At 68.2% G+C, this 56,657-nt stretch carries 50 protein-coding genes (2 of these 50 running past the window's edge); 20 read left to right on the forward strand and 30 right to left on the reverse strand.

Features of this window, described 5'->3' with window-relative positions:
• The 8 genes from LGM89_RS27795 to LGM89_RS27830 all read right to left on the reverse strand — a co-directional run.
• Positions 1 to 431: the beginning of an efflux transporter outer membrane subunit gene (locus tag LGM89_RS27795; RefSeq protein ID WP_226274606.1), read on the reverse strand. 1,066 nt of this gene lie to the left of the window's left edge; only the first 431 of its 1,497 coding nucleotides appear in the window; the start codon lies at positions 429 to 431; its stop codon lies off the left edge, out of view.
• Positions 432 to 441: 10 nt separating this feature from the next.
• Positions 442 to 1,596, reverse strand: a complete 1,155-nt coding sequence (locus LGM89_RS27800) for an ABC transporter permease (protein ID WP_226274607.1) — start codon at positions 1,594 to 1,596, stop codon at positions 442 to 444.
• Entirely contained in the window at positions 1,593 to 2,552 is a 960-nt protein-coding gene (locus LGM89_RS27805) for an ABC transporter ATP-binding protein (protein ID WP_226274608.1), read from the reverse strand. Before LGM89_RS27805 ends, LGM89_RS27800 begins: the two co-directional genes overlap by 4 nt.
• Entirely contained in the window at positions 2,549 to 3,514 is a 966-nt protein-coding gene (locus LGM89_RS27810; RefSeq protein WP_226274609.1) for an HlyD family secretion protein, read from the reverse strand. Before LGM89_RS27810 ends, LGM89_RS27805 begins: the two co-directional genes overlap by 4 nt.
• On the reverse strand, positions 3,511 to 4,218 hold the full coding sequence (locus LGM89_RS27815) for a TetR/AcrR family transcriptional regulator (protein WP_226274610.1): 708 nt from the start codon (positions 4,216 to 4,218) through the stop codon (positions 3,511 to 3,513). Before LGM89_RS27815 ends, LGM89_RS27810 begins: the two co-directional genes overlap by 4 nt.
• A 254-nt stretch (positions 4,219 to 4,472) precedes the next feature.
• A complete protein-coding gene (locus LGM89_RS27820; protein ID WP_226274611.1) occupies positions 4,473 to 4,895 on the reverse strand; it encodes a cupin domain-containing protein in 423 nt (140 codons plus the stop codon).
• Between the two features lie 10 nt (positions 4,896 to 4,905).
• Complete coding sequence (locus LGM89_RS27825) at positions 4,906 to 5,343, reverse strand: carboxymuconolactone decarboxylase family protein (protein ID WP_089427605.1); 438 nt, start codon at positions 5,341 to 5,343, stop codon at positions 4,906 to 4,908.
• A gap of 92 nt (positions 5,344 to 5,435) precedes the next feature.
• On the reverse strand, positions 5,436 to 6,920 hold the full coding sequence (locus LGM89_RS27830) for a PLP-dependent aminotransferase family protein (protein WP_226274612.1): 1,485 nt from the start codon (positions 6,918 to 6,920) through the stop codon (positions 5,436 to 5,438).
• A gap of 318 nt (positions 6,921 to 7,238) precedes the next feature.
• Here LGM89_RS27830 and LGM89_RS27835 point away from each other — a divergent pair, with 318 nt between their 5' ends.
• Together LGM89_RS27835 and LGM89_RS27840 are read left to right on the forward strand one after the other, a co-directional pair.
• Entirely contained in the window at positions 7,239 to 8,156 is a 918-nt protein-coding gene (locus LGM89_RS27835; RefSeq protein ID WP_226274613.1) for a LysR family transcriptional regulator, read from the forward strand.
• Positions 8,157 to 8,322: 166 nt separating this feature from the next.
• A complete protein-coding gene (locus LGM89_RS27840; RefSeq protein WP_226274614.1) occupies positions 8,323 to 9,072 on the forward strand; it encodes an SDR family oxidoreductase in 750 nt (249 codons plus the stop codon).
• 96 nt (positions 9,073 to 9,168) lie between these two features.
• On the opposite strand, the gene LGM89_RS27845 is transcribed toward LGM89_RS27840, so the two are convergent.
• Complete coding sequence (locus tag LGM89_RS27845; protein ID WP_226274615.1) at positions 9,169 to 10,806, reverse strand: glycoside hydrolase family 32 protein; 1,638 nt, start codon at positions 10,804 to 10,806, stop codon at positions 9,169 to 9,171.
• 152 nt (positions 10,807 to 10,958) lie between these two features.
• A complete protein-coding gene (locus tag LGM89_RS27850; RefSeq protein ID WP_226274616.1) occupies positions 10,959 to 12,545 on the reverse strand; it encodes a glycoside hydrolase family 68 protein in 1,587 nt (528 codons plus the stop codon).
• Between the two features lie 188 nt (positions 12,546 to 12,733).
• Between LGM89_RS27850 and LGM89_RS27855 the strand changes: the two genes are divergently transcribed.
• The 5 genes from LGM89_RS27855 (at position 12,734) to LGM89_RS27875 (ending at position 17,894) form a co-directional block, all read left to right on the forward strand.
• A complete protein-coding gene (locus LGM89_RS27855; RefSeq protein ID WP_089497067.1) occupies positions 12,734 to 13,762 on the forward strand; it encodes a substrate-binding domain-containing protein in 1,029 nt (342 codons plus the stop codon).
• A gap of 405 nt (positions 13,763 to 14,167) precedes the next feature.
• Positions 14,168 to 14,854: a type 1 glutamine amidotransferase domain-containing protein gene (locus LGM89_RS27860; RefSeq protein WP_226274617.1), complete on the forward strand. Its 687-nt coding sequence runs from the start codon at positions 14,168 to 14,170 to the stop codon at positions 14,852 to 14,854.
• Between the two features lie 142 nt (positions 14,855 to 14,996).
• Positions 14,997 to 16,106: an NADH:flavin oxidoreductase/NADH oxidase gene (locus LGM89_RS27865; protein WP_226274618.1), complete on the forward strand. Its 1,110-nt coding sequence runs from the start codon at positions 14,997 to 14,999 to the stop codon at positions 16,104 to 16,106.
• Positions 16,107 to 16,234: 128 nt separating this feature from the next.
• On the forward strand, positions 16,235 to 17,305 hold the full coding sequence (locus LGM89_RS27870) for an AI-2E family transporter (protein ID WP_226203501.1): 1,071 nt from the start codon (positions 16,235 to 16,237) through the stop codon (positions 17,303 to 17,305).
• Between the two features lie 214 nt (positions 17,306 to 17,519).
• Positions 17,520 to 17,894: a hypothetical protein gene (locus LGM89_RS27875; RefSeq protein ID WP_089442751.1), complete on the forward strand. Its 375-nt coding sequence runs from the start codon at positions 17,520 to 17,522 to the stop codon at positions 17,892 to 17,894.
• 27 nt (positions 17,895 to 17,921) lie between these two features.
• On the opposite strand, the gene LGM89_RS27880 is transcribed toward LGM89_RS27875, so the two are convergent.
• A complete protein-coding gene (locus LGM89_RS27880) occupies positions 17,922 to 18,716 on the reverse strand; it encodes an SDR family NAD(P)-dependent oxidoreductase (protein WP_226274619.1) in 795 nt (264 codons plus the stop codon).
• Between the two features lie 175 nt (positions 18,717 to 18,891).
• Here LGM89_RS27880 and LGM89_RS27885 point away from each other — a divergent pair, with 175 nt between their 5' ends.
• The gene (locus LGM89_RS27885; RefSeq protein ID WP_226274620.1) at positions 18,892 to 19,743 is read left to right on the forward strand and encodes an AraC family transcriptional regulator; all 852 of its coding nucleotides are present in this window, start codon (positions 18,892 to 18,894) and stop codon (positions 19,741 to 19,743) included.
• A 118-nt stretch (positions 19,744 to 19,861) separates the two neighbouring features.
• On the opposite strand, the gene LGM89_RS27890 is transcribed toward LGM89_RS27885, so the two are convergent.
• From LGM89_RS27890 to LGM89_RS27930, 9 genes are all read right to left on the reverse strand, one after another.
• A complete protein-coding gene (locus LGM89_RS27890; protein ID WP_226274621.1) occupies positions 19,862 to 21,106 on the reverse strand; it encodes a cytochrome P450 in 1,245 nt (414 codons plus the stop codon).
• Positions 21,093 to 21,512, reverse strand: coding sequence for a VOC family protein (locus LGM89_RS27895; RefSeq protein WP_226274622.1), 420 nt, complete (start codon positions 21,510 to 21,512; stop codon positions 21,093 to 21,095). The genes LGM89_RS27890 and LGM89_RS27895 overlap by 14 nt, the downstream gene beginning before the upstream one ends.
• Positions 21,513 to 21,909: 397 nt before the next feature.
• Positions 21,910 to 22,497, reverse strand: a complete 588-nt coding sequence (locus LGM89_RS27900; RefSeq protein ID WP_226274623.1) for a LysE family translocator — start codon at positions 22,495 to 22,497, stop codon at positions 21,910 to 21,912.
• 107 nt (positions 22,498 to 22,604) lie between these two features.
• Entirely contained in the window at positions 22,605 to 24,044 is a 1,440-nt protein-coding gene (locus LGM89_RS27905; RefSeq protein WP_226274624.1) for a heavy metal sensor histidine kinase, read from the reverse strand.
• Positions 24,041 to 24,736 (reverse strand): heavy metal response regulator transcription factor, encoded by a 696-nt coding sequence (locus LGM89_RS27910; RefSeq protein WP_011355331.1) that lies wholly within the window; start codon positions 24,734 to 24,736, stop codon positions 24,041 to 24,043. Before LGM89_RS27910 ends, LGM89_RS27905 begins: the two co-directional genes overlap by 4 nt.
• A gap of 28 nt (positions 24,737 to 24,764) precedes the next feature.
• The gene (locus LGM89_RS27915; RefSeq protein ID WP_226274725.1) at positions 24,765 to 26,285 is read right to left on the reverse strand and encodes an efflux transporter outer membrane subunit; all 1,521 of its coding nucleotides are present in this window, start codon (positions 26,283 to 26,285) and stop codon (positions 24,765 to 24,767) included.
• 5 nt (positions 26,286 to 26,290) lie between these two features.
• Positions 26,291 to 27,520: an efflux RND transporter periplasmic adaptor subunit gene (locus LGM89_RS27920; RefSeq protein WP_226274625.1), complete on the reverse strand. Its 1,230-nt coding sequence runs from the start codon at positions 27,518 to 27,520 to the stop codon at positions 26,291 to 26,293.
• A 36-nt stretch (positions 27,521 to 27,556) separates the two neighbouring features.
• Positions 27,557 to 30,724, reverse strand: coding sequence for an efflux RND transporter permease subunit (locus LGM89_RS27925; protein WP_226274626.1), 3,168 nt, complete (start codon positions 30,722 to 30,724; stop codon positions 27,557 to 27,559).
• A 228-nt stretch (positions 30,725 to 30,952) separates the two neighbouring features.
• Positions 30,953 to 31,708: a Crp/Fnr family transcriptional regulator gene (locus tag LGM89_RS27930; RefSeq protein ID WP_226274627.1), complete on the reverse strand. Its 756-nt coding sequence runs from the start codon at positions 31,706 to 31,708 to the stop codon at positions 30,953 to 30,955.
• Positions 31,709 to 31,876: 168 nt separating this feature from the next.
• Between LGM89_RS27930 and LGM89_RS27935 the strand changes: the two genes are divergently transcribed.
• A complete protein-coding gene (locus tag LGM89_RS27935) occupies positions 31,877 to 33,532 on the forward strand; it encodes an acyl-CoA synthetase (RefSeq protein WP_226274628.1) in 1,656 nt (551 codons plus the stop codon).
• Between the two features lie 36 nt (positions 33,533 to 33,568).
• Here LGM89_RS27935 and LGM89_RS27940 read toward each other — a convergent pair whose 3' ends face one another.
• The 4 genes from LGM89_RS27940 to LGM89_RS27955 all read right to left on the reverse strand — a co-directional run bounded on the left by LGM89_RS27940 (position 33,569) and on the right by LGM89_RS27955 (position 38,141).
• Entirely contained in the window at positions 33,569 to 35,551 is a 1,983-nt protein-coding gene (locus LGM89_RS27940) for a methyl-accepting chemotaxis protein (protein WP_226274629.1), read from the reverse strand.
• Between the two features lie 159 nt (positions 35,552 to 35,710).
• Entirely contained in the window at positions 35,711 to 36,142 is a 432-nt protein-coding gene (locus LGM89_RS27945; protein ID WP_089497057.1) for a YqaA family protein, read from the reverse strand.
• Positions 36,143 to 36,195: 53 nt separating this feature from the next.
• Positions 36,196 to 37,371, reverse strand: coding sequence for a voltage-gated potassium channel protein (gene kch / locus LGM89_RS27950; RefSeq protein ID WP_226274630.1), 1,176 nt, complete (start codon positions 37,369 to 37,371; stop codon positions 36,196 to 36,198).
• A gap of 122 nt (positions 37,372 to 37,493) precedes the next feature.
• The gene (locus tag LGM89_RS27955) at positions 37,494 to 38,141 is read right to left on the reverse strand and encodes a LysE family translocator (protein ID WP_226274631.1); all 648 of its coding nucleotides are present in this window, start codon (positions 38,139 to 38,141) and stop codon (positions 37,494 to 37,496) included.
• Between the two features lie 285 nt (positions 38,142 to 38,426).
• Between LGM89_RS27955 and LGM89_RS27960 the strand changes: the two genes are divergently transcribed.
• A complete protein-coding gene (locus LGM89_RS27960; RefSeq protein WP_021159229.1) occupies positions 38,427 to 38,909 on the forward strand; it encodes an Lrp/AsnC family transcriptional regulator in 483 nt (160 codons plus the stop codon).
• Positions 38,910 to 39,756: 847 nt separating this feature from the next.
• Here the strand turns inward: LGM89_RS27960 and LGM89_RS27965 are convergent.
• Positions 39,757 to 41,406 (reverse strand): IclR family transcriptional regulator, encoded by a 1,650-nt coding sequence (locus tag LGM89_RS27965; protein ID WP_226274632.1) that lies wholly within the window; start codon positions 41,404 to 41,406, stop codon positions 39,757 to 39,759.
• A 177-nt stretch (positions 41,407 to 41,583) separates the two neighbouring features.
• On the opposite strand from LGM89_RS27965, the gene LGM89_RS27970 reads away from it, so the two are divergent.
• The 3 genes from LGM89_RS27970 (at position 41,584) to LGM89_RS27980 (ending at position 44,762) form a co-directional block, all read left to right on the forward strand.
• Positions 41,584 to 42,543 (forward strand): MBL fold metallo-hydrolase, encoded by a 960-nt coding sequence (locus tag LGM89_RS27970; protein ID WP_089427583.1) that lies wholly within the window; start codon positions 41,584 to 41,586, stop codon positions 42,541 to 42,543.
• Positions 42,544 to 42,722: 179 nt separating this feature from the next.
• Positions 42,723 to 44,072: an MFS transporter gene (locus LGM89_RS27975; RefSeq protein ID WP_226274633.1), complete on the forward strand. Its 1,350-nt coding sequence runs from the start codon at positions 42,723 to 42,725 to the stop codon at positions 44,070 to 44,072.
• Between the two features lie 87 nt (positions 44,073 to 44,159).
• Positions 44,160 to 44,762 carry an MFS transporter gene (locus LGM89_RS27980; RefSeq protein ID WP_226274634.1) on the forward strand — a complete coding sequence of 201 codons (603 nt, stop codon included), beginning with the start codon at positions 44,160 to 44,162 and terminating at the stop codon, positions 44,760 to 44,762.
• Between the two features lie 34 nt (positions 44,763 to 44,796).
• On the opposite strand, the gene LGM89_RS27985 is transcribed toward LGM89_RS27980, so the two are convergent.
• From LGM89_RS27985 to LGM89_RS27995, 3 genes are all read right to left on the reverse strand, one after another.
• Positions 44,797 to 45,093 (reverse strand): hypothetical protein, encoded by a 297-nt coding sequence (locus tag LGM89_RS27985; protein WP_089497051.1) that lies wholly within the window; start codon positions 45,091 to 45,093, stop codon positions 44,797 to 44,799.
• Positions 45,094 to 45,207: 114 nt separating this feature from the next.
• Entirely contained in the window at positions 45,208 to 47,028 is a 1,821-nt protein-coding gene (locus LGM89_RS27990) for a sensor domain-containing diguanylate cyclase (protein ID WP_226274635.1), read from the reverse strand.
• Between the two features lie 326 nt (positions 47,029 to 47,354).
• A complete protein-coding gene (locus tag LGM89_RS27995; RefSeq protein ID WP_089497050.1) occupies positions 47,355 to 48,155 on the reverse strand; it encodes an SDR family NAD(P)-dependent oxidoreductase in 801 nt (266 codons plus the stop codon).
• A 136-nt stretch (positions 48,156 to 48,291) separates the two neighbouring features.
• On the opposite strand from LGM89_RS27995, the gene LGM89_RS28000 reads away from it, so the two are divergent.
• Positions 48,292 to 49,251, forward strand: a complete 960-nt coding sequence (locus LGM89_RS28000) for a GlxA family transcriptional regulator (RefSeq protein ID WP_089497049.1) — start codon at positions 48,292 to 48,294, stop codon at positions 49,249 to 49,251.
• 76 nt (positions 49,252 to 49,327) lie between these two features.
• Positions 49,328 to 50,476, forward strand: a complete 1,149-nt coding sequence (locus LGM89_RS28005; protein ID WP_089497048.1) for an epoxide hydrolase family protein — start codon at positions 49,328 to 49,330, stop codon at positions 50,474 to 50,476.
• Between the two features lie 105 nt (positions 50,477 to 50,581).
• Here the strand turns inward: LGM89_RS28005 and LGM89_RS28010 are convergent, their stop codons facing one another.
• Entirely contained in the window at positions 50,582 to 51,073 is a 492-nt protein-coding gene (locus LGM89_RS28010; RefSeq protein WP_166893835.1) for a 2,4'-dihydroxyacetophenone dioxygenase family protein, read from the reverse strand.
• A 168-nt stretch (positions 51,074 to 51,241) separates the two neighbouring features.
• Here LGM89_RS28010 and LGM89_RS28015 point away from each other — a divergent pair, with 168 nt between their 5' ends.
• The 3 genes from LGM89_RS28015 to LGM89_RS28025 are packed head-to-tail and all read left to right on the forward strand — an operon-like array spanning position 51,242 to position 53,328.
• On the forward strand, positions 51,242 to 51,712 hold the full coding sequence (locus LGM89_RS28015) for a MarR family winged helix-turn-helix transcriptional regulator (protein WP_089497046.1): 471 nt from the start codon (positions 51,242 to 51,244) through the stop codon (positions 51,710 to 51,712).
• A 45-nt stretch (positions 51,713 to 51,757) separates the two neighbouring features.
• Complete coding sequence (locus LGM89_RS28020; RefSeq protein ID WP_226203465.1) at positions 51,758 to 52,093, forward strand: hypothetical protein; 336 nt, start codon at positions 51,758 to 51,760, stop codon at positions 52,091 to 52,093.
• Complete coding sequence (locus LGM89_RS28025; protein WP_226274636.1) at positions 52,090 to 53,328, forward strand: MFS transporter; 1,239 nt, start codon at positions 52,090 to 52,092, stop codon at positions 53,326 to 53,328. The genes LGM89_RS28020 and LGM89_RS28025 overlap by 4 nt, the downstream gene beginning before the upstream one ends.
• 122 nt (positions 53,329 to 53,450) lie before the next feature.
• Here the strand turns inward: LGM89_RS28025 and LGM89_RS28030 are convergent, their stop codons facing one another.
• Complete coding sequence (locus tag LGM89_RS28030) at positions 53,451 to 54,401, reverse strand: LysR family transcriptional regulator (RefSeq protein ID WP_226203461.1); 951 nt, start codon at positions 54,399 to 54,401, stop codon at positions 53,451 to 53,453.
• A gap of 105 nt (positions 54,402 to 54,506) precedes the next feature.
• On the opposite strand from LGM89_RS28030, the gene LGM89_RS28035 reads away from it, so the two are divergent.
• Together LGM89_RS28035 and LGM89_RS28040 are read left to right on the forward strand one after the other, a co-directional pair.
• The gene (locus LGM89_RS28035; RefSeq protein WP_089497042.1) at positions 54,507 to 55,862 is read left to right on the forward strand and encodes an aspartate aminotransferase family protein; all 1,356 of its coding nucleotides are present in this window, start codon (positions 54,507 to 54,509) and stop codon (positions 55,860 to 55,862) included.
• A 49-nt stretch (positions 55,863 to 55,911) separates the two neighbouring features.
• Positions 55,912 to 56,657, forward strand: partial view of a CoA-acylating methylmalonate-semialdehyde dehydrogenase gene (locus tag LGM89_RS28040; protein ID WP_226274637.1) — the beginning only. Its footprint extends 772 nt past the window's final position; the window shows 746 of its 1,518 coding nt (coding positions 1-746); the start codon lies at positions 55,912 to 55,914; its stop codon lies beyond the right edge, outside the window.

Below are 56,657 nucleotides of genomic sequence, written 5' to 3' on the forward strand. Positions count from 1 at the left end.
CCGAACGCGGTCGTATCGACTCGTTCGCGCGTGGCGGACAGGCTCGCATCAACTTTCGGCAACATCGTCGCGCCGGCTTCGGCCGCATGGTTCTGCCGCGCTTCGTCGAGTCGCGCGCGGGCCTCGGCAAGCGTCGGGCTGTTGTGCCACGCGGTATCGACGAGGCGGTTCAGCGGTTCGGAGCCGAACTGCGTCCACCAGTGCCGCGGCGTATGCGCGGCCGATGCGAACGTCTGCGCGTCGCCAGTCGGGGCGGCAGTGGCGGCCGTCGTCGCGGGCGGCTCGCCGCGCGTGTAGTGCTGCGTGGCCGGCGCATCCGGCGCGTGGAAATCTGGCCCGACCGCGCATCCCGCGACGAGCAGCGCGGCAGCCAGCGCACAGCCGCGAGCAGCAGGGGCGACATGGAAGGCGCGACGCGAAGCGGGTTTCATTGTGCGGCACCTAGTCGAGCGTACGCCGGTAGAAGCGCAGCGCGACGCCCATCACGACGACGGTGAACAGCGCGACCGGCCACACCGACGGCCACAGGTCGCTCCAGCCGTTGCCTTTCAGCAGGATGCCGCGCACGAGGCGGTTGAAGTAGGTGAGCGGCAGCAGGTTGCCGATGAACTGAGCCCACTTCGGCATCCCGGCGAACGGGAACATGAAGCCCGACAGCAGGATGTTCGGCAGGAAGTAGAACACCGCGAGCTGCATCGCCTGCAACTGGTTCTGCGCGAGCGACGACAGCGTGATGCCTACCGTCAGGTTCGCGGCGATGAACAGCAGCGCGGACAGGTAGATCGCGAACACGCCGCCGACGAACGGCACGTCGAACACGAAGCGCGCCGCGGCGACGATGATCGACACCTGGATCAGCCCGATCAGCACGTACGGGACGATCTTGCCCGTCATCACCTCGAGCGGCCGCACCGGTGTGGCGAGCAGGTTCTCCATCGTGCCGCGCTCGCGTTCGCGCGTGATCGCGAGGCCCGTCATCATCACCATCGTCATCGTCAGGATCACGCCCATCAGGCCCGGCACGACGTTGTACTGCGTGATGCCCTCGGGGTTGTACAGCCGGTGCAGCACGACGTCGAACGCGGTCGGGCGGCCGTTCAGGTAGGCGAGCGGGCCCGTCAGGTCCTTGTCCGCGACGGGCTGCACGAGGCCCGGCAGCGCGCCGATTGCCGACGCGGTCGCGACGGGATCGGTCGCGTCCGCCTCGACGAGCAGCGACGGACGCTCGCCGCGCAGCAGCCGCCGCGAGAAATCGGCCGGCACGCTCAGCACGAACTGCACGTCGCCGCGGGCGAGCGCGTGCCGGCCGGCTGCCTCGTCGGGCAGCGTCGCGACGATGTCGAAGTACGCGGAATTGCGCATCGCCGCGACGAAGCTGCGCGCGAACGGGCTTGCATCGGCGATGATCACCGCGGTCGGCAGGTGCTTCGGATCGGTGTTGATCGCGAAGCCGAACAGCGTGAGCTGGATGATCGGCACGCCGACGATCATCGCGAACGTCACGCGGTCGCGCCGCAGCTGCAGGAATTCCTTCAGCACGATGCTCCACCAGCGGGCGACCGAGAACGAATCGCGCAGGCGCGCCCACGCGTTCATGACGACGCCCCGGCGGGCGGCCCGGATGCGCGGCCCATCATGTAGATGAAGACGTCCTCGAGCCCGGTGTCGATCGGCGCGACCCGCAGCGCGGCAGGCCCGTCGGATTGTGCCGCGACCTGCGCGAGCGTCGCGTCGAGCCGGGCGGGATCGCGGCCGCTCACGTGCAGCGCCGAGCCGAACACGACCGTCTGGTCGACGCCCGGCATGGTGCGCAGCCGCGCGGACAGTTCGCTCAGATGCGCACCGGTGATCGCGCGGGTCACGAGCCCCTGCGACGCGACGATCTCCGCCGACGTGCCCTGCGCGAGCAGCTCGCCGTACGCGATGTACGCCAGCTTGTGGCAGCGCTCGGCCTCGTCCATGTAGTGCGTGCTGACGAGCACCGAGATCCCTTGCGCGGCCAGCCGGTGCAGTTCTTCCCAGAAGTCGCGGCGCGCGGCCGGATCGACGCCGGCCGTCGGTTCGTCGAGCAGCAGCAGTGCCGGCTCGTGCAGCATGCAGGCGGCCAGCGCGAGGCGCTGCTTCCAGCCGCCCGACAGCGCGCCGGTGAGCTGGTCCGCGCGGCTCGCGAGGCCGAGCCCGTCGAGTGCGCGCGCGACGGCCGCCTTGCGGTCGGGCATCCCGTACACGCGGGCGACGAAGTCGAGGTTCTCGCGGATCGACAGGTCTTCCCAGTACGAGAAGCGCTGCGTCATGTAGCCGACGCGCCGCTTGATCTGCGCGCTGTCGCGCACGATGTCGTAGCCGAGGCAGGTGCCGCTGCCCGAATCAGGCGTGAGCAGCCCGCACATCATCCGGATCGACGTGGTCTTGCCGCTGCCGTTCGGCCCGAGAAAGCCGAAGATCTCGCCGCGCGCGACGCGCAGCGACACGTCCTTCACGACGTGCTTGTCGCCGAAATGCTTGTTCAGGCGATCGACGTCGATCGCGTACGGTGCGGGCGGCGCGGTCATGGCACCCTCACGGCGACGGGCTGGCCCGGATGAAGCTTCGACGCGTCGACGACGGCCGGGCGCGCCTCGATCATGAACACGAGCTTGGTCCGGCTCTCGTTGCTGTAGATCACGGGCGGCGTGTATTCGGCCTCGCTCGACACGTAGGTGATGCGCGCGGGCACGTCGGCCGCACAGCCGTCGCAGTGGATCGCGACCGTGCGCCCCGGCGTGAGCGATGCGATCGCGGCCTCCGGCACGAAGAAGCGCACCTTCAGGTTTTGCGGCGGCAGCATCTGCACGACCGGATTGCCGGCCTGCACCCATTCGCCGACGCGGTACAGCGTGTCGTACACGCGCCCGGCGGCGGGCGCGGCGACGCGCTTCTGGTCGAGCTTCCATTGCGCCTCGGCGACCGCCGCATGCGCGGCATCGACCTGCGCGGCCTGTGCGGCGACCTGCTGCGCGCGGCCCGGCAAGCGCGCGACGTCGACCTGTTTCTGCAGTTCGCGCCTCTGCGCGGCGGTCGTTTGCGCGGACGTGCGCGAATCGTCGAGCTGCTGTTTCGACAGGCCGCCAGCGGCGTACTGGCTTTCATCGCGCGCGAGTTGCGCGGCGGCTCGCGCGGCCTGCGCGGTGGACTGCGCGAGCTGCGCCTGCGTGACCGCGATTTCCGGCGGGCGCTTGCCCGTTTGCAGGTCGGCAAGCTGGGCGCGGGCGGCTGCAAGCTGGTGCTGCGCCTGCAGCAGCGCGGCCGTTTCGCTGACGGCTTCGAGCGAGAAGGCCGGCGTGCCGGCGGCGAGGGTCTGGCCGCGCGCGACCGACAACTGCGTCAGCGTGCCCGATTGCGACGACGACAGGTACACGAATTCGCCTTCGACGTAGCCCTGGTAGGTCGTGCCGTTGTTCGCCTGGCGTTCGCAACCGGCGAGCAGCGCGACGGCGGCGGCCAGCGCGAGCGACCGCGCGCGGGGCGCGTTCATGACGGCCTCCGCGGCGAGGGCGAGCGGGCCCGTGCGCGCGGCGCGGCGGCCGGCGGCTGCATGCCCGACCCGAGCAGTGCGCGGACGTGCCGGTGCAGCACGTCGCGGTCGATCGGCGGCAGGCCGCCGCGCGCGCTTTGCCACAGCTTTGCGGTCGCGAGCGGCAGCATCACCAGCGCGATGATCGAATGGAACAGGAACGCCGGTTCGAGTGCGGGATTCAGCGTGCCGGCCTGCTGCGCGCCGCGGATGCGTTCGGCGAAGCGCCCGACATGTTCGAGCGGAATGCGGCGGACCATCCGCTCGCGCAGCAGCCCGCCTTCGTGGATGATCTCGCGCAGCCAGATCGACGGCAGCCACGGCATGCGGTGCGTGACGTCGAAGAAGCGGTCGACGAGTTCGGCGACGAGCGCGAACGGATCGTTTTCGATCTGCGGCTCGGTCGGTCGCCACACGAACGCGATGACCTGCGCGAGCCGTTCCTCGACGATCGCGTCGAGCAGTTGCTCGCGATTCGTGAAGTAGTAGTGAACCATCGCCGACGTGACACCGGTGGCGGCGGCGATCTGCGCGACGGTCGTCGCGGCGATGCCGCGCTCGGCGAACAGCTGCATCGCGACGTCGAGCATGTGGTCGCGCAGGTCGAAATCGTCGACCGACGGGCGGCGCCCGCGCGGCTTGGCGACGGTGGATTTCGCGTTCATGAAATCGACGCTAATTGATGAGTTAGTTAATTTCAAGGAAGGGTTTCCGCCCGAGTTGATCGCGATCCGGCGGGCGTCGAATGGGGACGCGGGTGGGCGAGGAGGCGACGTGACGCGGCGCGGTACGGCAAGCCGGTGGCGGAGTGTAGGGAGCAGCTAATGGAGAAACGGGAGGCGTGGTGGCCCCACGGTATGGAAAACCGGTCGCGAAGCGGGGGCGCGTGCCTGGCGATCGCACGCCCCCCGGAAAGCGGTTACTGATCGATCGGCGACGTCAGCGGCACGCGTTCGCCGGTCAACCCGAATACGACGAGCTGAGCCGGCTCGGTCGCGCTCGCGTTGCGCGACACCGTGTGGCGCGAGCCGGGCGCCTCGTACCAGCCTTCGCCGGCGCGGTAGCGGTGCAGCGGGCCGCCGTTCACCTGCGACAGCACTTCGCCTTTCGACACGACCGCGAACACCGAGCCGAGGTGCCGATGGGCTTCGGAAGCCTGGCCGGGCGCGTAGTCGACGGTCGCGACGACCGCGAGCTTGCCGGGCGCTTCGGGCACGGCCTGCTGCACGATCGTGTGCGCGTTGTCGCCGGTGTCGTGCGCCCGGGAAGCGGCCGGCAGCAGCGCGACGCCGGCCGCGAGCGAGGCGCACAGGGCGGCGCGACGGAGCGTGGCGTCCATCATCGTCGTCTCCTTACTCGGGCATCTTGCGGAACGCGATCGCGAAGCGGTTCCACGAGTTGATCGTCGCGATCAGCATCGACAGGTCGAACAGCTCCTCGTCGGTGAAATGCGGCTTCACGGCTTCCCAGACGGCGTCGGGCACGTGGTTGCTGGCGACCAGCGTCAGCGCCTCGGTCCATTCCAGCGCCGCGCGTTCGCGCTCGGTGAAGAACGGCGTCTCGCGCCACGTGACGACGGTGGCCAGGCGGCGATCGGTTTCGCCGCCGTTGCGCGCGTCGGTCGTGTGCATGTCGACGCAGAACGCGCAGCCGTTGATCTGCGACGCACGCAGGCGGACGAGTTCGGCGAGCGGTTTTTCGATCGAGCTCTTCGCGAGGAATTCCTCGGCGTTGCGCATCACCTTGATCGCATTCGGGCTGGCGGCGTAGAAGTTCAGGCGCGGTTGCATGGCAGGTCCTTTTCGGTTGGAGCGCACGGGGCGCGACAGGACCTACTTTAGGACGCATGCTGGCCTGCTTGAATGGCCAATTTCCGGTAAATTCAGGTAACCAGTGCCGAGTCGCCAATGGCGTCCGAACCCAGCGGGCCGGCCAGCGTCGCGAGCGCCGTGTCGATGCGCGGCGTGTCGATCCCGCCATAGCCGAACAGCAGCCCCGCGCGGACCGGCACGCCGACGTGGAACGCCGAGATGCCGTACAGGCCGATGTCCTGCGCGCGGGCCGCGCGGACCAGCGCCGCTTCGTCGAGCCCCGGCTTCAGGTAGGCCGCGAGGTGAATGCCGGCGGTCGGCACGATCGCGTCGAACCACGGCGCGAGTGCGCCGCGCAGATGCGCGATCAGCATCTTGCGGCGCGCATCGTAGTGCTTCTGCACGCGCTTCAGGTGCCGCGCGAAATCGCCTTCGAGCATGAAGCGCGCGAGCGCCGCCTGCGTCAGCGTGCAGGTGTGCCAGTCGACGATCTGCTTCGCCTTGGTCAGTGCGCCGCGCAGCGCGCGCGGCGGAATCGCGTAGCCGATCCGCAGTTCCGGAAAGATCGTCTTCGAAAACGTGCCGACGTACGCGACGAGGCCCGTGCGGTCGAGGCTCTTCAGCGATTCCACCGGCCGGCCCTCGAAGCGGAACTCCCCGTCGTAGTCGTCCTCGATGATCACCGCGCGGCGGCGCTGCGCCCATTCGAGCAGCGCGACGCGCCGGTCCAGCGTCATCGGCATCCCGAGCGGGAACTGATGCGACGGCGTGACGTAGACGAGGCGCGCGTCGTCGGGCAGCCGTTCCGTCACCAGGCCCTGCGCGTCGACCGGCACGCCGATCACCGTCGCGCCGAGCGACGCGAACGCGGCGCGGGCGGGCGGATAGCCGGGATCCTCGACCGCCACCACATCGCCCGGCCGCACGACGACGCGGGCGATCAGGTCGAGCGCCTGTTGCGCGCCTTGCGTGACGAGCACGTCGTCCCAGCCGCACGCGACCGCGCGGCTGAACGCGACGTAGCGCGCGATCGCGCCGCGCAATTGCGGATCGCCGGCCGGGTCGTGGTACTGGGCGGGGCCGCGCATCTGCTGACGCAGCGCGTGATGCAGGCAGCGCCGCCACGCGTCGAACGGGAACAGCGCCTTGTCGGTCATGCCGCCGCGAAAGTCGAAGCCCGGTGTGTCCTGCGGCGCGGGCATCGCGAGCGCGTCGGGCAGGTCGTCCCACAGTGCACGCGCGTCGACCGCGTCGATGCGCGGCGTGTATTCGACGAGGGAGGGCGCCGACATGGCCGCGGCGTGCGGCACGCGCGCGAGGCCGTCGGCGACGAACGTGCCGTCGCCCGCGCGCGTGGTCAGGTAACCCTCGGCGACGAGACGCTCGAATGCGTCGAGCGTCGTCTTGCGCGATACGCCGAGCTGTTTCGCGAGGTCGCGCGTCGACGGCAGCCGCGCGCCGCCGGCGAGCCGCCCGTCGACGATCGCGGTGCGCAGTTGCCGGAAGATCTGCCCCGTCAGGTCGTGACGGCCTTCGATGCGGATCGCGATGTCCATCGCAGTGGTTACCTCGATTGCTGAAATTTCGTGCCGATCAGAATACCGGAGACGACGAAAGAATGGGCGGTTCCGCGCGACGTGACGGCTTCGCGGGTTTCGCTCGATGCACGAACCGGCCGCACGGTGCAAGGCATCCCGGCAGGGCGACGCGGGCGGCCGGCGAACCGGTGCATCGCGCAACGCCGGCCCGGGGGCATTCGTCAGGGGTGACGGGCATCGTCAGACGACGCGGCCCCGTCGCGCGATTGGACCTCGGCCCGCCGCTGCCTTACGATCCACGACAGATCCACGACAACCCCACACCGGAGCGTGCCCATGCTGTCCGAAGACGAACTTGCGCTGCTCGACGCGATCCGCGCCACCGGCAGCCTGTCGCGCGCGGCCGCGCGGCTCGGCAAGGCGCCGTCGACGGTGTCGCACGCGGCGCGCCAGCTCGAAACGCGCTTCGACGCGCTGCTGTTCGACCGCCGCGGCTACCGGCTGCAGCTCACGCCGGCCGGCCAGTTACTGACCGACGAAGCGGCGCGGCTGGCGCTGGACGTCGCGCGGCTGACGCAGCGCGTGCGGCAGGTCGCGAGCGGCTGGGAAGACCGGCTGTGGATCGTCAGCGACGAGGTGCTGGAGTTCGACACGCTGCTGCCGGTCGTCCGCGCGTTCGATGCGCTCGACTCGGGCGTGTCGCTGCGTTTCACGCACGAAGTGCTCGGCGGGACCTGGGAAGCGCTGCGCGACGGGCGTGCGGACCTGGTGATCGGCGCGACCAACGAGCCGCCGGCGATTCCCGGTTTCAAGTGGTTCGAGCTGGGCGCGATGGAGTGGGTGTTCGCGGTGTCGCCGCGCCATCCGCTGGCCGCCGTGAGCGGCGCGCTGACGCGGGACGCGATCGGCGCGCACCGGGCCGTCGTCGTCGCCGATTCGTCGCGGCGCGCGGCCGGCCGCGCGTATGGCCTGCTCGGCGGGCAGGCCGTGCTGGCGGTGCCGTCGATGCGCGCGAAGATCCTCGCGCAGCGCGACGGGCTCGGCGTCGGCTGGGTGCCGCGCCGGCGCGTGGCGTCGCTGCTCGCGCGCGGCGAACTCGTGGAAAGGCAGACGGCCGATCCGCGCGAGCCGAACCGGCTGTATGTCGCATGGCACGGCGACCGGGACGGCCGCGCGCTGCAATGGTGGCTCGAGCAATTGCGCCAACCGCGGCTCGCGCAGCGCCTGCTCGACGGCATCGACGTGGCCGGCTGACGCGGCGCGGAACCGGGCGGAACCGGACGGAACCGGGCGTTCGAGTCCATCCGCCCAAACACGTTCGACGATTTCGAACATGTTCGTCACGCCCGTCGTACGGCATGACCGGGCGCCGCGCGCATCCTGTGTTCACGGTCAACTCACCGGTTCACAGGAGAACATCATGCAACGCTTCGAAGGAAAGACGGTCCTCGTCACGGGTGGCAACAGCGGTATCGGCCTGGCAGCCGCCAAGGCATTCGCGGCAGAAGGCGCACGCGTCATCATCACCGGGCGCGATGCGCAGACGCTCGAGGCCGCGCGGCAAACGCTCGGCGAAGGCGCGCTGGCGATCCGCAACGAGGCCGGCAGCGTCGCGTCGGCCCGCGCGCTGGCCGATGCGATCGCGTCGGCGGGGGCGCGGCTCGACGCCGTGTTCATCAACGCGGGCGTCGCGAAGCTCGCGCCGTTCGCCGACAGCGACGAGGCCATGTGGGATCTCGTGTTCAACACCAACGTGAAGGGCGCGTATTTCCAGATCCAGTCGCTGGTGCCGCTGCTGAACCGCGGCGCGTCGATCGTGATCAACGGCTCGATCAACGCGCACATCGGGATGCCCGGCTCGTCGGTGTATGCGGCGAGCAAGGCGGCTGTCAATTCGTTCGCGAAGACGCTGTCGGCGGAGTTGCTGCCGCACGGCGTGCGCGTGAACGTCGTGAGCCCCGGGCCCGTGCAGACGCCGCTCTACGGCAAGCTCGGATTTGACGCGGCCACGCTCGACGCAACGGCAGAGAAGATCAAGGGCCTCGTCCCGGTCGGCCGGTTCGGCACGCCGGACGAGATCGCGTTGACGGTGCTGCACCTCAGCGCGCCGGAATCCGCGTTCATCGTCGGCGCGGAGATCATCGCGTCGGGCGGGATGGGCTTGCTCTGATCGGTGCGGCTCAGGCGGGGGCTGCATCCGGCCGGCGTGATGCCGGGCGGACAGCCCCCGTCACATGCAGGACCGATGGCTGTCCACCCATCGCATCTATCGCGCCGCACAGGCGTTACGCCCGTCACCACCGGCTTCGAGCTGCGTCACCGTGAGCCCGGAGAACGTCGCGCGGCCGTGTTCGGCGAACACGGCGACGCGGTCCGCATCGAGCGGCGGGAAGATCAGGTCGGTGAGCGCGACACGGCCGCCGTTCGCGAACACTTCCACCGAACCGCGATCGACGACGATCTCGAGCCGCAACTGCCCATGCTCGAGCGGCAGGTCCACGATGTGCTCTTTGCTGAACGTGTCGGCGAAATGGGATTCGCCGGACTGCGAGCGGTCCAGCGTCAGCGTGCGCTTTGCCGTGTCGTACACGATCCGGGTGCCGACCGCGCCATCCGCCGAGCGCCGGACGATCAGGCCGGCACGCGCCGCATGCTGCGGTGCGAGCGTGACCGTGATGCGCTGGACGACGCCGCGCGTCGCGGCCGACAGCGCACGTGTCGTGGAATCGACCGCGAGGTCGCCTTCATGCACGGCGGGCCTGCGGTCCGCCCAGGCGTCGAATGCGGCGGCCGGCGCGACCACGAGCGTCGGTTCGCCGTCGATCGTTTTCAGCGACAGTTCGCGCGGCAGCGTCATCGCGCCGCGCCACGGCGTGGTCGGCGCTTTCGCCGCGTAATCCCAGTTGCTCATCCACGCGATCGCGACCGGCCGTGAGCCGGGCGCGCCCGAGAAGGTGCCGGCTGCGTAGAAGTCCGCGCCATGGTCGACCCAGCGGAATTGCGCGGGATCGGAGCCGGCGGGCGCAATGCGGTCCGGCACAAACGTGCGGCCGTCGAAGTCGCCGACGAAGTACATCGCGCCGGAGCCGCCGGCGATCGACCACGGATTGACGTTGACGATCATGACCCAGCGGATGCGGGCGGGGTCGCCGTCGAGCGGCAGCGGCACGAGGTCGGGCATTTCCCACAGCGCGCCGTCGTGCGGCACGCCCGGCCGCGTGAAGTCGCTCAGGAAATTCCAGTGGATCAGGTCGTCCGAGCGATAGAGCTTCACGACGTGCGCGTCGGCGACGACCGTCGTCATCAGCCAGTAGCCGCCCGGCGCATACCACGACACTTTCGGATCGCGAAATTGCTTCGATTCCGGATCGAGCGTCAGCACCGGATTGTGTGCGTACGGCTGCCAGGTCGCGCCGTGATCGAGGCTGTACGCCAGCGACTGCGCCTGGACGCCCGGCGCGTGACCGGAGCCCGCCTGGTACACGCTCGTATAAAGCGCGACGAGCGGCGTGTGGCCCGGTTGGCCCAGGCCGGACGTGTTGAGCGTGTCGGCGACGATCGAGCCGGAGAAGATTTCCTCCGTCGCGTTCGCGTGCATCGCGACCGGCTGCTCGCGCCAGTGGACGAGATCGGTGCTCGTCGCGTGGCCCCACGACATGTTGCCCCAGTCGCGGCCGAGCGGATTGTATTGATAGAACAGGTGATAGCGCCCGTTGTCGTAGACGAGCCCGTTCGGGTCGTTCATCCAGTTGCGCTGCGGCGTGTAGTGGAGCGCGGGCCGCCATTGCGGCGTGTCATGTTCGGCCGGTACGTTGCAGGACGCGGCTGCGACCTGGGCGCAGGCCACGCAGGCGAGCAGCAACCGGGCGATCCGGACGGAAAAGCGGAAAGACGTCGATATCATGCGGGGTCCCGTGCTTCGTCGTGCAAAGCGGGAAAGGAGGGCACAGCCGCTTTCAACGGCGGTGTGCGCGATGGATGGAGGAAAAAAGAGGAGGCGCGCACGCGACACGCGCGATACGCGCCTCCTTAACCCCGTGCCTTTACCGGCGTGCGTTATTGTTGGTTATCCTGATTGCCCTGGCTGTTGCCGACGCCGGTCGCTGGCCGGTTCGCGGGAATATCGCCGTAGCCGCCGAGCCCGCCGCGTCCATAGGCGCGATCGACCGCCGTCGACGTGCCGTTGATGTTGACCTTCACCGTCGGCGCGAGCGTGCCGCCGCGGCGCGCGCCGATCGCATCGATGAACGACTCGACGAGCCCGCCCGGCATCACGTAGTGCGAATACGACTGGAATTCGCGCGGGTTCTGGTTCGGATCCTGCGAATACGGCGCGCCGGCCGGCGCGGAGAAGTCCGTCGGGTTGCCGAGCACGAGGCCGCTGCCGCCGTTCAGCGGCAGGAAGTCGCTGCGGATGCCGTTGCCGACGAAGCCGTACACGCCGTCCGGCCCGTCGACGCCGGCCGCCATCGTCGTGCGGTGGCTGATCGTGAACAGGTAGTACTTGCCGTCCTTCAGGTAGATCTGCGGGCGCTCGGTCTGGTCGTCGACGCAGTTCGCCGACAGGATCGGCGGCAGGAACTTCCACTCGGTCAATTGCGGGTTCGTCGCGATCGCCAGGCCGACATTGGCCTTTTGATACACTGCGCCCGAATTCATCACCGCGTTGAGATCTTCCTTGTACGGATCGTTCGGCGCGTAGCCGAGATCCGCGTTGGTGCAGGTACGTGCGCCGCGCGGGCCGCCCGTGTTGCCCTCGAAGACCATGTAGGTCTTGCCCGGGTGCGCGGGATCGGTGAACACGAACGGGTCACGGAACGAGAAGTAGGTGTTCTGCTGGCCGGACTGGTAGTAGTTGCCGTCCGGTTGCAGCAGCGCCTTGTGATCGTCGAAGCCGCTGAACCAGACGTGCGTGGCGTCGGCGTGGATGTGGCCGTCGGCGCGCGTGATGATCGCCTGCGGCGGCGTGATGTCGGCGCCGCCGGGCGCCGAGCGGTTGAACGACGTCGCGGTGTAGTAGAGGCTGACGTTGTCGCCATGCGTGAGGCGCGCGGAGCCCGACCATTCGGCGTTGTTGGTCATCGGCGCGGTGCCGAACACCTTGGCGCTGGCGCCGTCGGGGAACAGGTGGCCGCCCCAGGTCCAGCCGCCGTTCGCGGGGCGCTGCGACGCGGGGACGCCCGCGCGACGGTAGAAGAAGCCGATGCGCGCATGGACGTGACGGTCGTCGAACGTGTAGCCCGCATGCGGATCGGCGGTGAGCGAGAAGATCACCTCCCAGCCCTTGTAGCTGAGCTGGTTCGCGCGCAGGTCGGCCAGCGGCCACGTGTCCCACACCCACACGTTCGAGTTGATCAGCGGGAAATCCTGCGGGATGTCCGGCATCGTCAGCGCTTGCGGCAGCGAGTTCTTGTCGGCGCCGGCGGTATGCGACTGCGCGACGATCTGACGGATGTCCGCCCGCGTCCAGCGCATCGTGAAGTTGCCTTCGGGATCGTAGGCCTGCTGCGTATGGGGCGTGGGCAGGGGCGCGCCCGTGCCGCCGGACTGCGCATGCGCGACGGACGCGAAGGCGGCGAGTGCGCCGCCAGCGAGGAACAAGCGTCGGGCCGCCGTCGGGCGGAAAAAGGAAAAGTATGTCATCTCGTCGTCGTTTCCTGGGAAAGTGAAAGTGAACGGCTGAGTGGGCATCGATGTCCAAACCGGTTTGGATGCTATTTCAAACCGGTTTGGAACGCAAAAGATATTTATTTGACGGTAATCGTTACCAATTGGAAATAATTACCCGGTCGACGCGCCGCCGCACGTCGGGCGGCCGGGCGGATCGGAGAATGCGAGGAACGACGGTGAAGGTGAATCTGAAGGCGCTCTCGGACGCGCTCGGGCTGTCGCGGACGACGGTCAGCCGCGCGCTGAACGGTTACGACGACGTCAGCGAGGCGACGCGCGAGCGCGTGGCGCGGGCCGCGCGGGAAATGGGCTATGTGGCGGATCCGACCGCGCGCCGGCTCGCGACCGGGCGGGCGGACGTGATCGGGATCGTCTACCCGTTCGGCGCGGGCGATCTCGGCGATCCGCGTTTCGGCGAGGTCGTCGCGGGCATCACCGAGCGGCTCGCGGAACGCAATCTCGATTTCATCATCGCGTCGGCGCGACCGAACGCGGAACTGGACACCTATCGGCGCATCGTCGACGGCAAGCTTGTCGACGGGCTGATCGTCGCGCGCACACGGGTCGACGATCCGCGCATCGCGTACTTGCAAGCGAGCGCGTTTCCGTACGTGGCCTATGGCCGGACGCAGGTGGCCGAGCCATATGCGTGGTTCGATTTCGACAACGAGGCCGGCGCGCGGGACGCGGTGCGCCGGCTGACGGCGTTCGGGCACCGGCGCATTGCGATGATCAGCGCGCCGCTGGCGCTGAATTTCGCCGCGCAGCGCCGAGCAGGCTATCTGTCGGCCCTGCGCGAAGCCGGTGTCGAGCCGGATCCGGCGCTGATGGTCGAGTGTCCGTTTACGCACGACGGCGGGTGGCAGGCGGCGCGGGCGCTGCTCGCGCGCGCCGAGCGGCCGACGGCGCTGCTGGTCGACAACAATATCGCGGGCGGCGGCGCGTTCCGGGCGCTCGTGGACAGCGGGCTGCGCCTGGGCGAGGACATGTCGCTGATCGTCTACGACGGCGTGCCGCCGAACCTCGCGCATCCGTATCGCGTGACGGCGGTCGTGCAGCCGACCGGCCACGCGTCGGGGCGCGCACTGGCGGAACTGATGCTGCGGCTGCTGGGCGACGGGGTTCGCGAGCAGCGGCTCGAAGCACCGGCGATCGAGGCGGGTGACACGGACGGCCCGTTGCGCGGCTAGCCGCGGCGGCGCAGGTGAGGGCGCGAGCGACGGCAGGTGCCGGCGGATCGCGCGCCACCGAAAAGGCCATGACGAAGGCAGGGGTTACTAGACGACCGGTCTAATCCGGGGCTATCATCCGTTCCCATGAATGCGACGACGTTCGCGGCGCAGGCAACGAAGACGCGAAAATGCCATTTGAATGCCATTTCGCGCTGCGATGCTGATGGCGCAGCGAGACGCCGTCGTTTCATTTCGAATTGTTCTAGACGACTGGTCTAATAGGCGCAAGCCGCATTCGGATACACGGGTCGCACGTTGACGCGTCACAGCTGACTAACCCACAGGCGTGCCGCGCCCACCAGCCGGATTTGCCGGTCGAGCGGCCCCGTTCCCGTCATCCATTTTTCGAAGGAGTGTCCGATCATGAAGATTCTGGTTGTCCTGACCTCGCACGACACGCTCGGCGACACCGGCAAGAAAACCGGCTTCTGGCTCGAGGAACTGGCCGCGCCGTACTACACGTTCAAGGATGCGGGCGTCGAGCTGACGCTCGCGTCGCCGAAGGGCGGCCAGCCGCCGCTCGATCCGAAAAGCAGTGACCCGACGGCCCAGACCGACGCGACGCGCCGCTTCGACGCCGATGCGGCGGCCAAGGCTGAACTCGCGTCGACGCGCAAGCTGGCCGACGTGTCCGTGGACGACTACGACGCCGTGTTCTACCCGGGCGGCCATGGCCCGCTGTGGGATCTCGCCGAGGATCTGCATTCGATCGGCCTGATCGAGCGCGCGCTGACGGCCGGCAAGCCGGTCGCGGCCGTGTGCCACGCGCCGGGCGTGCTGCGTCACGTGAAGAACCCGCAGACCGGCGAATCGGTCGTGCGCGGCAAGCGTGTGACGGGCTTCACCAACAGCGAGGAAGCGGCCGTCGAACTGACGGAAGTCGTGCCGTTCCTCGTCGAGGACATGCTGAAGACCAACGGCGCGGAGTTCGAGCGCAGCGCCGACTGGGCGCCGCATGTCGTCACCGACGGGCTGCTGATCACGGGGCAGAACCCCGCGTCGTCGGAGCCTGCCGCCGAGGCGCTGCTCGCGCAGCTCGGCCGCCGTTGAGCCATGGGCGCCGGCCCGGCTGGCGCCATCCCGTATCCGTCGCCGGGCGCAGGCCGGCCCGTCGACGGCCTGAATCGATCCGTCGTGCACGTTGCACGACGCGTTTCCCGTCGTTTTGCAGAACCAAGCAAAGGAGCCGTGGATGTCTGCCCTGTTCGAACCGTTCAAACTCAAGGATGTCACGCTGCGCAACCGCATCGCGGTGCCGCCGATGTGCCAGTACGTCGCCGAGGACGGCGTCGTCAACGACTGGCATCACGTGCATCTGGCCGGCATCGCGCGCGGCGGTGCGGGCCTCGTGATCGCCGAGGCGACGGCCGTGTCGCCGGAAGGGCGCATCACGCCGGGCTGCGCGGGGCTGTGGAACGATGCGCAGGCCGAAGCGTTCGCGCCGTCGGTCGCGGCGATCAAGGCGGCCGGCGCGGTGCCCGGCATCCAGATCGCGCACGCGGGCCGCAAGGCGAGCGCGAACCGTCCGTGGGAAGGCGACGACCATATCGCCGACGGCGATCCGCGCGGCTGGCAAACCATCGCGCCGTCGGCCGTGCCGTTCGGCGCGCATCTGCCGAAGACGCCGCGCGCGATGACGCGCGACGACATCGCACGCGTGCAGGCCGACTTCGTTGCGGCGGCGAAGCGCGCGCGCGACCTGGGGTTCGAATGGCTCGAACTGCACTTCGCGCACGGTTATCTCGGTCAGAGCTTCTTCTCGGTGCATGCGAACCAGCGCGACGACGAATACGGCGGCTCGGCCGAGAACCGCGGCCGCTTCCTCGTCGAGACGCTGGCGGCCGTGCGCAAGGTGTGGCCGGAGCATCTGCCGCTGACCGCGCGCTTCGGCGTGATCGAGTACGACGGCCGCGACGAGGAGACGCTCGCCGAGTCGATCGCGCTCACGCAGCGGCTGAAGCGGGAAGGGCTCGACATGCTGAGCGTGTCGGTCGGGTTCTCGACGCCCGACGCGCAGATCCCGTGGGGCCCGGCGTTCCTCGCGCCGATCGCCGAGCGCGTGCGTCACGAGGCCGGGCTGCCGGTGTCGTCCGCGTGGGGGATCGACACGCCGCAACTGGCGAACCGCGTGGTGGCGGAGGAGCAGCTCGATCTCGTGATGGTCGGCCGCGCGCATCTGGCCGACCCGCACTGGCCGTACTACGCGGCCAAGCAACTTGGCGTCGAGCGTCCGTCGTGGACGCTGCCCGCGCCGTACGCACACTGGCTCGAGCGTTACCGGAGCGCCGACAAGGTGGCCTGAGCGGGCGGGATGTCGGGGCGGCGCGCGCATCCCATGCGCCGCCGATCGGGCGCCGATGGATAGAATGGCGGTTCGCGCAGGCCGGTTGCCTGCGCGAACCGCCATTTTTTCTTTTCGACAGAGGTGCCATGGCCGCACATGTCCCGTCGTCTCCCGAGCCCGCCGTACGGCCGCGCACGCAGCAGGTTTCCCGCGCCGTGCTGGTTGCGGCGCTGCTGGTCATCGCGCTGTGGGTGATCCGCGATTTCATTCCCGCCATCGCGTGGGCCTGCGTGATCGCCATCGCGATGTGGCCGATGCTGAAGCGCTTCGAATCGCACCGGCTGTTCCGCAACCGCCCGACGCTCACCGCGGTCGTCATCACGGCGGCGATCTCGTTGCTGGTCGTGCTGCCGGTGGCCGTCGCGGCGACCCAGGCGATCGGCCAGGTGCATGACCTGCGCGAGTGGCTGCGCACGATCCAGGAAAACGGCATCCCGGTGCCGGACGTGGTCGCGAGGCTGCCTTACGGCGCGGCGCAGATCACCGAATGGTGGCAGGCCAACCTCGCCCATCCGCTGCATGCGGCCACCGCGATGCACGGCGTCAACAGCGAGAAATTCCTCGCGTTCGGCCGGCAGTTCGGCACGAAGCTCGCGCACGCGCTGCTCGAATTCGGCTTCATGCTCGTCACGCTGTTCGTGATCCTGCGCGCCGGCCACAAGCTGTCGGGGGCATTGCTGCAGGGCGCGCGGCGCGCGTTCGGGCGCAGCGGCGCGGAGCTGATCGAGCGGATGGTCGCGGCCGTGTTCGGCACGGTGACGGGGCTCGTCGTCGTCGGGCTCGGCGAGGGCGCGCTGCTCGGTATCGCGTATGCGCTGGCCGGTGTCCCGCATGCGGCGCTGCTCGGCCTCGTCACGGCCATCGCCGCGATGCTGCCGTTCTGCGCGCCCGTCGTGTTCTGCGGCGCGGCACTCTGGCTGTTCGTGCAGGGCGCGACCATGTGGGCCATCGTGGTGGCCGTGCTCGGGTTCGTCGTCGTGTTCGTCGCCGAGCACTTCGTGCGGCCGGTGCTGATCGGCAGTTCCGCGCGGCTGCCGTTCCTGCTCGTGCTGTTCGGCATCCTCGGCGGCGCCGAGACGTTCGGCCTGATCGGGCTGTTCGTCGGCCCCGCGCTGATGACGGTGCTGACGATGCTGTGGGCCGAATGGATCGCGTGACGATGCGCGCCGAGGCGGCGGCATGAAGCGGCGGTACGGATGCGCGTTCAAGCGCGCATCGGCCGCCGCGACGGATGCCGCTCAGGCGTGTGCCGGATCCTGCAATGCAAGGATTCGGATAAAGATCTCTACATTTCTTTTCGATCCGGACCCAAAGGTCGAGTAGCATGGCGCTTTCGATCACGCCGGCATGGCGCAGCAGATCTCACCAAGCATGCGATTGATTACGATGTCCCGTCCCGCAGCGACGCTGTCGCTGGCCGCCAGCTGCCTGATGTTGCACGGTTGCGCGTGGTTCGATTCGTGGCTGCCATTCTCGTATTCGCGCACGCCGCTCGCGAGGGCCGCGTCGCGGCACGGCGCGACGCGCGCCGATGTCGTCCGGGCCGCCGGCAATCCGCGCAGCGTGTGGATGGTCCGCAACGGCAACGGCGTCTGCTACAACTACTTCATCGAGCACGGCAACGATCACCGCGAATATTTCGTCGTGTTCGACCGGGCCGGCGTCGTCACGCAATACGGCTTCGATTCCTGCATGAACGCCGACCGCAAGGGCACGCTCCAGCCGGGCAAGGCCGCGTCGCGCTAGCGCGGCGGCGGCCTTGCCCGCCTGCCGTCAGGCGATCGTGTCGACCACGCCGCCGTCCACCCGCAACGCGGCGCCCGTCGTTGCCGACGCGAGCGGCGAGCACACGTAGACGACCAGATTCGCGACTTCCTCCGGCGTCGCCGGGCGCTGGATGATCGAGCTCGAGCGGTGGTTGCGCACGAAATCCACGGCCACGTCATCGACGCTGCGGCCGGTTTCGTCGGCCGTTTCCTTCAGCAGCGCCCGCACGCCGTCCGACATCGTCGGCCCCGGCAGCACCGAGTTGACCGTCACGTTCGTGCCGGCCGCGAGCTTCGCGAGGCCGCGTGAGATCGACAACTGCGCGGTTTTCGTGAAACCGTAGTGAATCATGTCGACCGGGATGTTCAGGCCGGATTCCGACGAAATGAACACGATGCGCCCGGCATTGCGTTCGATCATCCCCTTCAGGTAATGCCGCGCGAGGCGCACGCCGGACATCACGTTCATCTGGAAGTAATGTTCCCATTCGGCGTCGTCGATGTCGAAGAACGCCTTCAGGCCGTAGATGCCCGCATTGTTGACGAGGATGTCGGCCGCGCTCGTGTGCTGCGTGACGCGCGCAACGCCGGCGGCATCGGACAGGTCGGCCGCGACGCCGTCGAAGTCCGCATCGGGGAGGGCGGCGCGCAGGTGCTTGAGCGCGGACTGCACCGACGCATCGCTGCGGCCGTTGACGACGACGCGTGCGCCGGCGCCCGCGAGCCCTTCGGCGATCGCGAGCCCGATGCCGGCGGTGGAGGCGGTGACGACCGCGGTCTTGCCTTTCAGATCGATATGCATGTGCGTGACGGAAGAGGAATGAACGGAATCGCTGCGGGTGCCGCGGCGGACGGAATTCAAAGCTTAGGCGAAACGGCGCGATCCGGTATGGAAGCTGCGATCCGCCGATCCGGTTGCGCGGCGCCGCACAGTCTTGTACGGTGAGCGTTCGCCATCCGAACCGGGAGCCCGCCGCGTGAGCCGTACCGCCAACCGATCCGTCGTACCGTCGCCGTTCTGGCGTGACGCCGCGCTGCCGTTCATCGAGGCGCGCACCGTCGACGACGGCCGCGCGATCTGTTACGCGAAGCACACGCACGACACGTTTTCGGTGGGGGCGATCATCGGCGGCACGAGCACCTACTTGAACGGCGCGACGAACGCGCACGTCGGGCGCGGCGTGCTCGTGATCATCGATCCGGAACAGGTGCATGCGTGCAATCCGTATGGCCCCGACGCATGGGCGTACCGGATGGTCTATGTCGACGTGCCGTGGCTCGCGCGGCTTCAACATTCGCTGGGCCGCGATCCGAACGGCGATTTTCACGGCTTTTCGCAGAAATTGACGGAGCGGCACGACCTGTTCGCGCAATTTGGCGGCTTCTACCGCACGCTCGTCACATCCGGCGTCGATCCGCTCGGCAAGGAGAGCGCGGCGGTCGAGTTCTTCACGGCGCTGCACGGCGCGCTCGATCGCGACCTGCCCGGCCCGCGCGCAGGGGACGACAACGCCCGGCTCGCACGCGCGGCCGACTACATCGCCGCGCATTGCCGCGAGGGCGTCACGCTCGATGCGATCTGCGCGGCGGCCGATCTGTCGCCGTCATACCTGATCCGCGCGTTCAACGCCCGCTACGGGATGACGCCGCATGCGTTCCTGATCGATCGCCGCGTGCAGTACGGCCGCACGGAGCTGCGCCGCGGCCGGCCGATCGCCGACGTCGCGCTGGACGCGGGCTTCGCCGACCAGGCCCATTTCCAGCGCGCGTTCCGGCGGATCGCGGCCGCGACGCCCGGGCAATACCGAGGTGCGGTCAAGTCATCCTGAACGACCGACACCGCGTTGGCTTTCGAAGTGACAGGGTGAGCCGATCGATCAGGCAACCGATGAGGAAAATCCACGGCAATTTCACTTGGGCCGACGCTGTCGGTGGCGTCGAGGATACTCAGTCACCGACCTCTTCCGAGCGTGCGATGGTGAGGGAGGTGCGCCCTCGAAAACCAAGATTGTTATTGAATGCCACTTTTGTGTCCGGGGCGCGGCCCAGCCCTGGAAAATACCGTAGAACCGCGCCAAGCGCTTCTCCTGCAATGATGCGAACCGTCGGCGCCCCGAGGCAGTAGTGAGCCCCTCGACCGAAGGCAAGGTGGTGAACGTCGTCGCGCATCAGATTGAATTGGTCGGGGGCGTGGTAATGCGCGGAATCGCGATGTGCCGAAGCCACATAACACAGTACGACTTGCCCCTCGAACATCCGGCAGTCTTTCCAGACGAAGTCCTCGCGTACGAGCCGGCCGACGAATTGAACCGGTGTGTCGTAGCGCAGTGTCTCCTCCACGAGCGCGCCTACGAGATCCGGCTTGCGATGAAGGATCGCCAGCTGTTCCGGGTGGCGCTGCAGCGCGGCCACGGCATTACCCACCAGGTAGGCAGTCGGTTCGATCGCGGCGAACAAGAGCATCACGGCCTGCGCGATTGCCTCACGACGGCCGGGACGGTAGCCGTCGACCTCGATGTTCATGAGATCGCCCAGCAGCGAGTGACTGCTGTTGGGGTGCTTCGCGAGATCGTCGAGATACGACAGCAGGGCCAATGCGCTGCTCCGGATGCGGCGTATCTCGTCCAGCGGCAAATTAGTCGACCCGTAGAGTCGGGATATGTCATCCGCCCATGCTTTTAACAGAATCGCGTCGCTTTTCGGAACACCGAACAACTCGGCCAGCACGAGAGCTGGCAATGGGGTGGCGAGCTCAGCCATGACATCGAGCCGATGTTCGTCTTTGCGTTCGACCAGCAAGCTGCCGATGATGCGACGTACGCAGGGACATAGTGATTCGGGCATCAGCCGGGCCATCGCGGAGTGGGCTTGCCGACGCATTCGCATGTGCTGGTGGAACTCGTTAAACGCGATCCAGCCATCAAACACCGAGAACATGTCTTCGAACTCGCTGCGAGTCGCGTCCGCAAGCCCCTTGACAGGTAATCGCGCGCGGGATGTCGACAACCACGGGGCGCGCAGCAGTTCGCACACGTCGAGGTAACTGAACATGAGCCAGGCGCCGCCAAAGAGGTGTTCGGCGCGATACCGACTCATATGTTGTCGCATATACGCGTAGAACGGGTAAGGGTCGGCAATGAATGCGTCGTCGTTGTGCTCGAATATCCGGGGATCGAATTCAGCGTCGCGCATGTGCATTGGGCCGATTGGCAGGGGTCGTGATGTGTAGCGGATTCCCGTCGGGATCTTCTACGACGGACATCACTTTTCCCCACGGCTGTGGCTGAACTTCTTTAATGATCTTGACACCCGAGCTTCTCAGTTTCTCGATCGCGGCCTCGGTGTCCTCCACGTACAAGCATAATTCTCCCCGCGGTCCGGTGGGAGGCGGCAGCATCCGCTGCTGAAAGTAGCTTGCGGCCACGAAGGTCCAGAGTCCCAGCCGCTTGCCGGCCAGCTCGAGCGTGACATACTCGGGTTCCGCACCCTCTTCCTCCGGAAATCTGTAGGTTTCTCGAAATTCAAGAAGCTCGATATAGAACTTCAGTGAACGCTTTAGATCGGCTACGTAGAAGATCGGAAACATATCGAAATACATGACTACCTCCTGTTTTGTTTGATGATCCTGCGCATGGTGTTGTGTCGGGTAACTATTTATGTGTTAAAAAATCATATGCCGGAAGCGGCAGTCCAATGCGCACGTGCCTTATCCCGGGCAAGATTGCCCAGGCATGGTTTCATGCGACCCGGCGGATTGGGGGCGGTTCACGGCGCCGGTATTTGAAAGCGGAGGATGTTCTGTTTATGAATTAAAAGAGATTTTTTAAAAAAATCAATGATTTTCTTTAATTGGATAGAGCAATTTTTGCGTTTCGGATTCCAGAAAATGAATCGCGATCGTGTTCAGCCGCGTATCAGGTCGGGTTTCGTCACGCGGGATGCATTGGCACGATGCGACTTGTGCCGGCAATTTGACTGAGATTTTGACGAGTGGACTAAAAATCAAACAGGAAGAGGGCGCTGCCCGCGAGCAGCAGCGCCATCAGCCGGTTGAACACGCGCATGTGCCGCGCGTTCGCCAGCCGGTGCCGCAGCGACGCGCCCGCATACGACCAGCACGCGATCGACGCGAAACAGATCACCAGGTACAGCGCGGCGAACTGCCAGACCTGCGTGCGGTCGCCATCGGCCGCATATGCGCCCATCGCGGCCACGCACGCGAGCCACGCCTTCGGATTCAGCCACTGCATCGCCGCGCCGGCCGCCGCCGACGGGCCGGCCACGTCCGGGTCGGCCGACAGCCGGCCGTCATCGAGCGCGAGCCGCAGCGCCATATACAGCAGGAACGCGATCCCCGACCACTGCGTGGCGGTCGTCAGCACCGGCCAGCGCGCGAGCGCCGCGTGCAGCCCGAGGCCGATCAGCAGGAACAGCGCGACGAAGCCGAGCGTCGCGCCGGCCGCATAGCGCAGGCTCGCGCCGAGGCCGTGGCGTGCGCCGGCACTGAGCGCGACGATGTTGACGGGGCCGGGGGTGATCGACGAGGCGAGCGCGAACGCGGCCATCGAAACCAGCATGCTCATTGGGTGTCTCCATGCGAAAGGTCGAAAGTCGCATCGAGACTACGGGCGCCGCGCTGGCCCGTATTGAAGAAAACTGCCCTCGTCGGGCGGCCGCGCGGCCGCCGCCGTCAGTGCAGCGCGCTCGGCGCGTGCGCCGGCCGGGTCTCGTGCCGGTCGGCCGGAGGCAGCGGGCCGCCGGCGCAGGGTTTCGTCGATACCGAGAAGCCGAACGTGTTGACGCCGCCCGAACACGCGACGAATACGCTGCCGCCGTGCATCTCGGCCACGGCCTTGACGATCGACAGCCCGAGCCCGTGGTTCTCCTTGCTGTTCGCGCGCGCTTCCTCGAGCCGGTAGAAGCGCTCGAACACGTGCGAGCGCCGGGCGGGGTCGATCGGCTCGCCGGGGTTCGCGACGGACATTTCGACCAGCGTGTCGCGACGCACGATCGTCACGCTGACCGTCGCGCCGGGCGCCGAATGCTGGATCGCGTTGATCAGCAGGTTCGTCATCGCGCGGCGGAACAGCGACGGATCGACGGCCGCGCGCGCATCGCCATGCAGCTCGGCGCGCAACTGCGCTTCGTCGAGCGGGATTTCGAGGAAGTCGAGCATGCGCCGCACTTCGTCGGCGAGCGACACGTCCTTCAGGTCGGTCGCGCGTTCGCCGCGGTCGCTGCGCGACAGGAACAGCATGTCGTTGATGATCACGCGCAGCCGCTCGAATTCCTCGAGGTTCGACTGCAGCGTCCGCTCCATCCGCTCGACCGTGCGGTCGCGGCTGGTCAGCGCAACCTGGGTCTGGCCGATCAGGATGCTGACCGGTGTGCGCAGCTCGTGCGCGACGTCCGCGTTGAACGCCTCGAGCCGCGCGTAGGTTTGCTGGATGCGGTCGAGCGCACCGTTGAACGACGTGGCGAGGTCGCGCAGCTCGGGCGGCAGCGCGTTGGTCTGCAGCCGCTGGCGGCGGTTCGCGAGGCTGATTGCCGAGGCGTCCTGCGACAGGCGGTCGAGCGGCGCGAGCCCGAAGCGGGCCACCGCGCGGCTCAGCAGCAGCGTGATGATCGTGGCAATCGTGATCAGCCCGGCGAGCGTCCAGCCGAAGCGGCGCAGCATCCGCTGCGTGCGCTCGCACGAGCTGGCGACGATCAGCTTCAGCGCCGGCCGCTCGCCGTTGCCGGCCACCGTGACGGTCTTCGTCATCACGTCGTAGGTGCTGTGGTTCAGCGCGTAGCGCTGGAACGCGCCGAACGGCGCGCCGACGGGCATGCCGTCGACGGGCGTGCCGAAGCGGAAATCCGGGTTCGGGCTGTCGACCTGGTAGTGCGTGGAGCCGTCGGGCGGTTCGAGGTCGGCGAGCTTTTCCTGCATGAGGCGCCCGCGCATGGCCGTGGTCGCATGCGACACGATCATCTCGGCCACCTTGGTGCGCGTGTCGAGCGTCGCGCGCAGCTCGGCGAACAGCTGGCGCTCCATCATCACGAACAGCCCGCAGCCCACCAGCGTGAACACGAGCAGCGACACGATGCCGAACATCGCCGACAGCCGCAGGACGATCGAGCGTTTCATGCGGGCCTCTCGGTGTCGCCGTCCTCACGCGCCTCGAGGACGTAGCCCATGCCGCGGATCGTGTGCAGCAGCTTGTCCGTGAACGGGCCGTCGAGTTTCGCGCGCAGGCGCTTGATTGCCGTTTCGACGACGTTCGCGTTGCTGTCGAAGTTCACGTCCCACACGAGTTCGGCGATGGTCGTCTTCGACAGCACTTCGCCGCTGCGCCGCGCGAGCACGCCGAGCAGCTGGAATTCCTGCGCGGTCAGGTCGAGCCGCGTGCCGTCGCGGGTCGCGCGGCGGCCGATCAGGTCGACGCGCAGGTCGCCGATCGAGATCAGCGTCGATTCCTGCACGCGCGCGCGGCGCGTCAGCGCGCGCAGCCGCTCGATCAGCTCGAGGAACGAGAACGGCTTGGTCAGGTAGTCGTCGGCGCCGCCGCGCAAGCCCCGCACGCGATCGTCGACGCGGTCGCGCGCGGTCAGCATGATGACGGGCGTCTGCTTCTGCGCGCGCAGGGCACGCAGCACGCCGAAGCCGTCCAGCTTCGGCAGCATCACGTCGAGCACGACCACGTCGTAGTCGAATTCGACGGCTTTCCACGCGCCGTCCTCGCCGTCGAGCGCGGTGTCGACGACCCAGCCTTCCTCGGTCAGGCCGCTCTTCAGGTATTCAACGACTTTCGGTTCGTCTTCGACGATCAGGACTTTCATGTTCGAATCCGTTGTCCGGGTAATCCGGTTAAGGGCTCGGGTGCGCCGGGGCCGGGGCTGGCACCGGCGCTGCCGTGGCGACCTCGGCCGGAGCGGGGCCGCCCGCGGTGTGGCCATCCCAGCCGCCGCCCAGCGCCTTCGCGAGAAACACGACGAGCGCCGCGCGCTGGCCCTGGATCTGCACGGCCTGCCGCTCGCTCGTCAGCAACTGCTGTTGGGCCGTCAGCACGTCGATGAACGGCGTCAGGCCGCCCGCGTAGCGATCCTGCGCGAGCGACACGAGCTTGCGCGCGTCGTCGACGGCCGCGGCGGCCTGCTGCGCGGCGTCGGCGAGCACCGACAGTCCCGTGACCGCATTCTGCACCTCCTGGAACGCGGTGAGCACGGTCTGCCGGTAGCTGGCCTGCGCGGCGACGTAGCCGGCCTGCGCGAAATCGACGCCGGCTTTCAGCTTGCCGCCTTCGAACAGCGGCTGGCTGAGCGATCCGCCGACCGACCACAGCAACGCCGGCACGGTGAACAGGCCGGCGAAGCGCGTCGCGTCCCAGCCGATATCGGGCGACAGCGTGATGCGCGGGAAATACGCGGCGCGCGCGACGCCGATCTGCGCATTCGCGGCCGCCATCGCGCGCTCGGCCGACGCGACGTCGGGGCGCCGCTGCAGCACGTCGCTCGGCAGGCCGGTCGGCAGCGCCGGCGCGTTGATCGGCACGACGCGCGGGGCGATCGAGAAGCCGGGGGCCGGTGTGCCGACCAGCGTCGCGATCGCGGTTTCGACCTGCACGCGCTGCTGGAGCAGCAACTGCGCCTGCGTGCGCGTCGCGTCGAGCTGCGCGCGCTGCTGCAGCAGGTCGAGGCCCGACACCGCGCCGAGGTCGTGGCGCGCGCTCACGTAGTCGAGCGCCTTCTGCTGCAGGTCGATCGAACGCTTGACGACGTCGATCTCGGTATCGAATTCGCGCAGCGCGAAATAGCTCGACGCGAGATTGGCGGTCAGCACCAGGCGCGCGTTCGCGAAATCGTCGCCGGCCTGCTCGGTGGTCGCCTGCGCCGATTCGACGCTGCGCCGCACGCGGCCGAACAGGTCGAGTTCGTAGCTGACGGCCGCGCCGACCTGGATGTCGTTCTGCACGGTCGATGCGCTTTTCGTCGCGTAGTTGGTCTGCGGCCGGTCGGCGGAGATCTTGAAGCGCTGGCCGCTCGCGTTCAGGCCGACGGCCGGATACTGCGCCGAGGCGACCGACGCGAGCGTCGCCTTCGCCTGGTCGTAGCGCGCGGCGACGGCTTTCAGGGTCTGGTTGTTGCGCAGCGCGTCGGCTTCCAGCGCATCGAGCTGCGGATCGCCGAACGCGGTCCACCATGCCGGGTCGAGCGGCGCGCGGGCCGGCGCGGCCGGGTGCCAGTACGCATCCGCCGGGTCGAGCCGCCACGCGGCCGGCGTGTCGACGTCGGGCCGTTTGTAATCGGGGCCGACCGTGCAGCCGGCGAGCGCGGCGGCGAGCGCAATCGACGTGATGGAGATGGCGGCAGGCCGCCGGCGGGGGCGCATCGCGATCACGACTTCGCCTCCGCGGCGCCGGAGGCCGGCTTCGCGGCCGGCGCCGTGACGATCACCGGGTCGCCGTTCGCGAGCGCGTCGCTCGGGTTCGTGACGAGGCGGTCGTTCGGCGTGAGCGGGCCGTCGACTTCGAGCGTCTGCCCGATCGTGCGCACGACCGTCACCTGCTTGAGGCGCACCTGGCCGTTCGCGTCGACGGTGGCGACCGTCGGGCCTTCGGCGCGGAACAGCAACGTATTGGCCGGCACCTGCAGGCGGCCGACCGGCGTCATCGGCAACGTCGCCTGCACGTACGCGCCGGGCAGCAGCCGGCCGTCCGGGTTCGGCAGCGTGATCTCGATCTGCAGCGAGCGCGTCGCGACATCGATCGCCTCCGACGTGCGCGTGACCGTCCCGTCGAAGGTCCGGCCCGGCAGTTCGGCCTGCGCGACGCTCACGTGCTGGCCGACCTTCACCTGCTGCGCGTACGCCTGCGGCACCTGCACGTAGAGGCGCAGACGGTCGGCCTGCACGACCGTGAACAGGGAGCGGCCCGCGTTGCCGGAACTGACGAGATCGCCCACGTCGACGTTGCGCTGCGTGACGATCCCGTCGATCGGCGCGGCGATCCGCTGGAAGCCCTTCAGTTCGGTGAGGCGGCGCATGTTCGCATCGGCCGCGGCGAGGTTCGCGGTGCCCTGGTTGAACGCGCCTTGCCGGTCGTCGAGTTCCTGCTGCGAGACGGCATCGCGCTGGCGCAACTGCTGCGCGCGGTCGAACGACGTCTTCGCGAGCGCGAGTGCGGCCTGCGCCTGCTGGCGCTGCGCGGTGGCCTGCGCGAGTTCCTGGTTCAGCTCGGGCGTGTCGAGTTCGGCAAGCGTCTGGCCCTGCTTCACGTGCGCGCCGATGTCGGCCTGCCAGCGCAGCACGTAGCCGCTCGCGCGGGCATAGATCGGCGCCTCGACGAAGCCGCGCAGCGTGCCGGGCAGCGTCAGCTTGCCGCCGGTGGCCGCATCGACCGGATGCGCGATGGTCACGTACTGGCGCGTGTTCTGCTCGGCGACCGCGTCGAGCCGGTTGTGGTTCAGCACGTTGACGACGATCGTGCGCGCCGCGCCGGCAGCCAGCAGCACGCCGATCACGACCAGGACGATTTTCCCGCGTCGCGACACCGACGACCGTGTCGGCAGGTGCATGCCATGTTCGTCCACCTGGATGCCGACTGCGCTGTGATGTTTCTCTTCCATGAATTCAACCAAATCAACCGGGTAGTGGGACGAAAGTCAGTGGCCGGCCTGGCGCGCACGCCGGCGGGCCAGCCGCGCATGCACGCCGCCGAACACCAGCGGCACGAACAGCAGGGTCGACACGGTCGCGAACAGCAGCCCGCCGATCACCGCGCGGCCGAGCGGCGCATTCTGCTCGGCGCCTTCGCCGAGGCCGAGCGCCATCGGCACCATCCCGATGATCATCGCGAGCGCCGTCATCAGCACCGGCCGGATCCGCGTCGCGCCGGCTTCCAGCGCGGCCGTGAGCGGCGGCGCGCCGTCCGCGAGGCGCTGGCGCGCGAACGACACGACCAGGATGCTGTTGGCGGTCGCGACGCCCACCGTCATGATCGCGCCCGTCAGCGCGGGCACGCTCAGGTGCGTGCCGGTGATGAACAGCATCCAGACGATGCCGGCGAGCGCGGCCGGCATCGCGCTGATGATGATCAGCGGGTCGAGCCACGACTGGAAATTGACGACGATCAGCAGGTAGACCAGCACGATCGCCATCGCGACGCCCGCGCCGAGGCCGATATACGACGTGCGCATCGTCTCGATCTGGCCGCGCATCGTCAGCTCGGTGCCGCGCGGCAGCGTCGCGCGCGCATCCGACACGATGCGGTCGATCTCGCCGGCCACCGCGCCGAGGTCGCGGCCTTCGACGCTCACGTACACGTCGATCGCCGGGCGGATGTTGTAGTGCGTGATCACGGCCGGGTTCGCGGTGCTGCGCACCTGCACGAGGTTGCCGAGCAACTGCAGCGGCATGCCCGTGCGGCCGCTCGCCGAGATCGGCGTGCCGAGCAGATCGTCGACCGACGCGATGTTGTATTGCGGGGTCTGGATCTGCAGCGGGTACTGGACGCCGGTGCGCGGGTTGATCCAGAACGACGGCGTGGTCTGGGAACTGCCGGACAGCGAGATCAGCATGTTCTGCGCGACGTTCTGCGCGGAGAGATTGAGCTGCTGCATGCGCGTACGGTCCATGTCGGCCAGCAGGGTCGGTTCGTCGTTACGTTGCAGCACGTGCACGTCGACGGCGCCGGGGATTTGCCTGATCTTTTTCATCAGGCCGCTCGCGATAGTCATGTTACTCGCGAGATCGTTGCCGAGCACCTGCAGGTCGATCGCGGCCGGTTGGCCGAAGTTGAGGATCTGCGTGATGATGTCCGACGGCTGGAAGAAGAACTCGACGCCCGGGAAGCGCTCGGGCAGCACTTGGCGCAGCGCCTGCACGTAGTGCTGGGTCGCGCGGTGGCCGGGCTTGAGCGCGATCAGCAGCTCGCCGTCGAGCGTGCCGATCGTGCCCGCGTTGCTGTACGACAGGTTGATGCCGCTCACCGGCAGGCCGAGGTTGTCGACGAGCGCGCCGAGTTCGTCGGGCGGCACGGTGTCGCGGATCACGCGCTCGACCTGGTCGGCGAGGCGCGCGGTTTCCTCGATCCGGTAGCCGGTCGGCGCGCGCATGTGCAGCCGGATGTTGCCGGAATCCGCATTCGGGAAGAAGTCGCGGCCGAGCACGAACACGAGGCCCGTCGACAGCACGCAGAAGCCGAGGAAGCACATCGCGTAGAAGCGGCGGCGCACCAGCAGGATGCTGAGCAGCACGATGTACCACGCCCGCAGCCGCTCGAACGCCGCGTTGAACGCGTGATGGATGCGCGCGAAGCGCGACGTCGCATGGTCGGCGCCGGTGCCCGCTTGCTGCGGGCGAAACAGCAGCATCGCGAGCGTCGGCACCAGCGTGCGCGACAGCACGTACGACGCGAGCATCGCGAACACGACCGCTTCCGCGAGCGGCACGAACAGGAAGCGCGCGACGCCCGTCAGGAAGAACATCGGCACGAACACGATGCAGATGCACAGCGTCGACACGAACGCGGGCACCGCGATCTCGCCCGCGCCTTCGAGGATCGCGTCGTGCAGGTTGGTACCGAGATGCAGGTGCCGCTCGATGTTCTCGATCGTGACGGTCGCATCGTCCACCAGGATCCCGACCGCGAGCGCGAGCCCGCCGAGCGTCATGATGTTGATGGTCTCGCCGAGCGCGGACAGCGCGATCAGCGACGTGAAGATCGACAGTGGAATCGAGATCGCGATGATCAGCGTGCTGCGCCAGTTGCCGAGGAACAGCAGGATCATCATCGCGGTCAGCACGGCGGCGATCAGCGCCTCGTGAATCACGCCCTGGACGGCCGCGTTGACGAACACCGACTGGTCGAACAGCGGCGTGATCGTGAGCCCTTCGGGCAGCGTCGGGATCACCTTCGGCAGCAGCGCCTTCAGGTCCGACACGACCTTGAGCGTCGACGCGTCGCCGCTCTTCAGGATCGAGATGAGCACGCCGCGCTGGCCGTTCTGGCGCACGACGTTGGTCTGCGGCGCGAAGCCGTCGCGCACCGACGCCACCTCGCGCAGGTAGGTGGTCGCGCCGTTGATGGTCTGGACCGGCAGGCTGCTGATGTCGGCGACGGTGTCGGCCGACGCGTTCGTGTCGATCCGGTATTCGGTCTGGCCCATCTTCGCGGTGCCGGTCGGTAGCACGAGGTTCTGCGCGTTGACCGCGTTGACGATGTCGGCGGGCGTGAGCCCCTTCGCCTGCAGCGCCTGCGGATCGAGGTCGATGGCGACCACGCGCGTGCGGCCGCCGTACGGGAACGGGATCTGCACGCCCGGCACCGTGATCAGCTGCGGGCGCAGGAAGTTGAGCGCGATGTCGGCGAGCGACTGTTCGCTGAGCGTCTTGCTCGACAGCCCGAGCTGGATCACCGGGATGCTCGACGCCGAATAGGTGATCACGAGCGGCGGCGTCGCGCCCTGCGGCATCTGCCGTACGATCGCCTGCGCGGACGAGACCGTCTGTGCGATCGCCGTCTGCACGTTCGCGCCCGGCTGCAGGAACACCTTCACGACCGCGATGCCGGGCAACGACGTCGATTCGACGTGCTGGATGTTGTTGACGGTCGTCGTCAGGATCCGCTCATGCACGGAAGTGATGCGGTTCGTCATCTCGGTCGCGGAGAAGCCGCTGTAATTCCAGATGACGCTGATCACGGGAATGTTGATCGCGGGCAGCACGTCGACCGGCGTGCGCATCAGCGCAAGCGGGGTGGCCAGCACGATCATGATGGCCATCACGATGAACGTGTAGGGGCGCTTGAGCGCGAGATTGACGATCCACATGGAGGCAGCGGGACGGGCGGTGATCAGGCGTGGGTAAAGGGCACCCGAATGATAGGCGTCGGCGTGGAACGGGTTACTGTCGCGAAACTGGCGGAATTGTCAGGTGGGGGCGGGGCGGCCGATTGCCGATTCAGCAGAGGAAACGCCGCGCGGCGCGATGGCCGGAAAACGGCTGCGATACCGGATGGGCGTGCTGCTTCGATGGCGATTCCGTTCATCGGCGCGCCCTCAGATCTGCTCCATCCCGACACGCGCGAGCGCACCGAGATCGACGACGTCGATCTGGTTGTACGCGAGCCGCAGCGCGCCGAGCTTCTCGAGCTGCTGCAGCGCCTGGTTGATGCGCTGTCGCGATACGCCGACGAGCATCCCCAGTTCCTCCTGCGAGATCGACAGCGACGGGCCGGTGTCCGGGTACAGGTCGGGGTTGAAGAGTTGCGCGAGCGCCTGCGCGACGCGCGCATCGACATCCAGCAGCCGGCTGTTCTGGATCGACGCGATGAACTCGCCCATCCGGTTGTTCAGCTGGTGGATCACGAAGCGCGTGAACGGCAGGCTCGTGTCGAGCAGCGCATGGAACGTGTCGACCGGCACGAACAGCACGGTCGAGCGCTGGATCGCGACGACCTCGTACTTGCGCAGCTCGCGCTTGATCACGCTGCCTTCGCCGAACCAGCCGCCCGACGGCACGCCGGAGAACGTGCAGCCGCGCCCCGACGCATTGAAGATCGCGAGCTTCAGCAGCCCGCGGTGCACGCCGATCCAGTACTCGGATGGCGCGAGCCGATGCGCGATCACATCGCCGGCCTCGCAGTGCTCGACGCGCGACTGCGCGAGCACGAGCGCCTGGTGCTCGGGCGCGAGCGTGCGGAACCACGCACACTGGACAAACAGTGTGGCCAGCGCCGGCAGCGGGCCCGGTTCGGGCAGCGCGTCGGCGGGATGAGCGGGCGCGTCGGGCGGGGCAACGAGAGGGTCGTGCATGGGTGCGGGTTTGCGAGGATAGGGATAACGCGCAGCGCGTGAAAGGCACTCTGTCGTTTCGATGACAGACGGCTCACAATAGCGCCCGTTAGGCTGTCGGCAATTGAACCACATCAAAACGATCCGGGGTGGATGGGCCCCGGTCGACAGGACACGGGAGACAGGATCATGACGCAGATGTTCGAGGCCGGACTCGGCCGCCGCGACGCGAATTACGTGCCGCTCACCCCGATCGACTTCCTGGTCAGGACGGCCGAAGTCTACGGCGAGCGCCTCGCGATCGTGCACGGCGACGTGCGGCGCACCTGGGGCGAGACCTACACGCGCGCGAAGCAACTGGCGAGCGCGCTCGCGCGGCTCGGCGTCGAACGTGGCGACACGGTCGCGGCGATGCTGCCGAACATTCCGGCGATGGTCGAGGCGCACTTCGGCGTGCCGATGGCCGGCGCGGTGCTGAACACGATCAACACGCGGCTCGACGTGTCGTCGGTGCTGTTCATGCTGCGTCATGGCGAGGCGAAGGTGCTGATCGTCGACACCGAATACGCGGAGTTCGCGCATCGCGCGGCGCTCGAGGTGCCGGGCCTGAAAATCGTCAGCGTGGCCGACGCGATGCCGGCCGACCCCGCGCGTTTCGCGGGCGCGACCGACTACGAGGCGCTCGTCGCGAGCGGCGATGCCGACTACGCATGGACGCCGCCCGCCGACGAATGGGAGGCGATCGCGCTGAACTACACGTCCGGCACGACCGGCGACCCGAAGGGCGTGGTCTATCACCATCGCGGCGCGTATCTCGCGGCGGTCAGCAACCTCCTCGAATGGGACATGCCGAAGCACGCCGTCTACCTGTGGACGCTGCCGATGTTCCACTGCAACGGCTGGTGCTTCCCGTGGGCCGTCGCGGCGCGCGCGGGCGTGAACGTCTGCCTGCGCAAGTTCGATGCGAAGACGGTGTTCGACCTGATCCGCCGCGAACGCATCACGCACTATTGCGGCGCGCCGATCGTGCAGAGCGCGATCGCGAACGCTCCGCCCGAATTCCGCGAAGGCATCGATCACACGGTGCACGCGATGGTCGCGGGCGCGGCGCCCGCGCCGGCCGTGATCGCGAAGATGAAGGAGATCGGCTTCGACCTGCTGCACGTGTACGGGCTGACCGAGGTCTACGGCCCGGCGACCGTCTGCGCGAAGCAGTCGCACTGGGAGGCACTGAGCGACGACGAGCGCGCGCGGCTCAACGCGCGCCAGGGCGTGCGCTATCACCTGGAGGCGGGCGCGACGGTGCTCGATCCCGACACGATGGCGCCGGTGCCGGCCGACGGCGAGACGCTCGGCGAGATCATGTTCCGCGGCAACATCTGCATGAAGGGCTACCTGAAGAACCCGAAGGCGACCGACGACGCGTTCCACGGCGGCTGGTTCCATACCGGCGATCTCGCGGTGCTGATGCCGGACGGCTATATCCGGATCAAGGATCGCAAGAAGGACATCATCATCTCGGGCGGCGAGAACATCTCGAGCATCGAGGTCGAGGATGCGCTGTACCGGCACCCCGCGGTGGCGGTCGCGGCCGTCGTCGCGATGCCCGACCCGAAGTGGGGCGAGGTGCCGTGCGCGTTCGTCGAGCTGCGCGAAGGCGCGAGCGTGACCGAGGCGGAGATCGTCGCGCATTGCAAGGCGCTGCTGGCGGGCTTCAAGGTGCCGAAGGCCGTGCGGTTCGGCGAACTGCCGAAAACATCGACCGGCAAGATCCAGAAGTTCCAGCTGCGCAACGCGGTGGGATCGGACAAGGCGATCGATCTGGCGGGCGACGACAAGAAGTAGGCGATGGGCCGGCCTTGGCCGGCCATCCGTGCTTCGTCACGCACTCCGCTCGAGCCGGAACACGCTGACCGCGTCCGACAGGTGAGCGGCCTGGTCGCGCAGCGCGACGGCCGCGCGTTCGGCATCCGAGATCAACATCGCGTTCTGCTGCGTCGCGTCGCCGATCTGCGTGACGGCCAGGTTCACCTGCTCGATACCGGTCGACTGTTCGCGCGACGCGGCGCTGATCTCGCCGATCAGCGTGCTGACCTGGTCGACGCGCGCGACGATGTCGCGCATCGTGCCACGTGCGGCCTCCGCGATCCGGTAGCCCTGTTCGACGGTCGTCGACGATTCGGCGCTCAGTGCGTCGATCTCCTTGACCGCGGCCGCGCTGCGCTGCGCGAGTGCGCGCACCTCGGCCGCGACCACCGCGAAGCCCTTGCCGTGTTCGCCCGCGCGCGCGGCCTCGACGGCCGCGTTCAGCGCGAGGATGTTGGTCTGGAACGCGATGCCTTCGATCGCGCCCGTGATCTCGGCGATCCGGCGCGTCGCGCGGCCGATGTCGTCCATCGTCGCGACCACGCGCTGCACCGCGGCGTCGCCGTTCGTCGCGGCGGCCGACGCGTCCGCGACCAGCGCATTGGCTTGCGCCGCGTGCTCGGCACTCTGCTGCACGGCGGCGGTGATCTGTTCCATGCTGGCGGCCGTCTGTTCGACGCTGCTCGCCTGCGTCGCGATCCGCGCGGCGATGTCGCTGCTGCCGGCGGCAATGTCGACCGTCCCGCGCGCGATGTCGGCGGAGCTGTTGCGCACCTGCGCGACGATCCGCGCGAGGCCGTCGCCGATCCCGTCGACCGCCTGCACGAGCCGGCCGATCTCGTCGTCGCCCGCCTGGCCGCGCGTGGCCGCGCCATCGCGGATGCGCACGCTGAGATCGCCCGCCGCATAGCGCTCGGAGGCCCGTGCCGCCGCATCGAGCGGCCGGCTCACGACGCGCCGCACCACGATGACGAACAGCGTCGCGAACGCTGCGACGAGCACGGCGCCGATCATCAGGAAGCGGTTGCGGGTGGCGCGCATGGTGGCGAGCAGTTCGTCGTCGAGCGCGATGCCGCCGACGAGCCACTGCCACTGCGGAATCGTCGTGAACGACACGAATTTCGCGGTCGGGCCGCCGTCGTGCGCGGCCGGGTCGGTCGACGTGTATGCGAGCCGCCCCTGGCCGGCCGCGAGCATCTGCGCGTACGGCGCGCGCGTGTCGTCGGCACGTTGGCCGTCGGCATCCGGGTGCACGACGAAGGTGCCGCGCGACGGGCCCTGCGACGCATCGATCACGAAGTAGTAGCCGTTGTCGCCGATCTTCAGCGAGCGGATGCCGTCCTCGACGAGCTTGAGTTCGGCGCCGATGTCGAGGCCGACGAACAGCGCGCCGATCACGCGGCCGGTCGCATCGGTCACCGGCTTGTACTGCGTGATGTACGGCCGGCCGAACAGCTTCGCGAGGCCCGTGTAGCTGCGTCCGGCGACGAGCGGTGCGTACGCGGGGCCGGCACGGTCGAGTTTCGTGCCGACGGCACGCGCGCCGTCCTGCTTCTTCAGCGACGTCGTGATGCGCACGAAATCGTCGCCGTCGCGCGCGAAGATCGTCGCGATCGCGCCGCTTTTCTTCAGGAACTGGTCGGGAATCGAATAGTCGAGGTCGAGCGGCTGGCCGCCCGCGAGCAAGGTCGGCGCGGCGACGCCGCCGATGTCGACGGTGCGCGCCGGGTCGAGCGAGAAATCGGGCGGCAGGAAGCTCGCGAACAGCGACATCGAGCGGTTGGCTTCGGCCGACAGCGCCTTGTCGAACAGGTCGACCATCGCGCGGATCGACTGTTCCTTGTCGACGATCCGCATGTGTGCTTCTTCAGCCAGCTGCTGGCCGGCGAAATGGGCGAGCGTCCACGCGAACACGGTAAACAGCACGGCAACGAGCGCGCACGCCAGCGCCGCAAGACGCGCGCCGACGCTCACCCGGCCCAATTGGGTCAATCTCATGGAACATCCTGAGTGGGGAGGGAGAGGGGGCGGAACGCACGCGTCACCGCTAGTCGACCGGTTAATACGGCAACTTCGGCGAAATCTTTAGCAGCGCGTCGTCGATGGCGGCGCCGGCAAGTGCGGCCATCGCGCGGGTGGACGACGGGAAGCGGGGTGTCAGTGCGTCACGAGCCACGCGATCGCGAGATACCGCGCGACCTTCGCGACGGTCACGATCGCGAGGAACGACGGCAGCGGCTCGCGCAGCACGCCGGCGATCATCGTCAGCGGATCGCCGATCACGGGCGCCCAGCTCAGCAGCAGCGACCAGCGGCCGTAGCGCGCATACCAGCGCTCGGCGCGCGCGAGCGCGGCGGGCTTGACGGGAAACCAGCGGCGTTCGCGGAAGTGCTCGATGCCGCGCCCGAGCGCCCAGTTGATTACCGAGCCGGCGACGTTGCCGATGCTCGCGACGAGCACCAGCGCCCACACGGGTTCGCGCCCGGCGAGCAGCAGGCCGGCGAGCACGGCTTCGGACTGGAGCGGGAACAGGGTCGCGGCGACCATCGACACGGCGAACAGGCCGCCGTAAGTGAACAATTCGGACATCGCGCGATTGTACCGGGCACGCACCGGCCAATCCGGGGCACCGGGTCACACGGTCATGCGGCGTCGGCCGTGCCGAACAGCAGGTGCGAGATCAGCGACTTGTCGACGGGTTCGTCGTTGAGCGTGCTGGCCAGCAGTTCGCCCGCCAGTTGCTGAGGCGAGAACACCATGTCGGGCTTCAGCAGGCGCAGCCGTTCGAGGTTGCGCTGCTGGTTCACGAGCGCGACCGTGCGCACCGCCGGTGCGATCTCGCGGATCGCGAGGATGATGAACGCGTTCTCGGCATCGTCGGAGCGCAGCGCGAGCACCGCGCGCGCGGTCGCCGCGCCGGCGCGTTCCAGCACCGCGTGGTCGGTCGCGTCGCCGACGATCAGGTCGGTCGCGGCCGGATAGTTGTGCTCGACGCCGGCCGGCACGACGACGGTCACCGCGTAGCCGCGCTTGCGCAGCCCGTCGTGCACCGCATGCGCGACGGGTGTCGCGCCGACGATCAGGTAATGATGCTTGCGGATCACGTTCGAAATGCCTCCCTTGACGATCCGTTTCAGATTGCCGCCGATCACGGGCCCGACGACCGCGCTGATCGACGTCGCGAACACCGTGATGCCGAGCACGATCACCGACGCGGTGAACAGGCGGGCGGTCGGCGCGTGCGGAACGATGTCGCCGTAGCCCACCGTCGACATCGACACGATCGAGAAATAGACGGCCGTGGCGAGATCGTGGACGGGCGGCGTGAATTCGTCGCCGAGATACAGCACGCCGAAGGTCGCGTAGATCAGCAGCGACACGATGCTCAGCAACGCGAACAGGCTGCTCGCGGCGACGCTCGCGCGGTCGAAGTGCCGCCAGTAGTACAGCAGCGCGACGGCCAGCACGGCCGTGTAGACGAACACCGCGTGGCTGCGATAGCCGCCGAGCACGCTGATCGCGGCGGCCGCGACCAGCAGCAGGATCGACAGCACCCACGCGACGCGGGCGCGCAGCACGATGCCGATGGCCATCGTCGCGAGGCCGGCCGCGACGACCACTTGCGGCAACACGACGAGCCCGGCGTTGTCGACGAGGTTCAGCGCATCGGCGAGCCACGCGTGATGCACGTCGAGCCTGGCATGCTCGATGACGGGGCGCAGCACCATGAGCGCGTCGAGCGCGAGGAGGAGAGCGAGATACCAGTGCAGGCCGATCGGCGCGAACAGGCGCCGCAGGCGGGAAGTGAGAAGCTTCATCCAGTCGCCCGGCTGGCCGGGCATGTCCAACGAAACAGCCGCTACCCTAAAGCATTCGGCGCTCGGCTGCTTTTTAGAGGGGCGTGGCGGCGGCCGCGATGATGCCGGCCGCCCGGCCGCTGTCAGTTCCAGCCGACCATGATCGCGCCCATCCCGACGAGCAGCCCGCCCGTCAGGCGGTTCATCGCGCGCATCCTTGCGGGCCGCTGCAGCGCGCGGCTCAGCCGGTGCGAGAACAGCGCCATCGACGCGACGCCGCCCGCGAACAGCACCGCGAACGTCGCCGCGAGCAGCAGGTATTGCTGGTTCAGGCTCCAGTCGGCGCTGGGGCTGATGAACTGCGGAAAGAACGACGGGAAGAACAGCAGCGTCTTCGGATTGAGGCCCGAGGTTGCCACGCCGCGCCAGAACAGCGCGCGGTGCGAGTCGGTGTCCGGCGTGGCCGGTCGGGCCGGCCCAGCCGCGGCGGCGGGCGCGCCGGCCGGCGTGCGGCTGAGCCATTGCTTGCAGCCGAGCCAGACGAGGTAGGCCGCGCCGGCCCAGCGCAGCACGGTCAGCGCGCGCTCGTCGAGATGCACGAGCGAATTCAGGCACAGCGCGGTCAGCGCGAGTTGCAGCAGCACGGCGAGCGTGCCGCCCCAGACGCACGGCAGCGCGCGGCGCCAGCCGGCGCGCAGCGCCTGGTTCATGGTGAGGAGGTTGACGGGGCCGGGGGCGTAGACGAGCACGGCGGAAGCCGCGAGGAACGACAGGTAAAGCCTGAACGACATGACGGGTAGGGCAGGAACAGGAACACGGGCGCCGAGGCCGCGCGGCCGGATAGGCGCGCGGACGGCGGGGAATCGCATGCCTGCCGGCCGGCACCGCAACTCGTGATTGCGGCTGTGCGTCCCGGTGCGAAGGGGTTGTCGCGGGGAACGTGCCGGACAGCAGGCATGGGTGAAAATATATCAAGGGGCCGGATTAAAAGGCTTCCGCTTTTCCACACAAACCGACACAAATCCGGAATGTCGTTCAGATAAAATCCCGGTTTTCAGGAGAAGATTCTTTCTGTCATGGCCACACGTGAACGCTCGCCGAAAACGCTCGACAGCCAGGACCGCAAGATCCTCGGCGCACTGCAGAAAAATGCGCGTCTGTCGAACGCCGAACTGGCCGAACAGATCGGCATGTCGACCACCGCATGCTGGAACCGCACGCGGCAACTGGAGGTGGACGGCTACATCGACGGTTACGTCGCGCTCGTCAATCAGCGCAAGCTGGGCTATGCGGACATCGTGATTCTCGAAGTCACGCTCGATCGCCACGAGGACGATGCGCTCGCGCGCTTCGGCGAGGAACTCGCCGCGCTGCCCGAGGTGCTCGAGGCCTATCTCGTGTCGGGCGAGTACGACTACTGGATCAAGGTCGCGGTGGACGGCACGGCCGGTTACGAGCGGTTCCTGCGCGAAAAGCTGTACAAGATTTCGAGCATTCGTCACAGCCGCTCGATGTTCGCGCTGCGCTGCATGAAGGACGTGCCGTCGATTCAGGTGTGATGGGGGCGGGGAAGCGGGTGCGGCCGTCGTTGAAACGACGGCGCATTGGGGCCGCGCATGTGCGCGGAGCAAGCCGGCAATCGGGAGAGGGGCCAGGCAGAGGCGCGGTTCGGCGCCGGGGTCTGCAACGCGGATGAATCTTCTGTCCGTGGTGATCCGTCGGACATACGCGCTGGCGAGATAACTGTTGCCTGCCCGGGCAACCGGCAGACAAAACCGCGCCGAGGTTGATCGGCGCCGGCATCGGCTTTAAAGCAACTGCAGAGCGACTTCAACGCGCGCCTGAAACAGCGCGCGCATCCGACGGGACTACCCGGCCTGTTTCCGACGACTTGCCTTGCAACCCGTTGCTCGACGCCGCGACCTCATGGCGCGCGTCCGGGCAAGCGGATCAGGCAGGGTTTCGTGGGGCCAACCGGCTGGCGGCCGGCCATTCCGCGCTCAGTGCGGCAGGCGTGCGTGTGCTTCAGCGATGATTTCGCAGTTCTCGAGGTGGAGTGCCCAAGCTTCTGCGATCAGCTCGCCCATACGTGCGAGCCAGCCAGCGGATTCGGTGGAACGGTCGGAAAGGTTAGACGTTTGCATGACGAAGCCCCGTATAGGTGGCGAGTTAGGGATAACCCTAATCATAGCGAAACACCTCCGCTTTGTGAAATGCGATTTCGTTATATGAGAATTCCTGACGGTTTATGTTGCCGCGATGCAACAAGAATGGCGGTCGCACACGGCTTCATAGCGATGTCATTTAGTACGGCCATCCCGCCCCGGAAAGGCCGGCGCGCAGGCGTGACGAGGCTGCGCCTCGCGGCGCGGTCTGGCAGAGGGAAGAAGAGGAAAAAGGGGACGGCTATCCGCCGATCCACCCGAACCGCCACGACAGCCGTCGCGTCGCGGCGAGCAACGCCTGCGCGAGATCGCTGTCCGGCCCGCGCGGAAAGCCGCGCGACGAACCGATGATCGCGATCACTAGCCGGATGCTGCCGGTGTGATCGAACACGGGCGCGGCGACCGTCCCGATGCCCGGCACCGGCGCGTCGAACGCGAAATCGAGTTCGTCCGCGCGGATCGTCGCGAGCCGCGCGCGGAAGGCCGTGTCGACCGGCGCTGCGGCGCGGCCCGCGAGGCGCACGGGCTCGTTGGCGAGCAGGTCGGCCAGCACGTCGTCGGACATGCCGGCCGCGAAGATCCGGCCGATCGCCGTATTGACGAGCGACATCACCGTGCCGACCTGCAGGCTCACGTGCTGCGGCCGCGCCGACTCTTCGAGGCGGATCACGGTCGGGCCGAGCGGCCCGAGCGTCGCGGCCGCCACGCTCATGTCGGTCGCGCCGGCCAGCGCGACGATCTCGGCTTCCGCGTCGCGGGTCGGCGACACGCGCTGCATCGCGATCAGGCCGAGCGCCTGCCCGAGCGGGCCGCCGCCGAAGCAGCCGGCGTCGTCGCGGCTCAGCAGGCCGATCTTCTGCAGGCTGACGAGATGCGGAAAGGCCTTCGCGGCCGGCATGCCGGTGGCCGCCGCGAGATCGCGCAGCGGCAGCGCGCGGCCCGCCGACACCAGCGCGAGCAGCAGCTCGCCGGTGCTGTCGAGCGCATTGATTCCGCGCTGCGTCTTCATATCGTCGGCCAGTGCGGGCGGCACGCGCGGGGCTGTCGGCGCCGAGGTGGAAGCCTGCGGAAGCGCATCGTGCGCCGCGCCGAGCGATGCGGTTGCCTGAAGAGCCGCGTCGCGTAACGCCGCCGCGATCGGGCCGTCCCAGTCGACGTCGATCGAGCCGGTCGAACCGATCACCGTCAACGCGAGTTGCAGCGTGCCTTGTGCGTCGAACACCGGCACGCACATCGCGCTGACGCCGGGGCTCGGCAGGTCGACGCCGCGCTCGATACCGCGTGCGCGGATCGCGTCGAGTTCCGCCTGCGGCACGCCGGCGTCCGGCGCGGGCTGCTCGGCGCCCGCGAGCGTGGCGCCCGCGCCGGCCTGGCTGGCCGCCATCGCGTCGAGTTGCGCGGGCTCGCCGAACGCGCGGAACACGCGGCCGGTGGCCGTCGTGTCGAGCGACATCACCGAGCCCACATGCAGGTTCACGTGCAGCGGATAGCCGCCGTGCTCGATGCGCACGATCGTCGGCCCAAGCACGCCCGGCACCGACACCGCGACGCTCAGGCCAACAGCTTCCGCGAGCCGCGCCGCGTGCGGCAGCGCCGCGCGATAGGCCGGCTGGCGCTCGATCGACATCAGCCCGAGCCGCAGCGACAACGGGCCCGGCTCGTAGTTGCCGGTGAGCGCATCGCGTTTCACGAGCGCGAGCCGCGTCAGGCTGACGAGATAGGTGTGCGCCTGCGCGGTCGACAGATCGGCCGCCGCGGCCAGCTCGGACAGGCCGAGCGGCTTGCGCCGGCGCGCGAGCGCGTCGAGCAGCCGGCCGCCGACCTCGACACTCTGGATCCCGCGCTGCGCCTTGGGCGGCGCGTCGTCTGCGCTGACTTCGTGGTTCTGCACGCGATGATTCTTCCGTTGACGAAACCCCGCATGGTATCCGACGCCATTTATCGCGCCAGCCCGCAGGTTTACCCGTATTAAACAATAGCAAGTGACTTTGCCATTGACAAATATTCGGCGCAGGACGAAGATCCGCTCACTCCCCTCAACACATGGCTCGCAGCCACGGAACGCAACATGGCCAAAGCATTCGCCTCCCAAGCCGATCTGGAAGAGAAGAAAGTCACCTGGACGAAGCTGTCCGAGAACGCGTACGCGTACACCGCCGAAGGCGACCCGAACTCGGGTGTGATCATCGGCGACGACAGCGTGCTGATCGTCGACACGACCGCGACGCCCGCGATGGCGCAGGACCTGATCGCGAAGATCCGCAGCGTGACCGACAAGCCGATCAAGCACGTGGTGCTGTCGCATTACCACGCGGTGCGCGTGCTCGGCGCGTCCGCGTATTTCGACGAAGGTGCGCAGCACGTGATCGCGAGCCGCGGCACGTACGAGATGATCGTCGAGCGCGGCGAGGCCGACATGAAGTCGGAGATCGAGCGTTTCCCGCGCCTGTTCGCGGGTGTCGAGACGGTGCCCGGCCTAACCTGGCCGACGCTCGTGTTCGAGCGCGAGATCACGCTGTTCCTCGGCAAGCTCGAAGTGAAGATCATGCACGTCGGCTCGGGCCACACGAAGGGCGACACGATCGTCTGGATCCCGTCGCAGAAAGTGCTGTTCTCGGGCGACCTCGTCGAATACGACGCTGCGTGCTACTGCGGCGACGCGCAGCTCGAACAATGGCCGGCCACGCTCGAGGCGCTGCGCGCGCTCGGCGCCGAGAAGCTCGTGCCGGGCCGCGGCCCCGCGCTGTTGAACCCGGCCGACGTGAACAAGGGCCTCGACTACACGAAGGATTTCGTCACGACGCTGCTCGCGCAGGGCCGCAAGGCCGTCGAGCAGAAGCTCGACCTGAAGGCGTCGATGGCGCTCACGCGTGAAGCGATGGATCCGAAGTTCGGCCACGTGTTCATCTACGAGCACTGTCTGCCGTTCGACGTGTCGCGTGCCTTCGACGAAGCGAGCGGCATCACGCATCCGCGCATCTGGACCGCGCAGCGCGACAAGGAAATGTGGGCCGCGCTGCAGGACTGAGCGGCTTGCACAGGCGGGGTGTCCGGCAGGGCGCTCCGCCTTTTTTCTGACGCGGCGACGGGCCACGGTTTCCCGCCGGCTTTCCGTCCGCCGTATCCGATCTCACAAGAAAGCAGGGCGCACGTACGCCCTGGGAGACGGCTGCGCGCTCGAATCGCGCAACCTGTTTGGAGAGAGACATGCCCCAATCGCTTCCCGCCGAAGCGACGCTCGCGCACGCGAGCGCTTCGGCTTCCGCATCCGCCGCCACGGACGACGCGCTGCTGTTCCGCAAGATCGCGTGGCGAATCGTGCCGTTCCTGTTCCTCTGCTACGTCATCTCGTTCCTCGACCGCATCAACATCGGCTTCGCGCAGTTGCAGATGAAGCACGATCTCGGCTTCAGCGACGCGATGTACGGCCTCGGCGCCGCGGTGTTCTACGTCGGCTACGTGTTCTGCGAAGTGCCGAGCAACCTGCTGCTCGCGCGTTTCGGCGCGCGCCGCACCTTCACGCGGATCATGCTGCTGTGGGGCATCGCGTCGACCGGGATGATGTTCGTGTCGCAGCCGTCGCATTTCTACGTGCTGCGCTTCCTGCTCGGCGTGTTCGAAGCGGGCTTCTTTCCCGGCATCGTGCTGTACCTGACCTACTGGTTCCCCGCGAACCGGCGCGCGGCCGCGATCTCGGTGTTCTTCGCGGGCGTCGCGGTGGCCGGCGTGCTCGGCGGCCTGATGTCGGGCTGGATCATGCGCGACATGAGCGGCGTGCTCGGGCTGCACGGCTGGCAATGGATGTTCGCGATCGAAGGCGCGCCGGCGATCCTGCTCGCGTTCGCCGCGTTCACGTTGCTGGTCGACCGGCCGCAGGACGCCACGTGGCTCACGTCCGATGAGAAGGCGCGGGTCGCCGCGCTGTGCGCCGATGGCCGCGGCCACGGCCACGCGCACGACGGGCGCAGCCTCATGGCGGCACTCGCGAACCCGCGCGTGTACCTGTTCGCGTTCATCTATTTCTCGCTGACCTGCGCGTCGCTGACGCTCAACTTCTGGATGCCGCTGATGATCCGCGACTTCGGCGTGACCGACGTCGTGGCCGTGAGCCTGTACACGGTCGTGCCGAACGCGGTCGGCGCGGTGGGGCTGATCCTGATCGCGCGTCGTTCGGACCGCACCGGCGAGCGGCGCAAGCACTTCGCGTGCTGCACGATCGGCGGCGGGCTCGCGCTCGCGGCGCTGACGCTGCACCTGCACAGCTTCGCCGCGATGCTCGCGTGCCTGTCGGTCGCGGCGACGCTGATCTTCGCCGCATTGCCGATCTTCTGGGCGGTGCCGACCCGCTACCTGTCGGGCAACGCCGCCGCGGCCGGGATCGCGCTGATCAGCAGCATCGGGATCACGAGCGGGATCGTCAGCCCCTGGGTGATCGGGATGATCCGCACGCGCACCGGCAGCATGGATCTCGCCGTGTATCTGCTGGCCGCGCTGCTGGTGGCGAGCGGCGTTGCGCTGATGCTCGGCGTGAAGGGCGAAGGCGCGCGGCGCGACTGATCGAGCAACGGCCGGTCGCCGCTCACGGGCGGCGGCGACCGGCACGCCGTGTGAACCCCGCACCCGAATCCAGCGAGGAGACGATCGATGTCAGCCCCTCTTCAAGCGGACGCCGCGCGTGCCGTCGCGTCCGGTATCGCTTCAACGGACGACGACGCACTGTACCGCCGCATCGGCGCGCGAATCGTGCCGTTCCTGTTCCCCTGCTACATCGTGTCGATCCTCGATCGCAGCAACATCGGCTTCGCGCAGTTGCAGATGCGGCAGGATCTCGGTCTGACCGACGCGATGTACAGCCTCGGCGCGGTGCTGTTCTTCGTCGGCTATGTCTTGTTCGAGGTGCCGAGCAACGCGCTGCTGCGCCGCTTCGGCGCGCGCCGCACGTTTGCGCGGATCATGTTCCTGTGGCGCGCGGTGTCGGTCGCGGCGATGCTGATCTTCGCCGCGCATCCGGTGTTCTGGGCCGTGCCGTCCGTGTATTTCTCCGGCGCGGGCGCGGCGGGCGGGATCGCGCTGATCAGCAGCATCGGCGTGTCGAGCGGCATGATCACGCCGTGGCTCGTCGGGCTGATCCGCACGAGAGCCGGCAGCATGGACCTGGCGATGCTGATGATCGCGGCGCTGCTGGCCGCGTGCGCGGTCGCGATGCTGCCGGGTGTGCGGGCGGCGCCGCGTGCGGAATCGGCGTGACGCGGGCGGCGGCGGTGCGGTTCGGCGGTGTGGTTCAGTGGAAGGACATAAACAGCCCGGGCAGGACGATCAGGCCGTGCAGCGCCAGCGCCCAGTTGATCGTGCCGCCGCGCGCCTGCTGGTCGATCGACAGGCACGCGATTGCCGCCATGACGCCGATGACCGACAGGCCTGCCGCCCAGAAGAGCGCGGTGATGAACACGCGAAGGCCCATGTACGGATCGTCCATCGAACTGGCGAAACCATAGCCGAACAGCAGCGCCAGCAGCTCGATGAGCGCGACGGCGAGAAGACCTGTCGCGAGACGCGCGGTCAGTTTGGAATTGTCCATGGCAAATCGTGGTCAGTAGGGCCCGGAGCGCTAGCCTACACGATCGGTTCCGAATATGTCGCTCAATGGAGGCGGCGGGACGCCAGGAGGGGGCGGACGTCGCGCGCCCGAACGCTACGCCCGATACACCTCGATCCGGTTGCGGCCACGCTCCTTCGCGAGATAGAGCGCCTTGTCGGCGCGCGACAGCGGCTGGTAGGCGCCGAAGTCCGACGCCCGCATCGCGTCGATGCCGATGCTGACGGTCAGCGTGACCTGCTGGTCATCGTGCATGAGCCGCGCCTGCATCGCGCGTTGCTGCACGCGCTGCGCGAAGGCCAGCGCGCGGTCGAGATCCGCACCCGGCAGCACGATCGCGAATTCCTCCCCGCCGACGCGTCCGACGATGCCGTCCGGCCCGGTTTCCGCGAGCAGCAGCCGCGCGAAATGCCGGAGCGCGCGGTCGCCGACCGGGTGGCCCCAGCGGTCGTTCAGCGCCTTGAAGTGATCGAGATCGAGCATCAGCACCGCGGCGGCCTGGCCGGTCGTACGCACGGCGCGCAGCGCGGCCTCGCTTTGCCGCATGAACGCATGGCGGTTCGACAGCTGCGTCAGGTGGTCGGTGGTCGCCATCCGGTGCAGTTCGGCCTCGATGTGCTTGCGGTCGGTCGCGTCGGTGATGAAGCCGTGCCACACGGTGCCGCCGTCGGCCGTGCGCTGCGGCCGCGCATCGCCTTCGCGCCAGCGCAGGCCCTGGCCCGGCAGCAGCACGCGATATTCGAGGCGCCACGGCGTCAGTCGCACCGCCGAGTCGTGCAGCGACAGCCGGTAGGCGACCAGGTCGGCCGGATGGATGCGCGTCTCGACCGTCTCCGCGCTGCCGGCGAGCTGCTCGGGCGTCAGCTCGTAGATGTCGGCGACACCCGCGCTCGCGTAGGAAAAGAAGCGGCGCCCGTCGGGCGCCTGCCGCAGCTGGAACACGAGCCCGGGAACCTGGTCGGTGAGATCGGTGACGAGCGCGGCCGAGTCGCGCAATCGCGCGGCGAGCTCGCGCAGCGCGGTGATGTCCGTGGTCGTCCCGACCATCCGGAGCGCGCGGCCGCGGCTGTCGCGGTCGATCACCTTGCCGCGGCTGCAGATCCATTTGTATGAGCCGTCCTTGCAGCGGATGCGGTGCTCGACCGCGTAATGGTCGGTGCGCTGCTCGAAGTGCGCGAGCATCGCGGCCTTCACGTCGGCGACGTCGTCCGGATGCAGCCGTTCGTACGCATCCTCGATCCGGGTGCTGAGCTCGTGCGGCGCGTAGCCGAGCAGCGCCTTCCAGGCCGGCGAGTAATGGATCTCGCCGGTTTCCACGTTGCGATCCCACACACCGGTGCCGCTTTCGGTGAGCGCGAGCGTGGTCAGCGCGCTGTGTTCCTCGACGGTGCCGAGGCGTTCGCGCAAGGTAACCGTTTCGATCGCGCGGGCAAGCGTGCTTGCAGCCAGTGCGGCGAGGTCGCGCAGCGTCGCGCGTTGCGTCGCGTCGAGCACCGGGGGCTTGTCGTCCACGACGCACAGCATGCCGAATGTCGTGCCATCGGGCGCGGTGAGTTCGCTGGCCGCGACGACCCGCAGCGCGCGACGCGGGCCGTCGTTGCGTTGCCCGTTGGCGTGCGTGCTACGCGGGACGAAGCGCGAATCGGCGGCCGGCGTCGGCTCGGCTTCGGGCAGCAAGGCATCGGCGGGCAGCGGGTCGGGAAGCCGATCGGGCAATGCTCCGTCGGCGGCCAGCACGCGTGGCGCACCGGCGTCGGTGCGCGCGATGAACGCGCCGGCCGCACCGACATGCGCACGCGCGACACGGCAGATGGTGTCCAGTTCCGGCAGGGGTGGGAGCGCGGGCAGACGGTCGGCCGACCCGCGTGCGGAGGCCGGCGCGTCGCCGGTCTCGGTGATGAACATACGGGCCTGCATGATCGAATTCCGCAACGGACGATTGCCCTCGTGATCGGACGAATGCCGGTCGAACGAGGTCGCTTGGGGACTGCAATCGCAGAGCTTACTGTTGCGCGGAATGCGTGGCAAGCGAACCGGAATCGTCGGTTCGCACGCGACATTTATGCCGACCGGGAAGCAATCCGACACGTCTTCCCGCAGACGAATTCATCGATCCGCATCGGCCCGGAAACGTGCCGCGGAACCGCGGATGATTGCGGGCGACTCGCCACGTATCACCGTGTTCCGCGGCACCTCCCGGGTTCGACGTGCCTGTTGCTTTCGACCTGCGGGATGCCGCGTGGTCAGCCTGCCGTCGAATAGCGCGGCGCGGGCGTGTCGGCCGACAGGTGCGGCGCCATCGTGCGGCGCGCGGCCTCGTACGCGGCCCATTCGTCACCCGCGTGCAGCGACGGGATCGTCACGAGTTCGCCGCGATCGAAGCCGACCAGCGCCGCGTCGACCATGTCGGTCGCCGACATCACGATTTCCTTCGGCAGGTGCTCGAGCGGCAGGCCGCCCGTTTGCCAGAAATCGGTGGCGGTCGCGCCGGGCAGCACGGCCTGCACCTGCACGCCCTTGTCGGCGAGTTCGTGATGCAGCGACTGGCTGAACGCGAGCACGAACGCCTTGCTGCCGCCGTACACGCCGTTCAGCGTTTCCGGCGAGATCGCGACGATCGACGAAATGTTGATCACCGCGCCGTTGCCGCGGGCGACGAAGCCGGGCACCGCCGCATAGGTAAGGCGCGTGAGCGCGGTCACGTTGAGGTCGATCATCCGCGTCATCGCATCGACGTCGCTGTCGAGCAGCGGCGTGTGCGTGCCGATGCCCGCGTTGTTCACGAGCAGCGTGATGCTCGCATCCTGCTTCAGCTTCGCTTCGACGGCGGCGAGCGCGGCGCGGTCGTTGAGGTCGGCGTCGATGATCTCGACGCTGCGCTGCGTGTCGTTCGTGATGCGGTCGGCGAGGGCGGCCAGGCGGTCGCGGTTGCGCGCGACCAGGATCAGGTCGTAGCCGCGGCGCGCGAGGCGATCCGCGTAGACGGCGCCGATGCCCGACGAGGCGCCGGTAATGAGGGCGGTACCGCGATGTGCTTGCGTCATGATGTGCTCCGTTTCGAGGGAAATGGCCGGATGGCGTGAAGCCATTCTGGTCCCGAATCGCTGCGACACAAATGACGTAGATGGGTATGATTCAGGACATCGGGCCGACCTATTCGCCCGGGACGGGAGAACTCACATGCACCGCATCGGCTTTCTGATCAGCGACGGCTTCCAGATCATGGCGCTCGCCGCGCAATCGGTGTTCGAGTACGCGAACATGGGCATGAGCGAGCCGTTCTACGGGATGGCCAACTATTCGGTCGACGGCGGCGACGTGCGCTCGTCGCTTGGGCTGCCGGTCGCCACGCACGCGCTGCGCGGGCGGATCGCCGTCGATACGTGGATCGTCGCGGGCGTCAACGATCCGCTCGCTTCGCCGGCGCCGGCCGGCGTCGTGACGTTCCTGCGCCGCACCCAGGCACGCGCGCGGCGGATCGCCGGCATCTGCACCGGCGCGTTCGTGCTGGCCGAAGCCGGGCTGCTTGCGCAGCGCCGCGCGACGACGCACTGGGCGTTCGGCCGCGACATGCAGCGGTGCTATCCGGAGATCCGCGTCGAGGACGACCGGATCTACATCGTCGACGGCCCGATCTGGACGTCGGCCGGGATGACGGCCGGCCTCGACCTCGCACTCGCGATGGTGGAAAAGGATCTCGGCGCCGATGCCGCCCGCTCGGTCGCGCACAAGCTCGTGATGCACCAGCGGCGCGCCGGTGGCCAGTCGCAGCATTCCGAAATGCTGGAACTCGCACCGAAATCCGACCGGATCCAGAACGCGCTGAACTACGCGCGGCAGAATCTCGGCCGCGCGCTGACCGTCGAGGATCTCGCCGAAGCCGTCCACCTGAGCCCGCGCCAGTTCAGCCGCGTGTTCACGCTCGAAACGGGGCAGTCGCCGGCGAAGGCGATCGAGCGGCTGCGGCTGGAGGGGGCGCGACTGATGATCGAGCAAAGCCGCCACTCGCTCGACGTGATCGCGAAGGAAAACGGCTTTCGCGACCGCCGGCACATGCGCGAGGCGTTCGTGCGCGGGTTCGGCGTCCCGCCGCAGGCGATGCGGCGCGACGCGCGTGCGGACGAGCGGGAAGCGGGCTGATGCCCGCGGGCGCGGGACGCCAGCGAAGGTCGGAAAAATCGCGCAGAATCTCCGGCACGTTTCGCGAGGAGACACCATGCACGCCGAGCCGTTCGAGATTGCGATACCCGATCACGCGCTGGATGACCTGCGTCGGCGCCTGCGCGCCCGCCGCCCGCCGTTGCTCACGCCCGCCGAGCCGTGGCAGCAGGGTGTGGACGGCGCGTGGCTGCGCGAGCTGACCGACTACTGGGCCGAGCGCTTCGACTGGCGCGCGGTGGAGCGTGCGCTGAACCGGTTGCCGCAGTTCGTCGCGGACGCAGGCGGGCAGCGCGTGCACTTCATCCATCGGCGTGGGGCGGGATCGAAACCTTATCCGCTCGTCATCACGCACGGCTGGCCGGGCTCCGTGTTCGAATTTGCCGCACTGATCGAGCGCCTGTGCGATCCGGCGGCATTCGGCGGCGATCCTGACGACGCGTTCGATGTCGTCGTCCCGTCGCTGCCCGGCTTCCTGTTCTCGCCCGCGCCAACGGCACCCGGCATGTCGGCATGGCAGGTCGCCGACTGCTGGGCGGCGTTGATGTCCGGCCTCGGCTATCGACGCTTCGGCGCACAAGGCGGCGATCTCGGCGCAGGCGTGTCGATCGCGCTCGGCGCGCGGCATGCCGACCGGGTGGACGGTATCCATCTGAACTACCTGCCCGGCAGCTACGAACCTCCGGCCGACGCGGCCGTGCCGCTGACCGACGACGAACGGGCCTTCGTGACGCAGCGCGGCGAGTGGGCCGCGCTGGAAGGCGGATACGCGCATGTGCACATGACGAAGCCGCAGACGCTGGCCGTCGCGCTCAACGATTCGCCGGCCGGACTGGCCGCCTGGATCGCCGAGAAATTCCGCGCGTGGAGCGATTGCGACGGCGACGTCGCACGGCGGTTTTCGCACGACGATCTGCTGACCGGCATCTCGCTCTACTGGTTCACCGGCTGCATCGGCTCATCCATGCAGATGTATTGGGAAAACCGCCTGCAGCCCATGCGCTTCGCGGCCGGGCAACGCGTGACGGTGCCCGTCGCGTTCGCGCGCTTTCCGAAGGAAATCGGCCGTCCGCCGCGCAGCTGGCTCGAACGCGGGTTCGACGTCGTGCAGTGGACCGACATGCCGAGCGGCGGCCATTTCGCGGCGATGGAAGAGCCGGATCGGCTGGCCGACGATATTCGGACATTTTTCCGGCGCTTTCGGTGACGATCGGGGCGGCCGGCGAAGCGCACCGGCGACCATCCGGTCGACAAGGAACGCGAGCGCCACGCGGATCGTGACGCGACGGCGGCGCCTGCCTTAGCGCCTGCCTTAGCGCGTGACGAACGGCGCGGCGTCGTTCGGCGCCGTACGCGCATGTTTGCGCTGGCGCAGCAGCGCGACACGGCAGTTCTCGCGCGCGGTCTCGCGGCCGTCGTCGTCGAGCAGCACGAGATCGCCGCGCATCACGTTGAGCGTGATCACGTCCTCACCCGGCGCGCCGAGCGTTTCCGGTGTGTGCACCGAGCCGGCCGGCTCGAGCACCGTCGAGCCGGCGTGCGCCACCCAGTCGTATTCGCGGTAGCGCCACGCCCCCTGCAACGTATGGACGAACACCTCGCCTTCATGACGGTGGCGCGGCAGCGTGCCGCCGGCCGGCATCTTCAGCAGCGCGGTGAGTGTGTCCTCGGCCGCATTGATGTGCAGGTACTTGATCGCCAGCCCCGGCAGGTCGGCGCTCATCGGCAGCCACGGCAGCGCGTCGCCGGGCAGGCACGAGATCGGCGGCAGGTCGGTGGAGAGCGGGGCGGACGGCTGCGTCATGGCGGGCGGCAGAGCGGAAATGGGGAGCCCGCATTATCGCAGAGCCGGCTCACGCAGCCGAACGGGACATGTCGCATCGAATCGAGCGCACGCGACGACGCGATCCTTACAGCTTGAAATATGCAGCTAAACTGTACAGTTTTCCTGTATATCTGATATCTTGAATTCATGAACACGCCATTGCCTCCCTCCGAAGCGCTCCCGCTGGCCGGCCTTGCCGGCGAACTTCGCATCTCGGTCGGCAAGCTGATGCGGCGGATGCGGGAGCAAATCCACCCGAACGACCTCACGTCATCGCAGAAGTCGGTGCTGTTGCGGCTCGACCGCGACGGCCCCGCGACCGTGTCGGCGCTCGCACGTGCCGAAAGCGTGCGACCGCAGTCGATGCGCGTGACGGTCGCGACGCTCGAGACGCTCGGCGCCGTCAGCGGCGAGCCCGATCCCACCGACGGCCGGCAGACGCTGATCGCGCTCACGCCCGCTTTCCGCAAGGTGCTGCAAGCGAACCGCGCGGCCAAGGACGACTGGCTGTTCCGTGCGTTGCACGCGCAACTGTCGGCGGCGGAGCAGGCCGAGCTCGCGGCGGCCGTGAAGCTGCTGCAGCGGCTCGCCGAATTCCAGGAGCCGGCGCGTCCGTAAACCCGTAAACCGCCTCGCCCCGTTTGCCGCAAGGACAGCCTAAACATGAACTTCCCGCATCTCGTGTCGTATTTCTTCGGCGGTGCGTTTCTCGCGAACGTCGTGCCGCATCTCGTCAGCGGGTTGCGCGGCGAGCCGTTCCAGACCCCGTTCGCGAATCCGCCCGGGCGTGGGTTGTCGTCGTCCACGGTGAATGTGTTGTGGGGCGTCGCGAACCTCGTGATTGCCTACGTGCTGGTGTGCAGGGTCGGCGACTTCGATCTCCGCGTCACGGCCGACGCGGCGGCGTTCGGCCTCGGCATCCTCGCGCTCGGCCTGTTCCTCGCGCGGCGCTTCGGTGAGCTGCACGGCGGCAACGAGCCCGACCGGGAGCGGCCATGAACGTGCCGGCGGCGGGCGTCTTCCGCTCGCTGCGCAGCTTCAACTATCGCGTGTGGGCGATCGGCTCGCTGGTGTCGAACATCGGCACGTGGATCCAGCGCACCGCGCAGGACTGGCTCGTCCTCACGCAGCTCACGCATCACGACGCGTCGGCCGTCGGGATCGTGATGTCGCTGCAGTTCGGCCCGCAGCTTCTGCTGCTGCCGTGGACGGGCTACGCGGCCGACCGTTTCGACCAGCGCAAGCTGCTGATGGCGACCCAGGCGCTGATGGGCGGGCTCGCGCTCCTGCTGGGGCTGCTGACGGTGACCGGCGTCGCGCAGCTGTGGCACGTGTATCTGTTCGCGTTCCTGTTCGGCTGTGCGTCGGCGTTCGATGCGCCGGTGCGGCAAACGTTCGTTGCCGAGCTGGTCGCCGATCGGGAGCTGGCGAACGCCGTCGCGCTCAACTCGACGTCGTTCAACGCGGCGCGGATGATCGGGCCGGCGGCGGCCGGCTTCATCATCGCGTCGGTCGGCACCGGCTGGGCGTTCCTGCTCAACGGGCTCAGCTTCGTCGCGGTGCTGGCGTCGCTGTCGATGCTGCGTGACGACGAACTACGTGCGCATGCGCGGGCCGACCGCACGCGCGGGAGCCTGCTCGACGGGTTCCGCTATGTATGGCAGCGCCCGGACCTGAAGGCGATCCTCGTGATGCTGTTCCTGATCGGCACGTTCGGGCTCAATTTCCAGCTGTTCATCTCGACGATGGCGGCCAGCGTGTTTCATGTCGACGCGCGTGGCTTCGGCGTGCTGTCGTCGATGATGGCCGTCGGCACGATCACCGGTGCGCTGCTCGCGGCGCGCCGCGACCGGCCGCGTTTCCGGCATCTGTGGCTCGGCGCGGCGCTGTTCGGGCTCGGCTGCACGCTGGCCGCGCTGGCGCCGGGATATTGGCTGTTCGCCGCCGCGCTCGTGCTGACCGGGATCGCGGCGATCACCTTCATGAACTCGACCAACAGCCTCGTGCAGCTGTCGACCGAGCCGGCGATGCGTGGGCGTGTGATGGCGCTGCGCCTCGCGGTGGCGCTCGGCGGCACGCCGATCGGCGCGCCGGTGGCTGGCTGGGTCGCGAATCATCTCGGCCCGCGCTGGGCGCTCGGCGTCGGCGCGATGTCCGGTTTTGCCGCGGCGCTCGTCGCGACGCATTTCATGAAGCGGATGCGTGCACAGGCGGGCACGGGCGACGGCGCTTGACCGGCAGTGAAACCGACGTAGGCTACCCGACCGTTCAGCCGTTCAGCCGTTCAGCCGTTCAGCCGTTCAGCCGTTCAGCCGTTCAGCCGTTCAGCCGTTCAGCCACTCAGCCACGACGGCCGTTAAGCGACCGGCCGCGCCGCAGCATGCGCGGCCTCAAGGCACGACTGAAACAGCAACGCAGCCCGCGACGGCCGCGGCGAGCGCCGCAGCAGGCTCACGAACCGGCACCGGTAATTGAACCGATGCGGCGCGATCGGCTGCATCAGCCCCTTGTTTTCGAAGCTTTCCGCGTAATGGTCGGGGAGGAAGCCGAGATAGCGGCCGGACAGGATCAGCGTCGCGATCGACTCCTGATCCGACGCGGTCGCGCTGCGCGTGAGCTTCGCGCGATGGCTCAGCTCCATGTTCGGCGAATGGAAGCCGAGGCCCGCGAACGCATGGTTGCCGATCGTCGTCCACGTGAGCTTGCCGTGCGGCGCATCGTAGAGCGGATGCTGGCGGCCGCAGTAGAGCAGCATCCGTTCGTCGAACAGCTCCGAATACACGAGGCTGCCCGAGTTGCGGTGCGCGGGAATGATCCCGACCTGATAGCTGCCGTCGATGATCCCGCGCTCGACCTCGTTGATCGACGCGACATGCAGGTTCAGCGCGACGTCGGGCGCTTCGTCGGCGAACTGGCGGATCGCGTCGCCGAGCCGTGCGTTCGCGTTGGTGGCCGTCTTGTCGAATACCGCGATGTGCAGTTCGCCGCCCATCCGGTCGTGAATGCCGTCGATCCTGCTGCGAAATGCTTCCATCGACGCGAGCAGCCGCAACGTCTCCTCGTACACCGTCTGGCCCTCGGGCGTCAGCGTGAAGCCCGCGCGGCCGCGCCGGCACAGCACGAGGCCGAGGCGCGTTTCCAGATCCTTCACGTGCCGGCTGATGGTCGAGATGCCGATATTCAGTTCCAGTTCGGCCGCGGCCATCCCGCCGCACTGCACGACGCCCTTGAAGACCCGCAGCAGGCGGAGATCCATGTCGCTGAGCTGCCCGAGCAGCGCGCGACTCTTCGGTTGCTTTGCTTGCATAGATGCGCAAGTGAACATTGATATTGCGATATTCAAAAGACTAATTGGCCTCCCGACAATGCGCAATATCAACATAAGGAGGAGGGGCGCCCCGCGCCGACCGACATGACCGACATCACCACCGCCCAGCACGACGAAACCACCCTCCGCACCGACGCCGCGTGGCTCGACGCGCACTGGATGCCGTTCACGGCCAACCGCCAGTTCAAGGCCGATCCGCGCCTGATCGTGTCGGGCAAGGGCGCGTATTACACGGACGCCGAAGGCCGCAAGATCTTCGACGGCCTGTCGGGTCTCTGGTGCACGGGCCTCGGTCACGGCCGCACGGAAATCGTCGAAGCCGTGAGCCGCCAGGTCGCGCAGCTCGACTACGCGCCGGCATTCCAGTTCGGCCATCCGAAATCGTTCGAGCTCGCGAACAAGATCAAGGACCTGACGCCGGCCGGCCTCGACTACGTGTTCTTCACGGGTTCGGGCTCGGAAGCGGCCGATACGTCGCTGAAGCTGGCCCGCGCTTACTGGCGCGCGAAGGGCAAGGGCACGAAGACGCGCCTGATCGGCCGCGAGAAGGGCTATCACGGCGTGAACTTCGGCGGCATCTCGGTCGGCGGGATCGGGCCGAACCGCAAGCTGTTCGGCCAGGGCCTCGACGCCGACTTCCTGCCGCATACGCAACTCGCCGAAAACAAGTTCTCGCGCGGCATGCCCGAGCACGGCGCCGAGCTGGCCGACCGCCTGCTCGAGCTGATCGCGCTGCACGACGCATCGAACATCGCGGCCGTGATCGTCGAGCCGTTCTCCGGTTCGGCGGGCGTGGTCGTGCCGCCGAAGGGCTATCTGAAGCGCCTGCGCGATATCTGTACCGCGCACGACATCCTGCTGATTTTCGACGAAGTCATCACGGGCTTCGGTCGGGCCGGCGCGATGACGGGCGCCGACGCGTTCGGCGTGGTGCCGGACATCATGAACTTCGCGAAGCAGGTGACGAACGGCGTGCAGCCGCTCGGCGGCGTGATCGCGACGAAGGAAATCTACGACACGTTCATGGCCGCGGGCGGCCCCGAGTACATGCTCGAGTTCCCGCACGGCTATACGTATTCGGCGCACCCGGTGGCCTGCGCGGCCGGCGTCGCGGCGCTCGACCTGCTGGTGAAGGAAGACGCGGTGGCCCGCGTGCGCGATCTCGCGCCGCATTTCGAGGCCGCTGTGCATGGGCTGAAGGGCCAGCGCCACATCACGGACATCCGCAACTACGGGCTGGCTGCCGGCCTGACGATCGCGGCGCTGCCGGGCGAGCCGGCACGGCGCCCGTACGAGATCGCGATGCGCTGCTGGGCGAAGGGCTTCTACGTGCGCTACGGCGGCGACACGATCCAGCTGGCGCCCCCGTTCATCTCGGAGAAGCGCGAGATCGACAACCTGGTCAACGCGCTGTCCGACGCGCTGAACGAAGTGGACTGAGCCGCGGCTTGCCCCGAACGATAACCGAATTCACGAAAGAGTCAGATACATGAAACACGACAGCAACGTAACGTCCACCGTCGGCCACCTGATCGACGGCAAGCGCGTCGACGGCGGCAGCCGCGTCCAGCCGGTGTTCGACCCGGCCACCGGCGAATCGCACAAGAGCGTCGCGCTCGCCGACAAGCTGACCGTCGAAGCCGCGATCGCGTCCGCGCAGGCCGCGTTCCCGGCCTGGCGCAATACGCCGCCGCTGAAGCGCGCCCGCGTGATGAGCCGCTTCAAGACGCTGCTCGAGGAGCACGCCGACGAGCTGTGCGCGCTGATCACCGCCGAGCACGGCAAGGTGCTCGCCGATGCGATGGGCGAGCTGCAGCGCGGGATCGAGAACGTCGAATACGCGACCTACGTGCCCGAACTGCTGAAGGGCGAGCACAGCAAGAACGTCGGCCCCGCGATCGATTCGTGGAGCGAGTTCCAGGCGCTCGGCGTCGCTGCCGGCATCACGCCGTTCAACTTCCCGGTGATGGTGCCGCTGTGGATGTGGCCGATGGCCGTCGCGTGCGGCAACACGTTCGTGCTGAAGCCGTCGGAGCGCACGCCGTCGTCGACGCTGCGCATGGCCGAGCTCGCGCTCGAAGCGGGCCTGCCGCCGGGCGTGCTGAACGTCGTGAACGGCGACAAGGAAGCGGTCGACACGCTGCTGACCGACCCGCGCGTGAAGGCGGTGAGCTTCGTCGGCTCGACGCCGATCGCCGAATACATCTATTCGACCGGCTGCGCGCACGGCAAGCG

The organism is Burkholderia sp. AU31624 (assembly GCF_020420065.1).
Lineage (GTDB): Bacteria > Pseudomonadota > Gammaproteobacteria > Burkholderiales > Burkholderiaceae > Burkholderia.

Bases quoted from the DNA above. Each gene is read 5' to 3' on its own strand.
- LGM89_RS27800 (WP_226274607.1), bottom strand. From the start codon at position 1,596: ATGAACGCGTGGGCGCGCCTGCGCGATTCGTTCTCGGTCGCCCGCTGG.
- LGM89_RS27805 (WP_226274608.1), bottom strand. From the start codon at position 2,552: ATGACCGCGCCGCCCGCACCGTACGCGATCGACGTCGATCGCCTGAAC.
- LGM89_RS27810 (WP_226274609.1), bottom strand. From the start codon at position 3,514: ATGAACGCGCCCCGCGCGCGGTCGCTCGCGCTGGCCGCCGCCGTCGCG.
- LGM89_RS27815 (WP_226274610.1), bottom strand. From the start codon at position 4,218: ATGAACGCGAAATCCACCGTCGCCAAGCCGCGCGGGCGCCGCCCGTCG.
- LGM89_RS27820 (WP_226274611.1), bottom strand. From the start codon at position 4,895: ATGATGGACGCCACGCTCCGTCGCGCCGCCCTGTGCGCCTCGCTCGCG.
- LGM89_RS27825 (WP_089427605.1), bottom strand. From the start codon at position 5,343: ATGCAACCGCGCCTGAACTTCTACGCCGCCAGCCCGAATGCGATCAAG.
- LGM89_RS27830 (WP_226274612.1), bottom strand. From the start codon at position 6,920: ATGGACATCGCGATCCGCATCGAAGGCCGTCACGACCTGACGGGGCAG.
- LGM89_RS27835 (WP_226274613.1), top strand. From the start codon at position 7,239: ATGCTGTCCGAAGACGAACTTGCGCTGCTCGACGCGATCCGCGCCACC.
- LGM89_RS27840 (WP_226274614.1), top strand. From the start codon at position 8,323: ATGCAACGCTTCGAAGGAAAGACGGTCCTCGTCACGGGTGGCAACAGC.
- LGM89_RS27845 (WP_226274615.1), bottom strand. From the start codon at position 10,806: ATGATATCGACGTCTTTCCGCTTTTCCGTCCGGATCGCCCGGTTGCTG.
- LGM89_RS27850 (WP_226274616.1), bottom strand. From the start codon at position 12,545: ATGACATACTTTTCCTTTTTCCGCCCGACGGCGGCCCGACGCTTGTTC.
- LGM89_RS27855 (WP_089497067.1), top strand. From the start codon at position 12,734: ATGCGAGGAACGACGGTGAAGGTGAATCTGAAGGCGCTCTCGGACGCG.
- LGM89_RS27860 (WP_226274617.1), top strand. From the start codon at position 14,168: ATGAAGATTCTGGTTGTCCTGACCTCGCACGACACGCTCGGCGACACC.
- LGM89_RS27865 (WP_226274618.1), top strand. From the start codon at position 14,997: ATGTCTGCCCTGTTCGAACCGTTCAAACTCAAGGATGTCACGCTGCGC.
- LGM89_RS27870 (WP_226203501.1), top strand. From the start codon at position 16,235: ATGGCCGCACATGTCCCGTCGTCTCCCGAGCCCGCCGTACGGCCGCGC.
- LGM89_RS27875 (WP_089442751.1), top strand. From the start codon at position 17,520: ATGCGATTGATTACGATGTCCCGTCCCGCAGCGACGCTGTCGCTGGCC.
- LGM89_RS27880 (WP_226274619.1), bottom strand. From the start codon at position 18,716: ATGCATATCGATCTGAAAGGCAAGACCGCGGTCGTCACCGCCTCCACC.
- LGM89_RS27890 (WP_226274621.1), bottom strand. From the start codon at position 21,106: ATGCGCGACGCTGAATTCGATCCCCGGATATTCGAGCACAACGACGAC.
- LGM89_RS27895 (WP_226274622.1), bottom strand. From the start codon at position 21,512: ATGTATTTCGATATGTTTCCGATCTTCTACGTAGCCGATCTAAAGCGT.
- LGM89_RS27900 (WP_226274623.1), bottom strand. From the start codon at position 22,497: ATGAGCATGCTGGTTTCGATGGCCGCGTTCGCGCTCGCCTCGTCGATC.
- LGM89_RS27905 (WP_226274624.1), bottom strand. From the start codon at position 24,044: ATGAAACGCTCGATCGTCCTGCGGCTGTCGGCGATGTTCGGCATCGTG.
- LGM89_RS27910 (WP_011355331.1), bottom strand. From the start codon at position 24,736: ATGAAAGTCCTGATCGTCGAAGACGAACCGAAAGTCGTTGAATACCTG.
- LGM89_RS27915 (WP_226274725.1), bottom strand. From the start codon at position 26,285: ATGCGCCCCCGCCGGCGGCCTGCCGCCATCTCCATCACGTCGATTGCG.
- LGM89_RS27920 (WP_226274625.1), bottom strand. From the start codon at position 27,520: ATGGAAGAGAAACATCACAGCGCAGTCGGCATCCAGGTGGACGAACAT.
- LGM89_RS27925 (WP_226274626.1), bottom strand. From the start codon at position 30,724: ATGTGGATCGTCAATCTCGCGCTCAAGCGCCCCTACACGTTCATCGTG.
- LGM89_RS27930 (WP_226274627.1), bottom strand. From the start codon at position 31,708: ATGCACGACCCTCTCGTTGCCCCGCCCGACGCGCCCGCTCATCCCGCC.
- LGM89_RS27935 (WP_226274628.1), top strand. From the start codon at position 31,877: ATGACGCAGATGTTCGAGGCCGGACTCGGCCGCCGCGACGCGAATTAC.
- LGM89_RS27940 (WP_226274629.1), bottom strand. From the start codon at position 35,551: ATGAGATTGACCCAATTGGGCCGGGTGAGCGTCGGCGCGCGTCTTGCG.
- LGM89_RS27945 (WP_089497057.1), bottom strand. From the start codon at position 36,142: ATGTCCGAATTGTTCACTTACGGCGGCCTGTTCGCCGTGTCGATGGTC.
- kch (WP_226274630.1), bottom strand. From the start codon at position 37,371: ATGAAGCTTCTCACTTCCCGCCTGCGGCGCCTGTTCGCGCCGATCGGC.
- LGM89_RS27955 (WP_226274631.1), bottom strand. From the start codon at position 38,141: ATGTCGTTCAGGCTTTACCTGTCGTTCCTCGCGGCTTCCGCCGTGCTC.
- LGM89_RS27960 (WP_021159229.1), top strand. From the start codon at position 38,427: ATGGCCACACGTGAACGCTCGCCGAAAACGCTCGACAGCCAGGACCGC.
- LGM89_RS27970 (WP_089427583.1), top strand. From the start codon at position 41,584: ATGGCCAAAGCATTCGCCTCCCAAGCCGATCTGGAAGAGAAGAAAGTC.
- LGM89_RS27975 (WP_226274633.1), top strand. From the start codon at position 42,723: ATGCCCCAATCGCTTCCCGCCGAAGCGACGCTCGCGCACGCGAGCGCT.
- LGM89_RS27980 (WP_226274634.1), top strand. From the start codon at position 44,160: ATGTCAGCCCCTCTTCAAGCGGACGCCGCGCGTGCCGTCGCGTCCGGT.
- LGM89_RS27985 (WP_089497051.1), bottom strand. From the start codon at position 45,093: ATGGACAATTCCAAACTGACCGCGCGTCTCGCGACAGGTCTTCTCGCC.
- LGM89_RS27990 (WP_226274635.1), bottom strand. From the start codon at position 47,028: ATGCAGGCCCGTATGTTCATCACCGAGACCGGCGACGCGCCGGCCTCC.
- LGM89_RS27995 (WP_089497050.1), bottom strand. From the start codon at position 48,155: ATGACGCAAGCACATCGCGGTACCGCCCTCATTACCGGCGCCTCGTCG.
- LGM89_RS28000 (WP_089497049.1), top strand. From the start codon at position 48,292: ATGCACCGCATCGGCTTTCTGATCAGCGACGGCTTCCAGATCATGGCG.
- LGM89_RS28005 (WP_089497048.1), top strand. From the start codon at position 49,328: ATGCACGCCGAGCCGTTCGAGATTGCGATACCCGATCACGCGCTGGAT.
- LGM89_RS28010 (WP_166893835.1), bottom strand. From the start codon at position 51,073: ATGACGCAGCCGTCCGCCCCGCTCTCCACCGACCTGCCGCCGATCTCG.
- LGM89_RS28015 (WP_089497046.1), top strand. From the start codon at position 51,242: ATGAACACGCCATTGCCTCCCTCCGAAGCGCTCCCGCTGGCCGGCCTT.
- LGM89_RS28020 (WP_226203465.1), top strand. From the start codon at position 51,758: ATGAACTTCCCGCATCTCGTGTCGTATTTCTTCGGCGGTGCGTTTCTC.
- LGM89_RS28025 (WP_226274636.1), top strand. From the start codon at position 52,090: ATGAACGTGCCGGCGGCGGGCGTCTTCCGCTCGCTGCGCAGCTTCAAC.
- LGM89_RS28030 (WP_226203461.1), bottom strand. From the start codon at position 54,401: ATGCAAGCAAAGCAACCGAAGAGTCGCGCGCTGCTCGGGCAGCTCAGC.
- LGM89_RS28035 (WP_089497042.1), top strand. From the start codon at position 54,507: ATGACCGACATCACCACCGCCCAGCACGACGAAACCACCCTCCGCACC.